The sequence below is a fragment of the Gemmatimonadaceae bacterium genome, from assembly GCA_019752115.1.
Lineage (GTDB): Bacteria > Gemmatimonadota > Gemmatimonadetes > Gemmatimonadales > Gemmatimonadaceae > Gemmatimonas.
In genome coordinates this window covers 1-56,452 of record JAIEMN010000043.1, presented here as the reverse complement: position 1 = coordinate 56,452, position 56,452 = coordinate 1, and the positions used below count along the sequence as shown (strand labels likewise).

Here is a 56,452-nt window from a genome sequence, read left to right as displayed (position 1 = left end):
GCAGTTTGCGCAGCAGGCCGTGTACGTGGCCGAGGCCTGAGCGCACCACCGTCACGGCGCGCGATTCGCGATGGAGAAGTTTCTCCACCCGATGTTTCTGTTCGATGCCCTGCTGCCCTTCGGCGCGGGGATGCTGTTCTGCCTCTGGCAGCTGTGGGAGCTCAAGAAAGAGAACGCCAAAGCGGCCGCGGCGAAGGCCGCGCAGGCCGCCGCGCGCGCGTCCATGCTCCCACCGCCGGTCGCCGTCACGACTGTCCCCGCTGCGCCGTCTTTCACTCCCCCCTCACCACCCCCACTCATGTCCGACGTCCGCAAGATCGCCTGGGAAGATCTCGAGATCGAAGAGATGACGCCGCTCATCGGCCGTCGCCTCATCTACACCGAGAAGCAGATGCTCGCCCATGTGTATCTGAAGCAGGGCGCGATCGTGCCCGCGCATGATCACATCAACGAGCAGCTCACCTACATCATCAGCGGTGCGCTGCGCTTCTGGATCGGGGAGCACGCCGACAATCCGGGTGACACCTACGTGGATGTGCGCGCGGGCGAAGTGCTGGTGATTCCGAGCAGCGTGCGGCATCGCGCCGAAGCGCTCGAGGACACGCTGGATGTCGACATCTTCAATCCGCCGCGCCAGGACTGGATCGAGAAGACCGATGCGTATCTGCGCACCGGGATTCCGATGACCGGGAGCCGCTGAGGCCACCATGGATCTCGGACTGCAGGGCAAAGTGGCGGTGGTGTGCGGCGCGAGCAAAGGCATTGCCTACGCCACCGCCGAAGAGTTTGCGAAGGAAGGGTGCGAGCTCGTGATCTGTTCGCGTGACGCCGCCTCGATCGAGGCGGCGCGCGTGAAGCTCGAGGCGCTGGGGGCGCGCGTGACGGCCGTGGCGGCCGACCTCGCGACGCAGGCCGGGATCGAGGTGCTCGTGGCGCGCACGATGGAGGAGTACGGCCGCGCCGACATCCTCGTGTGCAACACAGGTGGCCCGCCACCGGGTCCGCCGATGACCCAGAGCTGGGAGGACTGGACCGCCGCGAGTGAGCTGCTGCTGCGGAGCGTTGTGGAGCTGACGCGCGCGTTCGTCCCCGGCATGCGCGAGCGCGGGTGGGGGCGCGTCGTGGCCATCACGTCCATCGCTGTGCGCAAGCCGCAGGGCAACCTCATTCTCAGCAACAGTCTGCGCGCGGCGGTGACGGGCTATCTGCGCACGCTGGCCGATGAGGTCGGTAAGGACGGGGTCACCGTGAACACCGTCCTGCCGGGCTTTACCGCCACCGAGCGGCTCGACGGCCTCGCGACGGCGAACGCGTCACGCAGCGGGGCCAGCCGCGACGCGATCTTTGCCGGTTGGGCCGCCGAAGCGGCCGTGAACCGCCTCGGACGCCCCGATGAGCTCGCGGCCGTGATAGCTTTCCTCTGTTCGGCGCGCGCCGGATTCGTGACCGGCCAAGCCGTCCTGGTGGACGGCGGCGCGATGAAAACGCTGCTCTGATCGACGAGCCGCGGACCCTTTTCCGATAGACGCACATGAGCCGCATTTCCGAGACGCAGTGGATCTGGCGCGATGGCCAGTTCATCCCGTGGGCCGACGCGACCATCCACGTGCTCGCGCACTCCGTTCAGTTCGGATCCTCCGCCTTTGAAGGGATCCGCGCCTACAGCACCCCCAAGGGGCCGGCGGTCTTCCGCCTGCGTGAGCATCTCGAGCGGCTCTACCACTCGTGCAAGATCTACCGGATGGAGATCCCGTACACGATGGATCAGCTGGTCGAGGCCACGCGCGAGCTCGTGGTGCGCAACGGTCTCGATGCCTGCTACATCCGCCCCATGGTCGTGCGCGGCTACGGCACGGCCGGCATGGTGCCGATCGGTGCGCCGATCGAGACGTATCTCCCCTGCTGGCCCTGGGGCGCCTACCTGGGTGACGAAGCGCTCGACGCTGGTGTGGACGCCTGCATCGCCAGCTGGCACCGGGTGCAGCCGAACACGATTCCGGCGATGGCCAAGATTGCCGGCAATTATCTGAGCGGCCAGCTCATCAAGATGGAAGCGCTCGCCAACGGCTACGCCGAAGGCATCGCGCTCTCACCGAGCGGCGTGGTGAGCGAAGGCTCCGGCCAGAACGTGTTCTGCGTCTCGAAGGGGACGATCATCACGACCCCGCTCGATGGCAGCATTCTGGGCGGCATCACGCGCAACACGATCATGCAGCTCGCCGCCGACGCCGGGATCCCGGTGAAGGAGATGCACATCCCGCGCGAGATGCTCTACATGGCCGACGAAGTGTTCTTCACCGGTACGGCCGCCGAGCTCACGCCGGTGCGCAGCATCGACAAGATCACGATCGGCGCCGGCCGCGTGGGTCCCATCACCAAGCAGATGCAGACCGAGTACCTCGGCATCGCGAAGGGGACGATTGAGGATCGGCATGGGTGGCTGACGCACTGCCGCTGAAAGATCGGCGCTGGCGGATAGCAACCCCTCAGAGCTCAGGGGGAAGAACGTCAGGGGGAGGAGCTCAGGACTGCGGCTGTCCTGAACGCTTCCCCCTGAGGTCTGCCCCCTGAGCTCTCAGGGGTTACTCAAAACTGCAGACTCCACATCTCACACCACCGTCCGCCGTCTTCCCGCGACCAGGTGCAGGATGAACAGCACCACGATCGCCCCGATGAACGCCGTGAAAATCACGCCGGCCAGCCCTGAGAACGGGCTGCCCACGCCGAGTTGGCGGAAGATCCACCCGCCCACGAAGGCGCCGATGATGCCGCAGATGATGTCGCCGACCAGGCCGACGCCGCCCATGATGAGCGACGCCAGCACGCCGGCCACGAGCCCTACGATGAGCCACGTCACGATATCCATGCCCGTCCTCCGGTTGGGGTCGGCATCATGAAGGGCAAGGATCACGCCACCCGCCGCCAGACGCGCGCGGCAGCCGGGAGCGGTGCATGGCGCTGACCTCCACCATGTACGCGTGGGAGGTCCAGCTCGCCCACGTCGATCGTGGCGTGTACGAGACGCTCGACTTCCGGATGGCGATGCACCCGTCGGAGAGCGCCGAGTACTTCGTGACGCGCTGGCTCGCGTACTGTCTCGAGTACGCCGAGGGCATCGCGTTCTCCAAGGGCGTCTCGGACCCCGACGACCCCACCGTCAGCATCCGCGATTTGACCGGCACGATCACGACCTGGATCGAGATCGGCGCGCCCGACGCGGCCCGGCTGCACAAGGCCCGCAAGGCGGCACCGCGGGTGGTCGTGTTCAACCACAAGGAGCCGCGCGTGTGGTTGAGCCAGCTGGCCGACGCCAAGATTCACAAGGCCGAGACGCTCGAGCTGTACGCGCTCGATCGCGATCTGGTGGAGGCGATGGTGGAGCGGCTCGATCGTCGCATGCGTTGCGAGCTCAGCGTCACCGATGGCACGATCTACGTGAACATCGGCGGGGAGACGCTGACGGGCTCCCTCGAACGGCTCACGCTGGGATAGCGCCATGGCGGTGAGTGCGAACTATCGCGCGTTCATTCTGGAACAGCTGGCGCGCGTCATCCCGGAGGTGCGCGGGCGCGGGATGTTCGGCGGTGTGGGCGTCTACAGCGCCACGACGTTCTTTGCGCTGATGGACAACGACGTGCTGTACTTCAAGGTCGATGACAGCAATCGCCCCGACTTCGAGAAGTTGCGCATGCCGCCCTTCCGCCCGTTCGGGGAAGGGGGCGAGGCCATGCAATACTACGAAGTGCCGGCCGATGTGATCGAAGATCTCGATGCGCTGCGCGCGTGGGCCGACAAGGCGCTGGTGGTGGCGCGTCGGGCCAAGGCACGCAAGGCCAAGAAGGCCACGTGAGGCGCGCCTGGGGCGGTCGCGCCGTGGGGATCGCGATCAGCGCCCTGCTGGCCGCGTGTGCGGCGAACCGGCGCCCGGCCACCACGCCCGAGGCGATCTTCGCCAGTCGCACCAGCGCTACCGCGGCCGATCGCACGCTGCGCGATTCGGTGCTCCTGCGCCTCGCGCGACGCGCCAAGGCGCGCGGCGATCAGACCCTCGATGTCCTCGTGCTCTCCGGCGGTGGGCAGAACGGCGCGTTCGGCACGGGCTTTCTGCGTGGCTGGGCCTCGCGGGCCGATGCGCCCATGCCGCGCTTCGATCTCGTGAGCGGTGTGAGCACCGGGGCCCTGCAGGCCCCCTATGCGCTGCTCGGTACACCAGCGGCGCTCGATACGATCAGTGCGCTCTATGCGCGTGCGGCCACCACGATCGCGCCGCGGATCGATTGGCTCGTGCTCTTCCGGCGCACCGGCGGGCTGGTCACTACCGGGCGCTACAATCGAACGCTCGAGCAGACGATCAACGGGGATTTTCACGCGCAGCTCGACCGGGCCTTCGCCGAAGATCGGCAGTTGCTGTTCGTGACGACGGACTTTGACCTCGGGATCGGTCGGCTCTGGTCGCTCGGTGATGAACTGGCGCGTGGGCCGAGCGCGGCGGACGGCCTCGCGCGCGCACGCACGCTCTTGCGGGCCGCGACCGCCATTCCGGGGATCTTTCCACCGGTCATGGTCGACGGCCATCTGCATGCCGACGGGGGGGTGACCGAGAATCTCGCGCCCGTGCTCGCGTACGAGGACTATGTGCGCCTCGCGCAGTTGCTGGCGGCCAACGGCGTGGCGAGCGCGGCACAGCCGCTGACGGTGCGCCTGTGGGTGGTCATGAACAACTGGTCGCATGCGGCGCCGCGCGTCATTCCGGCGTCGAATCGCGGGAGCATCAGCGGGCGCTCCACCGGATTGCTCTTCTATCTGCATCAGGCCGCGAGTCTCGAGGCGCTGCCGAATCTGGCGCGCGCGGTCACCGCCGAGGTGCGCGGTGTCCGTCTCGAAGTGCGGCTGGCGGCACTGCCGAGCGCGCTCAGCATGGCGCCGGGCGCCGATGCGCTCTTCGATCGCGCCTTCATGGCGCATCTTGATTCGGTGGGCTTCGCGAAAGCCCGATCGGCTTCCCCCTGGGATGTGGCGCCGAGTGCCTACATCCGCCCGGAGCGTGAATGAGTATGTCCGAGACTGCATCGGCCGCGCCGCTGGTCGTTGTGCGTCCGCATCCGCTGTGTGCGGAGACGCCCATGCCGGTGCTCGCCGAGCCCGTTACGCCGCGCGAGAGCGTGTATGTGCGGAGCAACTTCGACAATCCGGTGCTGGATGCGTCACATCGACTGTCGGTCGGTGGCGCGGTGCGCGCGCCGTTCGCGATCGGGCTCGACGAGCTCGCCGCGCTCCCGCAGCACGAGGTGTTGGTCACGATGGAGTGCGCCGGCAACTGGCGACTGGGGATGACGCCGGTGCCCACCGGTGAACCGTGGGAGTACGGCGCGCTCAGCACCACGCGCTGGAGCGGCGTGCCGCTGCGCCTGCTGTTGGAGCGTGCCGGGGTGGAGCCCGGTGCGGTGGAAGTCCTCGCGACCGGCGCCGATGTGGGACCGCGTGATGACGCTGAGGGGCCGGTGCAGTTCCAGCGGTCACTCCCACTCGATGCGGCGCGCGCCCCCGACACGCTGGTGGCCACGCACATGGATGGGGTGCCACTCACGATGGACCATGGCGCGCCGGTGCGGCTGATCGTACCGGGGTGGTATGGCATGGCGAGCGTGAAGTGGCTCGCGCGCCTCGATGTGATCACGACACCGTTCACCGGCTATTTCCAGTCCAAGCGCTACGTCTATCACACGCCCGATGGTGTGGTGCCGGTCACGCAGGCCCTGGTGAAGTCGATGATCGTGTCGCCCGCCGATGGGGGCACGAGTGCGCGCGACGTGGTGCTGCGCGGCTGGGCCTGGAGTGGGGCCGCGCCGATCACGCAGGTGGAGGTGCAGGTGAATGGCGGCGCGTGGCAGCAGGCCGAGCTGGGTGCGCCGATGTCGCGCTGGGCGTGGACACCGTTCTCGTGCCCGGTCGTGCTACCGCCCGGCGCGGTGGCGCTGCGCTCGCGGGCGACCGATGCCAGCGGTGCGGTGCAGCCCGAGCAGATCGTGTGGAATGCGCTGGGCTACGGCAACAACGCGATTCGCACCATCACGGTCCATGTCGGCTGAGGGCGGCGCGGCCGCCATCGCGCCGGTGCTGCGTCGTGCGCAGGTGCGCGACGCCGAGGTGCTGTCGGCGTTCGCGCGCCGCCAGTTTGTGGAGACGTTCGCCGCGCAGAATACCCCCGACGATCTCGCCCTCTTTCTCGACACGACGTTCACGCCGGCGTTGCAGCGGGCGGAGCTCGAGGATGCGGCGCGGCAGTACTGGCTCCTGGAGATCGACGGGGGGCTGGCCGGCTACGTGCTGCTCAATGACCGCGCCGATGAAGCGGGCGTGGTAGCCCAACACCCCGTGGAGCTGCAGCGCTTTTATGTAGATCGTGCCTGGCACGGTCGCGGACTCGCGGCGACCCTCATGGCGCATGCAGTTGACCAGGCGCGCGCCCTGGGCGGTGACGTCCTCTGGCTCGGCGTCTGGGAAGAGAACCCGCGCGCGATCCGCTTTTACGAGAAGCAGGGCTTTGTGCCCTGTGGCGCGCATGTGTTCATGGTGGGGACCGATGCGCAGCGGGATGTGATAATGGCGCGGCCGCTGTAACCCACGACCCATAACCAAAAACCCGGAACGCAGAACTGATCAGTTCTGTGTTCCGGGTTTTTGGTTGTGGGTCGTGGGTGTCTCAGCCCCGTCGCCGCTGCGGTACCGGCGCCGTCGGCACATCCATCGTATTCGGCATGTGCCCGGTGCCGCGGTGGCACATCACGCAGGTGACCTTGGGCGCCGGCTTGTCGATTTCCTTGTTCTTGGCGATCCATCGGCTGTCGATATCGCGCTGCATCTTCTCCATCTGGCGCGCGATGATCTTGTCCTTGCGGGCGTCGCTCTCCCACTTGCGGTCGTCGGTGTGGCAGCCGGTGCAGAGCAGGCTCAGTCCGCGGCCGTACTGCTCATCCATGACCGTGGTGAGGAACTCCTTCGCGGGCATGTCCTTGAACAGCTGGACGTTCTGGAAGACCTTGCCGGCCGGTTCGTTTTCGCGGCCCTTGATCGACTCGAGGACTTTGGCGACTTCCGCCTTGCGGAGCGTATCGAGGCGGAGCGGGCTCGGGGGCTCGCGGCGCGGGCGCGGGGCGCCGGGCTGACCATCTGGCTGCGCACCACCCTGCGGCGGGCCACCGGCACGACCGGGCGCCTGCGCGACGGGGGTGGCGACGGGGGTCGGTTCCGTCTTGGGGGCGCAGGCGATGGCGACGCCGGCGGTGATGACTGCGATGGTGCTCCAAACCCGCATGGGGGATCTCCGCGTAGGGACTCGAGGGGGACGTTCCTAGTATATGCGCGAGGGGCCCGGAGTGTGGGGTGGCCAGCGCTAGCGCTTGCGGGCGAGCATGGTGCCACGGCAGGTGATGGCGCCACAGTGGCACGGATAGCGCTTCTTGGCCGCCGGTGTGTGCCGTTCGGGGAGAATGAACGCGTAGTCGTAAACGAGCTCTTCCCCGACCTCGATGTCGTGAATGGCCTCGATCCAGAGGCGCTTCTCGTCCACCACCACGTCGCAGTTGGGCGCGCACGAGTGGTTCAGAAAGCGCGCCTCGTTGCCGTTCACCGACGCGTCCACCACGACGTCATCGTCGATGGCGAAGAGGAACGTGTGATAGCGCTCGCCCGGCACGTCCGGATACCGCGCATCCGCCTCCGCGGGGGTCAGCCGCTCGCCGGCATACTCGATGATGCGCGTCCCCGCGGCGATGGGACGCGTGGCAAAGGCGCCCATCCCCTGAATGGGCGAGGGGCGCACGGCGAACGGGAGGTCGGCGCTGGTCGGCGGATCGGTCGGCACCTGCGAAGGGTAGCGCGGGAGGCGGGTACCTCGGAAGGCGACCGCGGCGACTGGCTGACGGCGACGTGGCACGTCACCGTCAGCCGGCCGATGCGCTACTTCACGGTCAGCGTCGTCGTGGCCGTTCCATACGAAGTTGTCCCGAGCCGTGCCGTCACCGACACCGGGAGCGTCCCTGGTCCGCCGAAGGTGATGACCATCCGACGGAGATTGGTGCCCGCACTCGTGCCGAGCCCGGTGAACGTCCACGTGTAAAGCACACTCGCGGCATTCGCGGCGGACACACCGGTCGGCACCGACGCGTCGATCGTGCAGACGCGATTCACACACGACGTGGTCAGCGTGAAGCTGGCGGCTGGTGTCTGTGTCGGTGTCGGCGTGGGGGTTGGTGTCGGGGTCGGCGTTGGTGTCGGGGTCGGCGTTGGTGTCGGCGCGGGCGTCGGCGCGCTCACGCCCGGCAGTCGCTGCAGCGTCAGCAACCGGTTGGCCGTGTTGGGGAGCAGGCCGCTGATCTTGCCCGACGTGCTCTCGGCGAGCAGCCAGCTGGCCACGGCATCGGGCGTCGCGCCGGCATTCACGCCGAGATACACGGCGGCGGCACCCGCCACAAAGGGTGAGGCCATCGAGGTCCCGGAGCCCATCACCAGCGCGGCGTCACCCGACATCCCGGCACCAATGATCTGATCGCCTGGCGCACTGAGATCCACACACGCGCCGCCGTTCGAGTAATACGGGCGCGAGTCCACCGAGCCGTTCGCCGTCGCGCCAACGGTAAGGGCACCCGGTGCCCGCGCCGGCGACACCGCACAGGCATCGCCGCCATCATTGCCGGCGGCGACCACCACCACGATGCCCGCGGCGCGCAGGCGGTCGACCAGCGCGTCGATCACCGTGCTGCCGCCGTTGAAGCCGAGGCTCATGTTGGCCACCATCGGCCCGGCGACCCGCTTCTTTTCGGCGATCACCCAATCCACGCCGCGCGCCAGCTCGAGTGAACTGCCGGAGCCAGCCGCGTTCATCACGCGCACATCGAGCAGCGTCGCCGAGGGCGCCAGCCCGTAGCTGGTGCCGGCGGCGATCGACGCCACGAACGTGCCGTGGCCGTTGCCGTCGCCACTGGTTTTGCTGGTATTGGTGAAGGCATCGTAGCCCCCGGCCACACGCCCCACGAGGTCGACGTGCGACCAGCGGATGCCGGTGTCGAAGATGGCCACGCGGACGCCTTTCCCATCGCCGCCAAAGCGCGTGGTCTGTCCATCGAGCGGCAGCGACGCCTGGTTGGTGCGGTCGAGCCCCCAGGACCGCGTGGCCATGAGGCTGGCGCCAAACGTTGTGATGGGCCGGATCGGCTCGATGGCTTCCACGTTGGGATTGGCGCGCAAGCGCGCCGCCTGATCGGCGGTGACAGTGACCACGGCCCCGTGCAGTGACGACAGGACTTCCGCGTCGTCTTCTGTGACGATGACCCGGGCGGCGCTCGAGCCCGGGGCTCCGATATCGGCACTGCTCTGCGCGTCAGCGAGGACCTGTGCGGTAACGGTCGAGGCGCTCGTCAGGGTGTCGCGCAGCAGGACCAGATAGGCCGTCGGTGTTGGCGCGACGGGGACCGCGGGTGATTGCGTCGGGACATCGGCACAGGCGGCGAGGGTCGCCAGGCCGAGAATGGCAATGAATGAGTGGTACGGCTTCACGACAGCGCTCCAGCGTCGGAGGAATGTCGTCCGATCCATGCAGCGAACTCCCGAATGCCGGAATGGCCTTCGGTAATGACTTCGTGCTTCGGCGACCGCCCGGACTCACGACCCCGTGAGTTGGCTGGCTCTGCGGACCGCCGTCACCGGCGGGGTGCTCTTTTCGGACAACGAAGGGTGCGCTATGGGGTATCGGCCGCCGTCGGCGGAACTTGAGGACCCCGGGTTGCCCGTGTTGTGCATCGAGGCACGATGACCGTTCCGTGGCCAGCCGGATTCATGACCCTCACGCCGTTGGTCCGACGCGGTACGCGACGGCGCGGCGGAGGCGGTGGTCAGAGCCCCGGTGTGAAGCGCGTGGGTGGCGGCGGCGGCGTGCGCCGGGCACCCGCCCGCTTCCACGCTTCATAGCGCCGCTGCAGGGTCTTCACCGGGTTGGCACTCTCCCCCTTCACGATGTTGTCATCGGTGACCGAGAGAAACGCATAGTACTGCCCGTCGTTGTGCGTGCGTCCCACCGCGTCCGTGGCGTCGGCGATGGCGATGTAGGCCACGTGGGCAGTGAGATTGTCACACGGCGCAAACGTCAGCGGATTGCTCGCACAGTTGCAGCGTTTGTCGCCACCGTTGTCATCGGCGGCGAGCATCGCGGCGATCACGTGATCGGCCAGCGTCCCCGAGGCGCGTGTGAAGGCGAGGGCGGCCTTGTGGACCACATCGTAGCCGAGCAGCGTGTTCCCTTGCACCTGATAGAAGAAGTCCCCGACGCGTCCGCCAAAGAAGAGCGATGAGGCTTGATTGCCGGCGCCATTGAAGCCGACCATGTTGTTCGACGCGGTGATCGTGCTGCCATTCGGGATGGCGAGAATGCCGAACTGGCGACGCTCGATATCGGGGTCCTGCTTGAGAAGCTCGAGGATCTGCTGCGGCGGTGTCCCCTTCTTGAGCTCCGTGTACACCAGCATCTGGTTGCGGCGTGTGTTGTCGGCGCCGGCCTGACAGGCCGCGACGCCGACCCCGGGCACAATCACGGCCTGGACGTCCATGAGATCACGAGCCGGGATCGGGGACCGCGTGGGAAAGGCCGACTGTCGCACGCAGGTGGCCGACGCGATGATCACCTGGCCGGTCTTCGCATCGATCGCGATGACCGACCACGTCGCGTGGGCGGTGGACGGGCCGAGGCAGAGCAGGAGCAGGGCGAGGAGGAACCGCGTCATCGGGGCTCGCGTGGTTGGGGAGTGCTGCATCGTACCGCGCCGTCGCGCCACACTACTTGTGTGCCTTGACCAGCTTGTCGACGAGCATGGCGTTGATGGCGAGGCCCACCCGCATCACGCCATCCTCGAATGCCGTCCGGTCGATGCTCATGCTGTAGTCACCGGAGACGCGCTTCCACGCCGCCGAGAAGTCGGTGCGATCCTGCTTGAGCTGCGTGATCGTCCCGGCGCTTTCTGCTGCGAGTCGCTGGCCGTGCCGATCGATCTGCACCGTTTCACCGCCGCCCTTGCGACCGATGGAGTGGATCGTGCCCGCCTCGAGAATCATGGCCGGGTCGGTGGCGATGCCGGCCTCGTTTGCCGTGACACCCGCGCGCGTGACCCCCCACATCTGCGGCAGCGTGAATCGCAGCTCCGGCGAAAGCACCACGAGATCCTTCGCCTTCGCGAGGCCCTTCCACGGCCATGCCGGGCCCTGAATGGGATTGTTGAACTGCTGGGCCTCGGAAGGCGCGGCAATGATGTAGCTGAGCGGCGTGATCTTGCGGACCGGGAAGCCCCACTTGTCCTCATCGGCATCGAGACCGCGTCCGGCGACATCGGGTTCACCCTTGAGATCGTCGTACGTGAGCGCCGTGAAGCCCGCCGCGCGGATCCGCGCCACCAGATCATCCTGCAGCTTCCGGGCGATCGCGTGCATGAGCGGCTTGTCGAGCCCGTCCACGAAGAAGCGCCCATGGGCCTGCGCGCCTCCCTTCTTGGACCAGACCGAGCCGCTGACGGACACGAGCAGATCGTACGTCGGCACGAAGTAGGTCTTGGAGTCGCCGAGATCGCCGCCGAACTTCTTGCTGGAGACGCGCTCCATGTTGAGCTCGAACGGCGTCATGGCCGGAGACTGTGCCGAGGCCGGTGACGGCGACGCGGCGTGGGCCGCCCCCGTGGCGATCGCGAGCAGAAGGCGCGTCGTACGGCTCCAACGAGGCTGGTGCATGGATGCTCCGAAGTAGGGGAAGGACAGCTCACGCCCGGCGGTCTGAGATGTTCGCGTGCGCGAGCGGACTCCGGAAGGGACGGTGGCGAACCTACGGTTGAGTTCGCTGCGATGGTGAGTCGCGACCAGCGGACTCCAGCGCCCTGCGCGATACTCCTGCGGAGACGAGCGGTCCACCCGATCCGAGGACTCATGCTGTTGCGACAGGCATTCGTGGAGCGGACTGGCGTCGTGCTGACGTTCCGCGCGGCAGCGGCCAGCGCCCAACCCGCGCTTCGGGCACTGGCTCCTCAAGCCCGATGCTCCCGCGCCGGCGAGCAACATCATGACGTACGAGCCGTTCGGGGCGCAGGTGGTCAACGTAATCGTGAACAAGAACAACCGTGAATCCGGAGCGCGTGACCCACATGCCCTTCCAGTTGGCGCAGTTGAACATCGGTCGCCTCCTCGCTCCCCTTGAGGCCCCGGAGATTGCCGACTTCGTGGCGGCGCTGGACGCCATCAATGCACTCGCCGATGCGGCGCCGGGATTTGTCTGGCGATTCCAGACGGAGTCGGGTGACGCCACCGCGGTTCGCCCCTACGACGATGATCGGATCATCGTCAATTTCTCGGTGTGGGACTCCATGGACGCACTGCATCAGTACGTGTATCGCAGCGGGCACGCCGAGGTGCTGGCGCGCCGACGCGAGTGGTTCACGCGCATGACCGACGCGTTTCTGGTGCTCTGGTGGGTGCCGGCGGGCCATCGGCCCTCACCCGAGGAGGCCGTTGCTCGCCTGGAGCATTTGCGGCAGCACGGACCGAGCGCGCACGCGTTCACCTTCAAGCAGCCGTTTCCCTCGCCGGGTGAAGCGCACCCCGACACGATCGCATGATGCGTTCTCCTCGCTTTGTCGTTGCGCTTGCGTGCACGATCGTGGGGATCACCACGCTCGCGCTCGCGCCCCTGTGGCCGGCGCCGCATCTCTCGGCCCAGCCACGCCCGGCCGCGCACCGCGCCGCGGCGCCGCGCCATACCTTCGCGCTCTCGGCTACCGACTTCCTGCTCGACGGCGCGCCGATGCAGATCCGCTCCGGCGAAATGCATCCGGCGCGCATTCCGGCCCAGTACTGGCGGCATCGGATCCGGCTCGCGAAGGCGATGGGGCTCAACACTATCGCGGCCTACATCTTCTGGAACTATCACGAGACGGCGGAGGGGCAGTTCGACTTCGCCAGCGAGAATCGTGACATCGCGAAGTTCATCCGCATCGCCGCCGAGGAGGGGATGTGGGTGCTGCTGCGGCCGGGGCCGTATGTGTGCGCCGAGTGGGATTTCGGCGGCTTGCCCACGTATCTGCTGCGCGATCCGGACTTGCGGATCCGCTCGATGTATCCGCGCTACATCGCGGCGGCGGATCGGTACATCGCCCGCCTCGCGCGTGAAGTGCGCCCGCTGCTGGTGACGAACGGCGGGCCCATCCTGATGGTGCAGATCGAGAACGAATACGGCAGCTACGGCAACGATCGCGCCTACATCCTGCATCTGCGCGACACGTGGCGCCGCCACGGCATCACGGTGCCGTTCTACACGGCCGATGGGCCGGCACCGTTCGCGATCGAAGCGGGCTACGTCCCCGGCGCCGCGTTGGGGCTCGATCCGGGCGCGAGCGAGGCCGACTGGCAGGTGGCGCGCACCACGGTCCCCGGTGTGCCGGTGTTCTCGTCGGAGACGTATCCCGGCTGGCTCACGCACTGGGGGGAATCGTGGGCGGCGCCCTCGCTCGAGGATCTCACGAAGGAGATGACGTTCCTCCTGGGCACGCGGAAGTCGTTCAACCTGTATGTGGTGCACGGCGGCACGAACTTCGGCTTCACCGCCGGCGCCAACTCAGGTGGCAAGGGGTACGAGCCCGATCTCACGAGCTACGACTACGACGCGCCCATCGACGAGCAGGGGCGTCCCACGCCGAAGTATCACGCGCTGCGCGCGCAGATCGGCGCCGCGCTGCCGCCGGGGGAGTCGCTGGCACCCATCCCGGCACCGATTCCGGCGGCGACGGTGCCGAGCTTCGTCATGACGCCGTTTGCGTCGCTCTGGCGACACCTGCCGGCGGCGATCGAGGCCGTGCATCCACGCCCGTTCGAGTCGTACGGTCAGAATCAGGGGCTCATGCTGTACAAGACGACGCTCGTCGGGCGAAAGAGCGGGACGCTGACGATTACCGATCTGCACGACTTCGCGACGGTGTTCGTCGATGGCGCGTTCATCGGGACCATCGATCGCCGGCTCGGGCAGAAGTCCATCGAGTTGCCGCGCCCGACCAGCGCGCACCCGGTGCTCGAGATCCTCGTCGAGGGGATGGGGCACATCAACTACGGTCAGGCGATGATCGATCGGAAGGGAATCACCGACCGCGTCACGCTCTCCGGCATGACGCTGACGCACTGGCAGGTCTATCCGCTGCCGCTCACCGATCGGTGGGTGCGCGCGCTGACGCCGGACGCGGATCCGGGCTCACGCCCCGGCCTGTTCTTCCGCGGCAGCTTCAACATGGACACCCCGACCGACACGTTTCTCGACATGACGGGCTACACGAAGGGCGTCGTCTGGGTGAACGGGCACAATCTCGGGCGCTACTGGGACATCGGGCCGCAGACGCGTCTCTACGCCCCCGCGTCGGTGCTCAAGGCCGGGCGCAACGACGTGGTGGTGCTGGATCTGCTCAAGACGAGCGCCACGCCGCTGTCGGGCGCGGCGACGCTCAAGCCCTGATGGCGCGGCGACCGCTTGCCGGACCGTCTCTTTCTGCGTAGTTCCCAGTCATGCGCTCTTTCTTCGCTTTCTGGTCCCGTCGTGTGGACCTCGGCCCGCTCGCCGCGCTGTTGCTGCTGATGCCCACCGCCCTCAACTCGCAGGCGCGGAAGTCGTGCCCACGCTACGCCCGCGTGCCGGGCTACGGCGCCTGCACGAATATCGGCGGCGCCAACTGCGGCTTCTGCACCTACCGCTGCAATGACGACACGGTGGTGCGCTGGAACGTGTGCGGGCAGTAAGCCCCCGCGCGGCGCGGCTGGCGGTCGCCGCGTTGGGCCTCGCGGCCTGCTCCGAGACGACCGATCCGCGCGCGCTGGCGCCCGAGTCGCTGCAACCGGCACTCAAGGCGCGCACGATCTATCCGGCCAAGCGCGAAGAGTGGCGGAGCGACATCACGTCGGATGTGGACAGCACGATGGTCCCGCTCGTGTTCCGGGCAAGTGGGACCACCGTGGCGTTGCTGCAGGCAAACCCTACGCGCATCTCCCAGTTTGAGCTACATGGCCACGGGATGCTCCTGAGTGCGCGCCCGGGGCGTGTGGACTCCGTGCTGAATGCGCAGGTGCCGCGCGACCTCGTCGCGCCGGTGGAGCTGTCGCGTGCCACCGAAGATGGCCATGTGGATGTGATCGACAGTGCCAGCAGCATTCTCATGCGCGAGTCGCTTGGCGGGTTCGTGTTCCGCCGTGACCTACCCCTGCTGCGCGGCGGGAGCTATCGCCTGTGCACCGTCACGCCGGCCACGCTGCTGCATGTGCGCGCACTGGGTGAGAATCGCGCGCTCGAAGCGTATACGCTCACCGCCATCGCGGCCGAGGATTCGCTGATCGGGCGACACCGCATTGTCGGGGAGACCGCGGCGCGCCTGCGTTTTGGCGGGGGCGACAACCGGCATTGCCTGCTGCTCACGTCGCGCGAGGTGCTGATCGTGAGTGCCCCCGACAGTGCGCGCGCTGGGGCGCCACCACGCATCCAGCGTCTCCGCCGCCCCGGTGACGGCGCCGCTCCGCGACAGATCGGCGAGCCGCCGGCCCTGGCGGGGAGCGCGGTGGAGCATCCGTTCATCGTGGATGCGTCCATCGTCGATGGCGGCTATGTCGTGCTCGTGGGGTTGGAGAACGACCGGCAGGGGCGCGTCATCGACTACTACAACGCCAAGGGCGAGTACCTCCAGAGCGCCATGCTGCCCTTCACCGCGTCGGCGATGGCGGGTTCAGGGCCGCGCTTCCTGGTGCTGCATCAGGATGCGAAGTACAAGTGGTGGCTGAGCAGCTGGCTCACGCCGATGGCCGCGCGCGGCGCGACGGCGCCACCGGATCCGCCGAGCGTGACACGCGCCCCGGAGAAGCAGCTGTTCGAGCCAGCTCGCCGGAGCGCGACGCCGTAAGCGCGGCTACTTGGTGAGCGTCGCGCGATAGGCCGTGATCGCATCCACCGTGGCCTTCACGCGCACCTCGGCGACCTTGCGCCCCAGGTCCTGCAGCCACTTGAGCGACTGGAACTTGACACCGTTGATCGAGTCCTGGCCGACCTTCTTGCGCTGCGCGAAGCGGATGGACTGCGGATCGGCGAGCGCCATGGTGGCGTCGATCCCGAGCTCCTCGTGCTGGTTACTGCTACCCGAGCTGGCGCCGATCTTGATCTGCTCGGGGATCTTGAGCTCGTTTTGGATGTACGGCTGCACCACGCTGGTGTGGTTGTAGTACTCGGGGATGTGCTTGAAGGCGACCTTGGTGGGGCTGTCGGCGTAGAGCTTGGTGAGGGAATCCGCGGCGGCCTGCATGCCACGCCCGTTTCCGCCGCTGTCGCCGAGGTAGTAGATCTCGGTGAAGCCCATGCTGCGCAGATAGTTGCCCATGTCGAAGAGCACGGCCGTGTAGGTGGCCTGCGAGAGCATGGGGCCGGCCTTACCCGGCGTGATGTTCGGGCCCGCGTTGCCCGGCTCCAGCGTGACGAGCGGCGCGACGAGCGTCTTGCCCATGCGCTTGGCGATCATTTCGCCGAGCAGCTTGATGTTGATGTTGTGCTTGTTCATCTGGAGGTTGCCGTCGTTGTTCTCGACGCCTCCGGTCATGATGAGCACGGTGGTGTAGCCGTCCTTGATCTTGTCGCGGAACTCGGGCTGGGTGAGTTCCTCGAGCCACACCGTCTCGATCCCCTCGATGGTGCGCGGGGCGTTCGGGTCGCGGCGCGGGGCACCGCCGCGACCGGCGCCGCCTGGTGGGGCACCGCCGCCGCCACCCTGAGCCTGCGCAGAGCCGGCGATCAGGCACATCGAGAGCAGCAGGGTCAGGGATCGGGGCATGACAGCTCCTGGGGTAGGGGGCGGTGGCGGGTCGCGGCGCCCTAATCTTGTCGCCGCGGTGCACGGGCCGCCATCGGATGTCGATCGTGGCTCGCCCCGCAGTCGCGAGTGTTCACCGGGACGCGTAGCTTAGCCGCGTGACGACCCCCACGCCTTTTCTCCGCGAGCGATTACAGGACGCGCTCGGCCCGGGCTTCGTGCTCGGCGCTGAGCTTGGCGGTGGCGGGATGAGTCGCGTCTTTCGTGCGGACGAGACGGCCTTGCGGCGGGAGATTGTGGTCAAGCTGCTGTCGCCGGAGTTGGCCGCCGAACTGAGTGTGGAGCGGTTCATGCGCGAAATCCGCCTGGCGGCATCGCTGCAGCAGGCGAACATCGTGCCGCTGCTGCAGATGGGCACCTGCGATGGATTGCCCTGGTACACGATGCCGTTCGTGGACGGTCGATCATTGCGCGCGCATCTACGGGAGGCGCCGCCGGGAGGGGGGTTGCCGCTCGCCGACGTGTTACGCGTGCTTCGCGACATCGGTCGGGCGCTCGCCTATGCACATGCCCGTGGCGTCGTCCATCGCGATATCAAGCTGGACAATCTGCTGTTGTCCGGCGGCACGGCGGTGGTCACGGATTTCGGCATTGCCAAGGCGATTGGCGCCTCCCAGAGCACGGATGCGACCACCACGCTCACGCGCGATGGTCACAGTGTGGGGTCACCCGCCTATATGGCGCCGGAGCAGATCGCGGCGGATCCGGAGATCGACGGGCGCGCCGATCTCTATGCGCTGGGATGTCTTGCCTACGAGCTGCTGACGGGGCGACCGCCCTTTGCCGCTCTCACGCCGGCGCAGACGCTGGCCGCCCATTTGACCGCGACCCCCGAGCGGGTCACGGTGTACCGCCCGGATACGCCGCCGGCGCTGGCGGCGCTCGTGCAGCAGTGCCTCGAGAAGCTCCCCGCCGCGCGTCCGGCGTCGGCCCGTGATGTGCTGACGCGGCTCGAGTCGATCAGCGTGACATCAACGCCGGTCGTGCGCGCGAATGCCGCGCGCTCGCGGTGGCGGCTCGCGGGAGTGGCTGTCAGTGCGCTCGTGCTGGCCGGCGTGGCGTTGTGGTCGCGCGGCGTACCCGCGCGACGCACGGAGGCGCCGGTGGCGCTGGCGGTGCTGCCGTACGCCATCGATCAGGCGGCGGGGGCGCAGCAGTATCTCGCCGACGGGGTCACCGAAGAGCTGATCGGGACACTTTCCCGCGTGCCGCGGCTGCAGGTGATTGCCCGCTCCATGGCCTTCCGCCACCGCGGCGTGGATGCGCGTACCGCCGCGCAGGCGCTGGACGTGAGCCACGTTCTCACCGGCTCCATCCGTCGCGGACCGAACGGCCTGCACGTCACCGCCGAGCTGATGCGCGCCGATGGCACGCTGGTCTGGTCCGAGACGTTCGATCGCGACAGCACACAGCTGCTGCCCATCGAGCAAGCCATCGTGCAGGGAGCGACGGCTGCCCTCGGGGTGTCATATGGTGGGCGCGCGCGCGATGGCCTGACGCAGCGCACGCAGGATGATCCCGTGGCGCACGACCTCTACATGCGCGGCCGCTTCTTTTGGTCCGAGCGCAGTCAGGAGGGGATGCAGCGCGCGATCGAGCTCTATCGGCAGGCGAACGATCGGGATCCGCGCAATACGCGCGTCCTGAGCGGCTTGGCCGACGCGTACGCGGTGAGTTCGTTCTACAGCTACCTCTCCCCCGAGGAGGGATACGGACGCGCCAAGCAGATCGCGCAGCAGGCGATCGCCATCGACAGCACGTTGGCGGAACCGGTCGCGTCACTGGGGTACATCGCCCTGTACTATGACTGGGCGTGGGATGACGCTGGCGCGCGCCTCCGGCGATCCATTGCCCTCGACAGCAGCTACGCCACCGCGCATCAGTGGTACGGCAACTATCTGCTCGCCATGAACCGGCCGCAGGAGGCGCTGGTGGAGTTCACGCGCGCGGAGCGTCTGGACCCTGCCAATCGCATCTCGACGGGTGCGGTGTGCTGGGCCATGATGCTGGCGCGGCAGTATCGGGACGCACTCGCGCAGTGCCAGCGCGCCCTGGATCTCGATTCGACGCTGGCCGTGGCCTATCTGTGGCGTGGGCAGACGCGCGAGCTGCTGCGGGATTCTGCGGGAGCGATGCGCGATCTCGAGGCGGCCACCCGCTTCGGGAAGCGCAGTGCCATCACGGTGGCCGGCCTCGCCCACGCGCTGGCGACCTTCGGACGGCGCGCCGAGGCGCTGGTCCTGTTGCGCGAGCTCGAGGCGCCAACGGCGGGGTATCATCCGTCGTACGAGATCGCCACCGTGTACGCGGCGCTAGGCGATCAGGATCAGGCGGTGGCCTATCTCGAGCGCGCTCGCAAGGAACGCTCGCACTCCATCGCGCTCATGCGGATCGATCCGGCGCTGGATCGGGTCCGCAGCGACCCGCGCGTTCAGGCGATCGCCAAGCAGGTGGGGCTCCCGTAACGATGGTTCGTTGGCGTGTGCGTCGACCGCGGAGCGCCACGGTGATCGGGCTGCTGTGGGGCGTCACGTGGGCGATCGCCGGATCGCTGACGCGCTGGGTCGTGGGCGTTACGACCGACTTGCCGCTTCCGCTCCTCTTTGGCGGGCTTGGATTTCTCTCCGGCGTCGCGTTTTCGTCGGCGCTTGTCCTCGCCTCGCGGCGCGGATGGCTGAAAGCGCTGTCGCTCCCACGCTTTGCGGTGGCGGGCGCACTGGTTGGCCTCATGATCGGCGTGCTGTTCGTGCGCGGTGTCGACTACCGTGCGGTGGAGGTGCTCGCGATTCCCGCCGGGTTTGTGGTGGCGAGCGCCGCATCGGCTGCCGCCACCTTGGCTCTTGCCCGACGCGCGGCGCCGCTGGCGCTCGCGGACGACGAGGCTTCTCTTCTTCTCGAGGATCCGCCGATATGACCCGCTTCGTTCGTCACGCCACCGTCATGGCGGCCGCCTGCGTTGCCATCGCGGCGCCTGCGCGGGCGTTCGCACAGGACGCGGCATCCACGGCGCCGCGTCGCACCGCGCCGGATTCCGCATTCACGGCGTATATGCAGACGCTCGGCTTCGCGAGTTGGACCGTCGTGACGCCGCGCCCCGGCACGGCGGGGCCGGTGTACCCCGCCGCGATGCGACAGGCGGGCACCGCCGGCGTCGTACTCGCGCAGTTCATTGTGGACTCCAGCGGCCATGCCGACCCGCGCTCCTTCCGGCCACGCCTGTCGACGGATCCCGCGTTCACCGAGGCGGTGCGCACGAGCCTCGAGCGCATGCAGTTCGTGGCGGCGCAGGTGAATGGGCGCGCGGTGAAACAACTGGTGCAGATGCCCGTTGCCTTCTCGCTCGCGGGCGGTGCCGCGGCGCCCCTCGCGGAGTTGGACGCTGCCCCGCGCACCGTGACCTGCCAGCCCACGGGAGAGTGCCCCGTGCACCGCATGGCGACGGTCATGATTTCGGCGTCACGATGAGGGCCGCCTGCGTCGGCTGACGTATGGAATTCGCCTGATCGCGCGTGCTACCGTGGAGGCGTCTCACTCGGGAGCGCGCCCATGTTCGTTGCACTCATCGTCGCACAAATCATCGGCGTCTGGCTGATCACCGACTTCGTGTCGGGCGTCTTTCACTGGTGGCAGGACGCCTATGGCGATCCGTTCTGGCCCGTGATCGGCACGCACATCACCCGCCCAAACATTCTGCATCACTACGCGCCGCGCGCGCTGCTCGCCAAGTCGTGGTTCAACAGCTCACGCGCGCTGCTCGTCATTGCGCTGCTCATTGCCGGTGTGGCGTGGCTCGCCGGTGGGCTCAATTGGATGCTGGTGCTGGGGCTGAGCCTTGGTGTGAACATGAACCAGATCCACAAGTGGAGTCATCAGTCGCCGCGCCGTACACCACGGGTGGTGCGGTGGCTGCAGCGCGCGGGGGTGCTGCAGTCGCCCGCGCAGCATCGGGCGCATCATCTGGATACGCGCGAGACCAACTACTGCATTCTGTCCAACTTCGTGAACCCTGTCCTCGAACGGCTTCGCTTCTGGAGCGCGCTCGAATGGATGCTGGCGCGTGGGTTCGGCATCGCGCGGCGCGGCGATGTACAGCGTGCGTTGATGGTGCTGGAGCGGGAGCCGGAGTTCTTCGAAGCGCATGCACCGACGGTGGCGCGGCGGGTGCTGGCGGAACTGCGGACGGCCGGGGAGCCCGTCCCCGCCTTCCTGTTACGGCTTGATACCGTGCGCGCCGCGGCGTGACCGCCCGGCCAGGCCGGGTGCCCGATGGCCTGGCGGCCAGAGCGCCTGAGGGAGTTTCGCGGCGGGCTGCGCGTGTGAGGCAGACTCTTTCGAGATCCTGCCCATGCGATTGCTCCATCCGTTCTGGTCCTGCTGCCGACGCGCGTGCCGTCCAGCGCCGCTGCTTGCCCTGTGCGCGGTCCTCGCCGCGGCCTGTGGGGGCAGTAGCGATACCGGCGGTACCGGCACGACCGGCCCCAATGGATCTGCCGCCGCACCGACCATCTCCCTCAGCACGAGTGCGCTCGCGGTCAGCGGGCTTGGCAGCTCGGCGACGCTGAGCGCCACCATCGCACCGGCGAGCGCGACGATCAGTTGGACAAGCAGCGACGCGGCGGTCGCCACGGTTACCGGGAATGGTACAACTGCCAGCGTGACCGGCATCGCCGCAGGAAGCGCGCAGATCACGGCCACGGCGTCGAGCGGCGGTCGGAGTGCCACCGCCGTGGCGAGTGTCACGGTGACGCCCGTGGTGCGGTCGATCACCATCGCCGAGCCGACCGTGACGTTGCTCGCGGGCACGGCGCAGCGCCTCACCGCTACCGTGACCGCCGACGTCGGTGCGGTCCGCACGCTGCAATGGCGCAGCGATGACCCTACCGTGGCGACGGTCGACAGTAGTGGGACGATCACCGCCGTGGCCGCCGGCACGACGACCGTGCGCGCGACGTCACTCACCACGCCCGCCGTCAGTGCATCGGTCCCGGTGCGCGTGAACGCGGTGCCGCGAGTGCGCAGCATCGTCGTGACGCCGTCGGTTGACTCGGCGTTCGTTGGACAGCTGCGCGCCTTCACCGCCGTGGTCGCCGCGGATTCCGGCGTGGCAACCACGGTCGTGTGGCGCTCATCGGCGCCGGGCGTGGCCAGCGTCGACGCGAACGGACGCGCGACGGCCGTGGCCGCCGGTACGACCACGCTCTCGGCCGTGTCGACGGTCGATTCAACCGTGCGCGCGTCGGCGACGCTGGCGGTTCGTCTGCCCGTCGTGCGCAGCGTCAGCTTCACCCTTCCGCCGGCGCTTCTGGCTGGCCGATCGGTGGATGCGATATCCACCATTAGTGCCGACCCGGGCGCGGACACGCGCGTCACCTGGAGCTCCACCGCACCCACCGTGGCGAGCGTGGATGCCAATGGCCGGGTGACGGCGCTGGCCGCCGGCACCACCACGATCACGCTGCGCAGCGTGGCCTTCCCGTCGGTCACGGCGAGTACGGTGCTCACCGTCAGTACGCCGCCCACCACGTCCGTCTTCGCCGAAGTCCCTATCGGGAGCGGTGGCGGCCTCACCACCGCGACGATCAACGGCATTTTCGCGACGTCGGCGGGCCAGGGGGTCGTGCTGGCGGATGGATCTGCGCCGAACATCGCCGGAGTCGAAGCGCCGCTGCAGATGGGTGCGCCGACATGGCAATTGCGAACCGATCTGATGTCGAGCTTCCGTGGTCGGTTCGGCATGGACGCCGCGGGGTCATCGCCCAGTGATATCTTCTGGAGCCTGGCGGGCGATACCTTTAGCGGCCTTCCCAGCGTCCCGCTCGTGGTCCGGTGGGATGGTGCGACGCTCACGAGCACCAACTGGCCGCTGCCGTCTGGCGTGAGCAGTCCCTTCGTGCGCGCCCTCGCGTCGATTGGCGCGGGCGAGGCGCTCGCCCTGTCCTCGACGGGCGCGATCCATCGCTATCGCGGTGGCGCGTGGTCGGCACTCACCCCCTCGTCCAGTGCGACATTCGGCACGGGGCTGAGCGCCTGGACGGGAGACAGTGCGATCATCACCCGATGTCAGGCGAGCACAACCGATTCGCGGCTGGCGGTGTTCCGCGGCGGGACGATCACGTTGCTGCCCAATACGACCATTGGCGACGACCCCACGTTCCCCGGGTGTGCGCGTTCGCCACTGGCGCTTCCGGGCGGCGACTTTGTCGTGGCGCTCGATCGGTCCGTCGCCCGCTACAGCGGCGGCACCTTTACCGAGTACACGCCGAGCCTTGATCAAGGCGAGTGGTTTTACGAGCTCACGCTCTGCGGCGCCACGCTGTACGCGGGGACATCTCGCGGTCGCATCTTTCGGGCAAGCGGCACCACGCTGACGTTGGTCGCAGACGCCGGCCAGGCCGCGACCGAGACCACGGGGGCCATGCGGTGCGCACCCGATGGCACGCTGCGCGTCGGGAGTGCGCAGGGCCTGGTCACGCGACTGGCCGGCGGGGTGTGGACCGACGAGCACTATGCGCCGACGCTGTGGAATCTCTCCCTGCAGTCGGCCGATGCCGGCATGGCCGTGGGGGTGAACGGCTCCATCTGGCGGTGGAACGGCGCGCAGTGGAACTGGATTCGCCGCACGAGTCGCGAGTCGCTGGGGGAGGCGTATCTGGCACCCGACGGGACCATGTTTGCCGGCGGCAGCTTCACGCGCAACAATCAGACGGTGGGGCAATTGCTGCGATCGAGTGGTGGCGCCTGGGTCCGCGAGGAACTGGCGGTCAATGAACAGGTGCAGAGCCTGTGGGGTGCCTCGTCATCGATGACGTTCGCGCTGTCGACCGACGTTTCGGGGATCGGCCGGATCTGGCGTTTTGACGGGAGCAGCTGGTCGGTCTCGGCGACGACGAGTACGGCCTTGTATGCGGTCCACGGCAGCTCCCCCGTGCACGCCATCGCCGTGGGGAATGGCGGGATCGCGCGCCAATGGAACGGGTCGACCTGGTCGGCGATGCCGAACATTCCGGTCGGCAACTCGCGGGTTCGCGTGCAGAGCGTCCTGACCTTTTCTCCCACGCTCGCCTACGCGGGGGCGCCGGGATGCGACAGCTTCACGCCCGGGGGGCTCTGGCGGTGGAACGGCACCGCCTGGGTGGATGCCGGGCTGACCGCTGCCGGCCTGCCGAACTGCGTGTCCGCGATCTTCGGCGCGGACCCCAACGATGTCTTCGCGGTGGTGCAGGCGCCCGCGGGAAGCGCCACGGTTCCCGATCGACTGGTGCGTTGGAACGGATCCAGCTGGTCGGTCGTCGCGGTCACCTTGGCGAACGATTATCGCAGCGGCGCAGCCATTCCCGGCTTGACGATGCTGGTGGGGCGTACGGGGCGGGTGCTCGTGGGGAGGGTGCCGGGGGCGGTGCGCGCCGGGGTTTCGAGCGCACCGGTTTCACGACCGCGTGGGCGGTAGCCGCGTCGCCGCTCGCGCTCGTACCCACGAAGTGCCGATCAGCTCCGCAGGTTCCGCAGATACCGCTCCGGATTCGCCAGAAAATCGCGAGTCAGGCGCACGTGCTCCGTCTGCTCCCAGTCGATGGTGTCGATCGCGCCGTCATCGAACGAGTAGATCCGCGCGCCCGGATACGCGAGCAGGATGGGCGAATGCGTCGCCACGATGAACTGCGCCCCCTCGGCCACCAGGTCGAACATCATCGCCAGCAGCGTGAGCTGCCGCTGCGGGGAGAGGGCCGCCTCGGGCTCGTCGAGCAGATAGAGCCCGCGGGGGACGAGCCGCTCCTGAAAGAAGTTGAGGAACGCCTCCCCGTGCGAGCGCGCGTCGGGATCGGCGCCATACCGCCGTTCCATCTCGGCCATGCTGCTCTTCACCGGCCCCATGGCCAGCTGCTTGGCGTGCTCGGAGCGATCGGCGTACTCGGTCTCCAGGCGCGCCAGCGTTTCCTCGAAGTCGGCGCGCTCGCGCTTGAGCTGCTGCTGAAAGGCGAAGAAATCTTCGGCGCGCAAGAAGAGCCCGCGATTGTTGCGCAGCCGCCAGGTGAGCTTGAGGGCGCGTGCGAGCCAGCGCTGCTCGGCAAGCGTCGGGTCGTCCACCGCCCTGGTGGCGGCGCCGGCCGACGGCAGCGAGGCCGCGATGGCGATCGCCTCCAGCAACGTGGACTTTCCCGAGCCGTTCTCGCCCACGAAGCAGGTGACCGGCGTGTCCACATCCAGCGTGGACATCCCGGCGATGCTCGGCACCGAGAATGGGAAACGAGACGCGTCGGCCCAGCCGGGGCGCGTGTACCGCACGCTCATGAGGGATGGCTCGTGCACCATCCCTGAATGCTATACCTCACCCCGGTCGCTTGCGGAGCGCCGCTCGGCGCGGTTGCATCAGGGATGACCCGTCTTCGCCTCCTTTCCGGCGCGGTGCTTCTGGCCGCCTGCGCCGGCGGCACGCCGCCGGGCGCGCTGCGCGCTCCGCGAACGTCAACCGACATCTCGGCCGCCGATCTCCGGGAACGCCTGTTCCGCATCGCCGACGACTCCACGATGGGGCGCGAGACCGGGAGCCGCGGCGCGTACACCATCACCGCGTATATCGCGGCCGAGTTCGCGCGCCTCGGGCTCGAGCCGGGTGGCGACCAGGGCGGTTGGTTCCAGGTCGTCCCCATGTGGCGCGTGGCGGTGGATCCAGCGTCGCGGCTGAGTGCCGGCGGCACGGCGCTGCGATTGTTCACCGACTTCATGCCGGCGAGCAGCCTGGCGCCGGCGCGCACGTTTGCCACGACGCCGGTGGTGTACGCCGGATCGCTGCGCGACACGACCGCGTGGATTGCGCCGGCCAGCGCGGCTGGCAAGCTCGTGTTCATCGACGTGCCGACGGGGATGTCGTTTCGCGCGGCGTCCAACCTCGGCGCGCGCTATCGCGGGGCGGTGGCGCTGCTCGTGAGCGGCCTCGAGGATGTACCGGGCGAGCAGACGGCGCGGCTGCGCGAAGGGCGCCCGGTCCCCGACACGTCGCGCGCGAACACGCTGCCGATCGTGTGGGTGACGCGCGCGGCGGCGCGCACCGTGATGGGGGCGGACGTGTCGTCGCTGGCTCCCGGTGCGAACGGACAGCCCGTCACCGGCCACGTGGACTATCCGCGGCGGCCCGTTGAGTTTCCCGCGCGCAATGTCGTGGGCATTCTGCGCGGCAGTGATCCGGTGCTGCGCCATCAGTATCTCACGCTGACCGCGCACAATGATCACGTGGGCTATGATCACGCCCCGGTGGACCACGACTCGCTGCGCGCCTTCAATACGGTGATGCGCCCGATGGGTGCCGACTCGCCGCTGCGCGAGCCGACGAGCGCCGAAGCGGCACGCATCCGTACACTGCTCGACAGTCTGCGGCGTGTGAATCGCCCGCGGCTCGATTCCATTCGCAACGGCGCCGATGATGATGGCTCCGGTACGGCGTCCATTCTCGAGATCGCCGAGGCGATGGCGCGCGGGACGCGCCCCAGGCGCTCGATCATCTTTGTCAGCCACACGGGCGAAGAGGCCGGGCTCCTCGGCTCGCACTGGTTTGGCGACCATGCCCCGGTGCCGGTGGATTCGATCGTGGGCGAGATCGATCAAGACATGGTGGGGCGGGGCACCGTGCATGATTTCCCGCGGAGCGGCACGGGCGCCGGGAGCGATCAGTATCTCGAAGTGATCGGGGCCAAGCGCATTTCGCGCGAGTTCGGCGAGTATCTCGAGCGCGCGAATGCGCAGCAGCCCATCCCGTTCGTGTTCGATTACACGTTCGACGCGCCGGGGCATCCGCTGCAGTACTACTGCCGTGCCGACCACTACAACTATGCGCGCCATGGGATTCCCGCCGTGGCGTTCTCGCGCGGTGAGCATCAGGACTATCATCAGGTCACCGACGAGGCGCAGTACATCAGCTACCGCGATCTCGAGCGGGTGACGCGACTGGTGCACGATGCAGCGATGCTGATCGGCAATGCGCCACAGCGGCCCAAGCGTGATGTCCCGCGCCCGACCGATCCGAACGCCCCCTGCCGGCAGTGACATGATCAAGATGTTTGCGCTGATCGGGTCGGTCGTGGGCGGCTATGCCGGCTGGGCGATCGGCGAGCCGTTCGGCATGTTCTCGGCGTTCATCGTGAGCATGATCGGCACGGGCGTGGGCATCTACGCCGGGCGACGCCTCGGGCAGCACTACGGAGGCTGACGGCGATGCAGCTGCAACAGATTCCGTTTGGCATCACCTACTGGTCGAGCGTGCTTCCCACCGAACATCCCGGCGAGACGGGGCTGGCGGTGTGGCGCACGCAGCAGTTCGGCGACGTACGGGTGCGGATGGTGCAGTACACGCCCGGCTACGTCGCGGATCACTGGTGCGAGAAGGGACATATCCTGCTCTGCCTCGCCGGCGAGCTGCACACGGAGCTGGCCGACGGGCGCATCTTCGTCCTGACGCCAGGGATGAGCTATCAGGTGGCGGATGGTGCGGAGCCGCATCGGTCGCGCACGCCGCTGGACGCAACGCTCTTCATTGTAGACTGATCCGAGAGTCATCCATGTGCCGCAACATCAAGGTGCTCGCCAACTTCGAACCGCCGGCCACGCCGGATGAGATCCACGCGTCGGCGCTGCAGTTCGTGCGCAAGCTGAGTGGTACGACGCGCCCGTCGAAGGCCAACGAAGCGGCATTCAACCGGGCGGTGGAGGAGGTCACGGCCGCGGCCCGATCCCTGATCGCGTCGCTGCAGAGCAGCGCCCCCCCGCGGAATCGCGAGGTGGAACGCACCAAGGCCCAGGCGCGCAACCGGCAACGCTTCGGTGGGACGAGCACCGACGCGACGCGCACGGGATAGCGCACGCCGAGGTTGCCATTCGCCCCGGAAGGGCTTCGATTCATCGGCGTTGCAGGTCTCCCGATCCCCTCCGCACCTCAGGCGATGCTCCTCCTCGCACTCTCCCTGTTGCAGCCGCCGGCGCAGCCCGCGGCCGCGCCCGTGGCCAAAGTGGTGGTCACTCCCAGCCAGGCCACCGTGGTGGCCGGCGACTCCGTGCTCCTGGTGGGCAAGGCGGTGGATGCCGCTAGCCGCCCCACCGAGGCGGCGATTCTCTACAGCCAGGGCGCCGGTCGCTTCGAAGGCAAAGTCGATCGCACCGGATGGGTGAAGGGCGGATCGCCCGGCACCGTCGTGGCGGTCGTTTCCGCAGTGCAGCAGGGCAAGCCGCCCGTCGTGCAGCGCGTCGAGATCAAGGTCGTGGCCGGGGCTCCGGCACGCGTGGCCGTCGAGCCGCGCGTCACCACCCTGGTGGCCGGTCAGTCGGTCCCACTGAGTGCCCACGGTGTCTCCGCGCTCGGCGACATCAGCAACACGCCCGCGACGTGGACAAGCAGCAACGCGGCCGTCGCCACCGTCAGTGCCAGCGGACAGGTCACCGCCCGGAGTGCCGGTCGTGCCACGCTCACCGCGACCGTGAACGGCGTGTCGACCACCGTGCCGATCACGGTGGTCGGGGGACCGGTGTCGACGGCCACGCTCACCCCCTCCAGCGCGCGGGTGCGACAGGGCGATGTGGTCACGCTCACCTTCCGCGCCACGGTTGGGGGCGCCGCGCGGACCGATCTGTCACCGGTCTACGCGATGTCGGGCGGAAACGGGCAGATCGACCCCGACGGGCGCTTCGTCGCGTACGGTGAGGGCACATATGTGGTGACCGCCGTGGCCGGCCCGGCGACCGCCAGCACGACGATCACGGTCGCCGAGCGCGATGTGGGCCAGGTATTCGAGCTGGTGGGCAAGTCGGTCAAGTCGCGCTTCACCACCGAAGAAGTGTGGGTACACCCGAACGGCAAGGTGGCGTATCTGGGCTCAGGTTCCGGCGGCGATGTGGCCTATGTGATCGATGTGAGCAATCCGGCCGATCCCAAGGTGGTGGACTCGCTGCTCACCAACACGCGCCGCGTGAACGACCTCATGACGGACGCCGATGGCAAGATTCTGGTCCATACGCGGGAAGGGGCGTCCGACCGCAAGAACGGCATCGTGATCTACACGCTCGACGATCCGCTCCACCCCAAGAAGGTGAGCGAGTTCACCGAGACGGTGACCGCGGGTGTGCACTCGAGCTTCGTGTACCGCGACAAGAAGACGGGGCAGCTCAACGTCTTCATCACGAATGACGGCACCGGCGCAGTACATGTCATCAACCTCGATGATCCAGCCAAGCCGCGCGAGCTCGCGCAGTGGACGACGCCGCGTGATGCGTCGGGGCGGTCGCTGCACGACATCGACATTCAGGATGGGCTGCTGTACGGCTCGTGGTGGAACGACGGGCTGGTGATCCTGGATGTGGGCAACGGGATCAAGGGCGGAACGCCGGCGAAGCCCCAGTTCGTGTCGCAGTACAAGTACGATCTCGACAAGCTGTACAAGAAGGTCGAGCTCAAGGGCGGCCCGGGGTACATCCGCGGCACGCACACGGCGTGGCGCCACAAGAACTACGTGTTCATCGGCGACGAAGTCTTTGGTGCCGGCTTTGGACAGGGCGCCGGCAGCGAGCTCACGCAGGCCTGGGGGCGGCTGCAGGTGATCGATGTGTCAGACATTCTGCACCCCAAGTCGGTGGCGTATTGGGAACCCGACTACGGCGGCGTGCACAACGTGTGGGCCCGCGCGGACACGCTGTATGTGGGGGCGTACAACGCCGGCTTCCACGCCATCGACATCTCGGGTGAGCTGCGCGGCGATCTCAAGGCGCAGAACCGTACGATCGCCACGTTTTTCCCGTCGGACCCCAAGGCGGTGGTGCCGAATGCCACCATGACGTGGGGCGTGGTGGTGAAGGGCGATCTGATCTACATCAACGACATGTACGCCGGGTTGTTCATCGGCAAGATCAAGCCCAAGCCGGGGAGAATCACACCGTGAGGTCATGCGTTCGCGTGGCATGGACGCTGCTGGGGGCGACGCTCCCGGTGGCGTTCGTGCACGCGCAACAACCGTCGGCATCGCCCGGGGCGCCGGCGCGCACCTACGATGTGATCGTGGGCGCCGAAGCTGTGGACAAGATGCAGGTGATTCGCTTCGGTCCCGCTGGCGCGTCGCTGCTGCGCGAGCGCGTGATCGGTAAGAATGCGGTGGATCCCGATGGCCCGCATGGCGTCGGCGTCTCGCCCGATGGCCGGTTCTACTATGTAAGCACCGCGCACGGCAATCCCAGCGGCACGCTCTGGAAGCTGGACGCCGAGCGTGATGCCGTCGTCGGGCAGGTGGATCTCGGATCGTTTCCTGCCACGCTGCAGCTGAGCGCCGACGGCGAGTATGCGTGGGTGGTGAACTTCAACCTGCACGGTGAGATGGTGCCGTCGAGCGTGTCCGTGGTGGGTACGCGCGATATGGTGGAACTCACGCGCATCCCGACCTGCACGATGCCGCATGGATCGCGACTGTCAGCCGATGGGCGGCATCACTGGTCGGTGTGCATGATGGACGATGTCCTGGTGGACATCGACGCGACGAAGTTCGACGTCGCGCGGCACTTTTCGCTGGGCAAGGGGAGCGAGATGGGCATGGCGGGCCCGCCGCCGCAGCGTGGCACGCCCATGACCGATCACTCCGGCCACGGCATGGAGCCCCCGAAGCCGGGCGACGTGAGCTGCTCTCCCACGTGGGCCCAGCCCTCCGCCGACGGGCGCACCGTATGGGTGGCGTGCAATCGCGCGTCGGAGATCGTGGAGATCGATGTGGCGCAGTGGACCATGCGTCGCCGCATTCCCACCGGCAACGGCACCTATAACCTGGCCACCACGCACGACGGGGCGCTGCTGATCGGCACCAACAAACGAGGGCAGTCCGTGAGCATTCACGATGCGAAGACCGGCGCCGAGCTGGCGCGCGTGGCGACCTCCACGCGCGTGCCGAGCGGGCTCGTGGTGTCGCCCGATGATCGCTATGTGTTCGTGACCTGCGAAGGGGTGGGCTCTGAGCCGGGCGCCGTAGATATCATTGACCTCACGACCAAGGCACGCGTGGCCACGGTGCCCGTGGGGCAGATGGCGGGTGGCATTGATGTGTGGCGGATGCGCTGATGCGTCGCCGGTATGCGGGTGTGGCGCGCGGCGCCCTGGCGGTGGGCCTGATGGCCTGTACCTCTTCGACTCCCTCGATGCGTCCCAGTGATCTGCAGGACTTCGGGACCCGGTATGCCGCCGCCTGGAGCGGGCAGCAGCCGGATGCGCTCGCCGCATTCTACGCCGACAACGGCGTGCTGCAGGTGAACGACGGCAAGCCCTCCGTAGGGCGCGACGCCGTGCGGGCGACGATTGCGAGCTTCATGGAGGCCTTCCCCGATATGCACGTGCGGCTGGACTCGCTCGTGCCGAAGGGGGATACCGTGCAGTTCCACTGGACTTGGACCGGGACCAACACCGGCCCCGGCGGGACGGGCAAGGCCGTGCATATGGTCGGGTACGAGGCGTGGACCTTCGCCTCCGACGGGAAGATCGCGCAGTCGCTGGGGCACTACGATGATGCCGAGTATCAGCGCCAGCTCAAGGATGGGGTGCCCCCCGGCCGATGAGTTGCCGCCGTGGCCGCAGTCCAAATGGAGGTCCCCATTGTGCTCACGCTTCTCCAGGATCGCCCCATGACCGCTGTCGCCAAGAACACCATCTGCCTGTGGTACCAGAGTGGCGCGGAAGACGCCGCCGCCTTCTATGCCGCCACCTTTCCGAACTCATCGGTTGACGCGGTGCATCGTGCGCCGGGCGACTTCCCGGGGGGCGTGAAAGATCAGGTGCTCACGGTGCAGTTCACGGTGATGGGCATTCCCTGCCTCGGCTTGAACGGCGGTCCCGCGTTCAAGCAAAGCGAGGCGTTCTCCTTTCAGGTGGCGACGGACGATCAGGTCGAGACCGATCGCTACTGGAACGCCATCGTGAGCAACGGGGGCGCCGAGAGCAACTGCGGCTGGTGCAAGGACAAGTGGGGGCTCAACTGGCAGATCACGCCGCGGGCGCTCACGCAAGCCGTCAGCTCATCGGACCGCGCCCTCGCCAAGCGGGCGTTCGACGCGATGATGGAGATGAAGAAGATCGATATTGCCGCTATCGAGGCGGCGGTACGCGGCTGAACGCCATGCGTGAGCGTCCGGCGGTGCTTCGCTTCGATGAGACGAGTGCGTACGATGCCGCCCTTCACTCCTGGATGGCGCGCCAACCGGCGCCACTCCGGACGCTCGCGCAACACTGGTTCAGCGTGATGCGCGCCTGTGGCGACGACGTGCGGGAGACCTGGCACGACGGCCACGCCAACGCCTGCGTCGGCGACGCGCCGTTCGCCTACGTCGGCGTGTTCACGGCGCACGTATCGGTGGGATTCTTTCAGGGCGCCAGTCTGCCTGATCCGCACCACCTGTTGCGCGGATCGGGGAAGCGAATGCGGCACGTCAAGCTGGTACCGGACGAGTCGGTGCACGACGCGGCGCTCAAGGCGTTGATCGTGGCCGCCTATCACCAGATGCGCCACCTCATGGAGGTTGCCTGATGTCGTATGTCGTGACGGTCACCCACGCCCCAGCGCGTCTCCTCGCATCCGTCCGCGCTCGCCTCGATGTGCGCACGGTCGCGGCACGCTTTCGCGAGTCGCTCGATCAGGTCTACGCCGCGGCACGCGCGGGCCATGTGGTGTTGGATGGTCAGAATGTCTTTGTCTATCGCGACACCGGCATCCCGTGGGAGGTCGACGCCGACTTTGGCGTGGGCGCGACCACCCCGTTCGAGGCGGTTGGACAGGTCACGCCCACGTCGACGCCGGCGGGTGAGGTCGCGATGACGACCCATCGTGGTGCGTACGGAGGGTTGAACGCCGCGCACATGGCGGTCCGCCAGTGGTGCGCCGAGCATGGCCGCACGCTCGTGGGTCTCCGGTGGGAAGTGTACGGCCACTGGGTGGCCGACGAGTCGCAGCTCACGACGGACGTGTACTATCTCCTCGCGCCCAACTGACCGCGCAGGGTTCGGACAATCCCGACGGATACGGCGTGACGGTCAGCGCGCTCGATGCCCTTCCGGCCTCACCGGAGCGATTGCATGCACCCTGACATCGTCGCGTACCACGCCGCGCAGGCGGATGTCGCGCAGGCCGTCTGTGCCCACCTCGCCGCGCGCATCGAGGCCGCACTGCCCGACGCCGAGAGCAAGATCTGGCACAAGCATCCGGTCTGGTTTCTCGACGGCAATCCGATCGTGGGCTATAGTGTGCTGAGGGGGGCCGTGCGGTTGCTCTTCTGGAGCGGACAGAGCTTCAGCGCTCCCGGGCTCACGACGGAAGGCTCCTTCAAGGCCGCCGAGGCGCGATATCAGGTGGTTGGTGACATCGACGACGGCGCGTTGGCGCAGTGGCTGGCCGAGGCGCGCACGGTCCAGTGGGACTACAAGAACATCGTGAAGCGGAAGGGGAAGCTCGAACGGCTGCGGTAACCGAGCGCGACGACTACGCGGCCTAGCGCAACGTCTTGCCCCGCAGCACCACCTGCCGAATGCGCGTCGTGTTGCGTACATCCACGAGCGGGTTCGCCTCGAGCAGCAGGATATCGGCCACGTAACCGGCGGCCAGCACGCCGTGCGTGCGCTCGCGCTTCATGGCTTGGGCGGCGACGGTCGTGGCGGCCGCCAGCGCTTCGCGCGGTGTCAGCCCCGCGTCCACCAGCAGCGCGAGCTCCTGATGCACATTGGGGAGCGCCGTGCTGTCGCCGGCAATGAGGCCGTCGGTGCCGGCGATGATCGGCACGCCCAGATCGCGCGCGCGCTTCGTGATGGCGCGCGCCCAGTCATTCACATCCTTCTCCTCGGCCTGTCGCGCAAAGACAAAGAGTGTCGGCTCGAGATAGGTATGTCGCTGCTGCATGGCGGTGAGCAGCTGCGTCATGGCCTGGCCGCTCACCGGCGTCGTGGCATACGGCCCCTTCCGGCGATCAAAGCTGTCTTCGGCACGCACCGTGGCGGCACCCTGCCACGACAGGTACGGCGCGTGCGTCAGCACATCAACACCGCTCTGGACCAGCTGCAGCGGCCGCGCCGGGAACACCGTGCCGTGCGCCACGACGCGCATCCCTTGCCGATGCGCCTCGGCGATGGCTCGCGCGGCGACCGCGCTGTCGATCATGGCGTACAGCTTGAGAATCTCGGCGCCCGATCCGCGCGCAGCGGCGATGGCGGTGGGGAGATCGGTGGCGGCGGTGATGGCCTGCATCCACGGCGCCGTACCCGGCACGTAGCCGACGCCCGCGCCACGGAAGCGCGGATCAACAAAGAAGTCGGGGCCGGCCATCACGCTGACGTACGCGATCTCCGGCCCGGCGAGTGACTTGGTGAGCGTGCGTCGCGCAAACTCCCCCACGATACGATTGTCGCCGGCCATGTTCTGCACCATGGTGACGCCGCCGCGCGCCGCATTGAGGAGCAGGCGGTCCATGCCGGCGTCGAGGTGCACATGGTGGTCGGTGAGCCCGGGCATGGCGAAGGTGCCGCGGCCGTTCACGTATTGATCGACCGGCTGCGGCAGCGGCGCGCCGACCGTTTCCACCGCGGCAATGGTGTCGCCGCGGATCACGAGCCGCTGGTGCTCTCGCACCTGACCGCTCGAAACATCCACAATGGCCACCGAATCGATGACCAGCGTGCGTGGGCGTTGCGGCGCGCGCGTACCCTGCGCGTGTGCCGCGTGCGTCAGCAGCGCGGTCATCGAAGCGGCCACGGCGGTGTGGGCGAGCGTGCGAAGCATCGCTCGACGATCCATAGCCGCTATTTCCCGGTCTTGGTCTTGGGGGTATACCAGTCGCCGCGAATCCAGTCCACCACCATCTCGATCTCGCGCTGGGTGAGGCTCTTCTCCACGCCGTAGCTCGGCATGCGGTCGTTGTCGCGACCAAAGAAGCGCTTGTGCGCCGGATCGTTCACAAAGTCGATCATCCACTGCCGCGAGCCCCAGCCGGTCAGCTCCGGGCTGTCGGTGCCCACATCCTGAAACACATGGCACTCGGCGCAGCCGCCCTTGGTGTTGCGCATGAAGGCGATGCCGGCGGCGATCCTGGCGCTATCCTGGACATCGAGCGCGGCCTGCGACGTGAGCTTCGCCTGACTCGACAGCGCGAGCACCACGTTGCGGCGCGCTTCGATCTGGGCGTCGGTCTCGGGGATGTGATCGTTGAGCCAGCCCACCATGTCGCCTTCGGTGTGAGCCGTGCCGCCCCAGTAGCGGCGCGTCATGATCGTATCCACGTCGAGGAAGCCCTTCACCCACGCGCGCGACCCGAAGCCCTTGAGGTCTGAGGCGCTGATGGAGTCCTTCGGCAGCGCATTGCCGAGCCCATCGTGTCCATCGTAGCGATGGCAATTCGCGCAGTTGCGCGAAAAGATGCGCGGGCCCTGCGTGTACGCGTCGTTACGCACCAGCGTGAGGGCCCCGGTGATGGGCACGCCGTTGTTGGCCAGCTCCACGGCGCGTGCGGCATCACGCGCCGCGATCTGCCGGGCCACCTGATAGTCGGGGTCCTGCTTGTCGGCGCTCACCGCCTGCCACGAAAGCAGCGCCACGCCAGCCAGCATCACGAAGAGGAAGCCCACATTGAAGCGATGCCCGAGCTTCCACTTGCCGAGGATGGGGATCGCCACGAGCACGAGCATCACCACCGTGGGGAGGATGATCGCGCCGATGATCTCCGTCTTGCCCGGGAAGTACTTGAGCAGTTGATACAGGAAGAGGAAGTACCACTCGGGGCGCGCGGCCGAGAACTGTTCGGCGGGATCGGCGGGCGCGCCGAGGGGCGCGCCATGTTCGCGCACCACGAAGAACACGACCACCGCGAGCACCGCGAGGCAGGCGACCGCGTCGCGAAGGACCTGTTCCGGCCAGAAGCCTTCGTCGGGCCCCTTGAGCGGCTGCTTGGGGGTGAGGCCGTGGCGGCGGAAGAGGTAGACGTGCCCCACGATGAGCACGATGATCAGTCCGGGTATGAGCCCCGCGTGCAACGCGAAGAAGCGCGTGAGCGTGTGATGGCCATAACTCGCGCCACCCACCACGACCGTTTGCGCGGCCTGCCCGATGCCGGGGCTCATCCCCACGATGTTCGTGGAGACCGCGGTGGCCCAATACCCGTTCTGATCCCACGGCAGCAGATAGCCCGTGAGGGACAACGCGAGGACGAGCAGCAGCAGCCCGACCCCGAACCAGTAGTTCACTTCGCGCGGCGCCTTGTAGGCGCCGTCGATGATCACCTGCATGAGGTGCAAGACGAGCAGCACCGTCATCGTCTGCGCCACGAAGTGGTGCAGGCCGCGCAGGAACCAGCCGCCCCACATCTGGTGCTGGATGAAGTAGACGCTTTCCCACGCCGTCTGCGAGCTCGGGCTGTAGGACATCCACAGGAAGAGCCCGGTGATGACCTGCACGGCAAAGAAGAACGTCAGCGTGCTGCCCCACACGTAACGCCAGCGCGCCCCGCCGGGGACGTTCTCGAACAGCGCTTCCTGCAGCAGTCCCTTGTAGCCGGTGCGCTGGTCGAGCCAGTTCTGCCCGGACTTCGTGTCGCCCGCCATCAGACGGGGATCTTCTCGGGGGAGCCCTTCCGGAAGTTCTGGAACTTCACCCAGACCTCGCCGTCCTTCACGATTGCTTCGAGCTCATCCATCGCCCGCGGGCTCGGGCTCTTGGGATCGGCGATCTGGCCGTCGATCGCGAAGCTGCTCTTGTGGCACGGGCAGAAGTAGCCCTTGTTGGCGGCGTTGAAGCCGACCGAGCAGCCAAGGTGCGGACACACCGAGTTGAGCACGCGCACGGTGTTGGCGCCGGTTTTCTGTACGTACACGGACCCGACCGGGACGTTCTCGGTCTTGTTCCAGGCGTCCACGAGGGTATCGAGGACGGGAAACTTGCGCGGCTCGCCGTTGCTGGGGAGCGCGGCGAGCGCGGTGACGCGCACCATGCCGCGGGTATCGCCCTTCCGGCGGAGCGGGTCGAGCAGCGTGAATACGCCGGCGACCGGCGCGACCACCGAAATGAGGCCGCCGACGACAATCGCGGCGGCCTTTGACAGGAAATTGCGCCGGTCAGGCGCAGCAGTTGGCTCGGTCATGCGACGGGGTGACGCGGGGGAGCAAAAGCGGGGGGACGGGGAGGGGGTCCCGGCGGGGATAGTACGTCTGGGAGTGAAAGTTCGCTGGTGGGGATGGCAACCCCTGAGAGCTCAGGGGGCAGAACGTCAGGGGGGAGAGCTCAGGACAGCGGGGCGCGGGGCAGTCCTGAACTCTTCCCCCTGACGTTCTCCCCCCTGAGCTCTCGGGGGTTACTCATGTCTGACCTCAGATCAGCAGGCCCCCCGGAACCTCTCGTCCCACCCCCCGGTACCACCCCTACAAGGATGCGTGCCCCAGCACTCATCCCGGTCCGAGCGTATTTCCAGTAGTCACGCAGGACTTCCCACCTCCAAGCTCGAGTCTCAACCCGCCATGCACCTTCGCATTCGACAGATCGGCGCGGCCTGTGTCCTCGCCATTGCCCTCGCCCGCCCGGCCTTTGCCCAGGATGAGGAGCCGAAGACGCCCCTCGGCAAGAAGATGGCGGCGATGAACACTGCCTTTAAGGCCGTTGGCCGCCAGATCGACGACCCGTCGAAGAACGCCAACACCCTCGAGCTGATCGCCACGATCAAGACCAACGCCAAGGCCGCGCTCGCGCTCGAGCCCGAGAAGAAGCAGCAGGTCCCGGTCGCCGAGCAGGCCAAGTTCGTGGCCGGCTACCAGCAGGGGATCAAGGACCTGCTCGTCACGGTCGACAAGCTCGAAGCGGCGGTGAAGGCCGGCAAGAACACCGATGCCGTGGCCATCATCGACGAGATGAAGAAGGAGCAGCGCGAAGGGCACAAGGAGTACCGCATCCGCAAGGCGGGTGCGCCGCCGGGGCTGCGCTGACCGAGCGTCGTGGCCGCCTCGCCCTGATTCCGATTCTGGGCGTGGCGGCACTCTTCGTGGTGAATGTGCGCGCGCACCTGCCACTCGGCTGGCGTGCCGCCTACGCGAACTGGTTCGCCGACGTGGCGGTCCCGTTCGCGTTCTACTTTCTGCTCTGTCGCGAAGACGGCCGATGGACGCGACTGCGGCCGTGGTGGATGAAGGCCGCTCTCGTGTTTGCGGGATGCGCGGCGGCCGAGCTGGCGCAGCGTGTGGGTATTCCGCTGCTTGGGCGCACCTTCGATCCGCTCGACGTGGCGATGTACGCGGTCGGGGTGCTCCTGGCCGCGGCCCTCGAGCGTGCGCTGCTCCCCGTCTAGCGACGCTCAGCTGTAGTTCGCGATGACTTCCAGAAAGTCGTCGCCGTAGTGCTCGAGTTTGGCTTGCCCCACGCCGGGGACCTGCAGCAGCTGGCTGCGCGTGGTGGGCTTGCGGGCAACCATCTCCAGCAGCACGCGATCGCCAAACACGATGTAGGCCGGCACGCCCGCCTCGTCGGCGAGTTCACGGCGGCGCGCGCGCAGGGCATCGAAGAGCGCGCGATCATCGGCATCGAGCGTATTCGCCTCGAAGGCGGTCTTGCTCGGCACCTTGGGGCCCTTGCTGCTCCCCGCACTGCGGCGGAACGGCCCCGCTGCCACCCGCGCCTCCTCGGCCCACTCGGCGAGCTGCGCCTCGACGCTCTGCCCCGAGCAGTGATCACACGACGCGCCGCAGGCGTCGATCGCCTCATCAAAGTGCGCCACGAGCGCGCGATGGCGGCACGTCTTGCGCTCCATGAGTTCGAAGAGCGACACGGTGGCGCGGTGCGCGCGCTCACGCAGGGCGTCATCCTCGAGCTTGTCGAGGAAGCGCTCGTGCAGCATGACGTCGGCCCAGGAATAGAAGGTGATGCAATCGCTGGGCAGACCATCGCGCCCGGCGCGGCCGATCTCCTGATACCAGCTTTCGATGTCCTTGGGCATGTCGCGGTGGATCACGAAGCGCACGTTCGGCTTGTCGATCCCCATGCCGAAGGCGATGGTCGCGACCACGACGTCACAGTCGTCGAGCTGAAAGGCTTCCTGATTCCTGGCGCGCTCTTCGGGTGACAGGCCGGCGTGATACGGCAGCGCCTTGATGCCGTGCTCCACCAGAAAGTCCGTGGTTTGCTCCACGCTCTTGCGGCTCTGGCAGTACACGATGCCGCTCTCGCCGGCGTGCTTGCGCACGATGGTGAGGATCTCCTGCCGCGTGTTGCCGCCCTGGCCCTTCTTGCGCACGCCGATGCGCAGGTTGGGGCGGAAGAACGAGCCCTTGAAGCCGGCCGGCTTCTTCATGCCGAGCTGCCGCAGGATGTCGCGCGCCACGTCGCGGGTGGCGGTCGCGGTGAGCGCGAGCACCGGGACGTCGAGCTGCTGCTTGAGCCCCTGCAGGCGGCGATAGCTGGGGCGGAAGTCGTGCCCCCACTGGCTGATGCAGTGGGCTTCGTCGACCACCAGCAGCGAGATGGGGCACCCCTGCACGAAGTCGCCGAGGTAGCCGTCGAGCGCTTCGGGCGCGAGGTAGACCAGCTCGTAGTCACCGCGGCGGAAGGCGTCGAGTCGCAGGCGGCGCTCGTCGGGATCGAGCGTGGAGTTGATGGCGGTGACGCGATAGCCCAGTTCGGCGACCGCATCGACCTGGTCCTTCATGAGGGAGATGAGCGGCGAAATGACGAGCACCGTGCCGCCCAGCAGCCGTGCGGGGAGCTGGTAGGTGAGCGACTTGCCGGCGCCGGTGGGCATGAGCGCGATGCAGTCGCGGCCGTTGAGGACGGCGTCGATGACTTCGCGCTGACCGGGACGGAATTCGGTGTAGCCGAAGACGTCGCGGAGGACCTCGTCAGGAGTGGGGCGCGGTGCGGCGGGTGCGGTCACGACAGCGGGGCAGCAGGAGGCGGTTGAGCTGCTGCATCGTAATGGGGCGGGGTGCGAAATGGCGGATCAAAACGACGCATGGCTGGGTGCCGCTTTTTATGGAAAAGTACTTGACCGGTGACCTCGCCCCCACGAGACTGCGGGCTATGGCCGCTCCCCGTCATGACCCGCCGGCGCTCCACGACCGGGCGTTGCAGGATCTGTCGTTCATTCGACGGACCATGGAGGGCGCCGCGTCGTTCACCGACGTGCCGGGGTGGGGACTGGTGGGCGTGGGGGCGACGGCGCTGGTCGCGGCCGCGACGGCCAGTCGGCAGCCCTCGCCGGACCGCTGGCTGCTGGTGTGGATCGCCACGGCGGCCACGTCGTCGCTGCTGGGCGCCGTGACGGCGGTGCTCAAGATCCGCCGACGGGTGCGGGAGGCGGGCGGTGCCCCCGGGGGGCGCCTGTTCAACGTGCCCGCCCGGAAGTTCCTGCTCAGCTTCTGGCCGGCGATCGTCGCCGGGGCGCTGCTCACCCTGGCGATCGTGGACCCACTCTCCCCCGACCTGGCGCAGCGCCTCACCCCCCGGTTGGTGCACCACGTCCTCCCCGGGCTCTGGCTGCTGCTCTACGGCGTGGCGATCACGACCGCCGGTGCCTACTCGGTTCGGGCCGTCCCCTTGATGGGTATGGGCTTTCTGGCCCTCGGTGTACTCACACTGTTCCTACCGATGCTTAATGGTGACGTGATGATGGCGCTTGGTTTTGGCGGATTCCAGGTCGGCGTTGGGATCCATATCGCCCGGAGGCACGGTGGCTGATCGCGGCGACAACGCGGCCCGCGCTCGGCGGACCCCTCCGGCCGCCCCCCCGGCGCGGCCTACGCTGACGTCCATCGATGGGGATGTCACCATGCCCCTCGCCCTCGATCGGGTCATCCACGAACGCGTCCGGCTGGCCATCGTCAGCGCCCTGGCGGTGCACCCGTCGTTGAGCTTCAACGAGCTCAAGGCGCTGCTCGAGACCTCCGACGGCAACGTCTCGGTCCACGCCCGGAAGCTCGAAGACGCCGGGTACATCACGTGCACCAAGGGCTACGAAGGACGGGTCCCCCGCACGGAGTATCGCCTCGCCCCGGCTGGTCGTCTTGCGCTGGAGCAATACCTCGCCCACATGGAAGCGCTGATCCGGCGCGTTGGAGGCAACTGATGAGTACCGCGCCGAATCACGTCGCACTGATCATGGACGGCAATGGCCGCTGGGCCTCCCGCCGCGCGCGTCCGCGCTGGATGGGGCACGCCCGCGGCGCGCAGACCGCGCGCGAAGTCGTGGCCTACTGCGCCAAGGCGGGGGTCAAGCACCTCACGCTCTACGCCTTCTCCAGCGACAACTGGAAGCGCCCGCGCGAAGAAGTGGGCTTCCTGATGGAGCTGTTTGCGTCGCACCTGGAGCGCCAGCTCGCCGAGCTGCTGCAGCACGGCATTCGCCTGTCGATCATTGGCCGCCGCGACCGCCTGCCGGCCGCACTGGTCGCCAAGATGGAAGAGGCCGAGGCGCGCACGGCGCACGGCACGCGCATGCACCTGCGGGTCGCGATCGACTACTCGAGCAAGGCGCAGATCCGCGAGGCCTTTGCGCACGTGGACGCCGCCGGCTTCGAGCATCCGCGCGAGCCGCTGCTGCCGAACGTCGATCTGCTGATCCGCACGGGCGGCGAGCGCCGGTTGTCGGACTTCCTGCTCTGGGAGTGCGCGTACGCGGAGCTGGCGTTCCTCGATTGCTACTTCCCGGATCTCACCACGCAGGAGCTGGATCAGGTTTTCTCCGACTTCGGGGGGAGAGAACGGCGTTATGGTGATGTGGGGAAGCCGGTTGGGGTGTGAGACTCTGAGACTCTGAGACTCTGAGCGTCTCGCACAGAGGCACAGGGAGCACGGAGATACACAGAGGGGTGTATGTCTGAGAAGCCGGTGCTGTTGGCGGGAGGGAATCCGCGGATCGCCAAGGGCGATGGGGATGCGCCGGTGCACGCGTATCTCGAGGCGATGCCGGGGTGGAAGAAGCGCGTCGGTCAGCAGATCGATGCGCTCGTGACGGCGACGCTTCCGGATGTCCACAAGGCGGTGAAGTCGAACTCGCCGTACTACGGCGTGCCGGGGCAGGGGTTCTTTCTGAGCCTGCACTGCTTCCCGAAGTACGTGAAGGTTGCCTTCCTGCGCGGCGCGTACCTGCAGCCGCATCCGCCCGGGCTGTCCACGAACCCCGAGGCACGGCATCTGGACATTCACAAGGACGACGTGCTCGACGAGGCACGCTTCTGTGAGTGGGTGCGGCAGGCCAGCGCGATGCCGGGGAAGGGTTAGCGGAACTGCTCGCACAGAGGGCGCAGGGTGCCACAGGGGGCACTGAGAACCGGCGTTCTCTGTGTCCCCTGTGGCGCTTTGTGTGCTCTGTGCGAGCCGTTCAGTGGGACCGAGCGACAATGAGGGGTTGGGCGTATACTCGGGCATGACCAAGCCCGTATGGCCGGCCCCGCGCCGGTTGCTGTGGGGAGCGACGGCGGTGCTGCTCGGGGGCTGCGCCTCGGCGCCCGCGGCCAAGCCCATCGTGCTGGCCGCCGGCGCCGGTGTGGTGGTGCCCGGCTCGGCGGCCACCAAGACCGCCCTCGCGACCGCCGACAGTGCGGCCCGCGCCTTTGCGCCGGCCGATGTGGAGTTCATGCAGGGGATGATCCCGCACCACGCCCAGGCCGTGATCATGGCCGGCTGGGCGGCGAGTCACGGCGCGCGCGCCGATGTGCAGCGCCTGTGCCTGCGCATCATGGCGGCCCAGAGCGACGAGATCGCGATGATGCGTCGCTGGCTGCGCGAACGAAAGCAGGATGTGCCTGATTCCAACGCCACGCGCCACGTCATGAAGATGGGTGACATGGTGCACGAGATGATGATGCCCGGCATGCTCACCGACGAGCAGATGGCCGAGTTGGACAAGGCGCGCGGCTCGCGTTTCGATCGCCTCTTTCTCACCGGCATGATCGGTCATCATCGCGGCGCGATCGACATGGTGAAGACGCTGCTGTCGAATGGCAACGCGGGGCATGACGAAACCGTGTTTCGCTTTGCGAATGATGTGGTGTCGGATCAGTCCGCCGAGATCACGATGATGTTGCGGATGCTCGAAACCGTTCCTCCCCTCTGACCACACGGATGATGCGTCGATCTCTGCTCCTCCCCGCGATCGGGTCGCTCGCGGTGCTTGCCTGCGCGCGTGCAGCTACCCCCGGCGCGACGCCGACGCCGGCCGATGGCACCACGATCACCGGCGACGTGTCCCTCAGTGAGTCGCCGGCCATGAAGTATCCGGAGAGCGCCAAGGCGCCCAACCCGGATCCGCGCATCGGGCTCAAGCCGGGGGCGGCAGCCGACGAAGCGGGGGTGGCGGCGTTCAACATGAAGCTGCTCTCCAATTCGCCGGCGCCCGAAGGCTTCACCGGGCGCGGGGCCACGGGCTCCGATCTCGCCTTCAGCGGCAACTACATCATTCAGGGGAACTACCGCGGCATCATCATCTGGGACGGCACCAATCCGCGCGCGCCCAAGATGGTGTCGAGTTTCCTGTGCCCCACGCAGCAGGGCGATCCGACGGTCTACGGCAACCTGCTCTTCATTTCCGGTGAAGGGCAGGGCGCGCGCAACGACTGCGGCAGCACACCGATCACCGACACGGTGAGCATGGAGCGCTTCCGCGGTGTGCGCATCTTCGACATCAGCGACAAGAGCAAGCCGCGCCTCGTCACCAACGTGCAGACGTGCCGCGGCTCGCACACGAACTCGCTGGTGCAGGATCCGAACGACAAGAACAACATCTACGTGTACGTCTCCGGCTACTCGTCGGTGCGCTCCTCGAAGGAGCTCGCCGGCTGCCAGGATGCGCCGGCCGGTGACTCGGCGAGCGCGCGGTTCCGCATTGAAGTGATCAAGGTGCCGCTCAAAAATCCGGAGAAGGCGGCGGTGGTGAACTCGCCGCATCTGCTCGCGGACCTGTCGGGGCGTACCGTGCATGCGCCGCCGCCGAGTGACACGGGGGCGCGCGGCGGTCGTGGCGGCCCCGGTGGGGCGGGACGCGGTGGGGCGCCGGGTGCGCCGGGCGCAGCGCCTGGGCGCGGTGCGCCGCCGGCTGGTCCGGCCATCGGTCAGAGCGGCTGCCATGACATCACGGCGTATCCCGGCTCGGGCTATGCCGGCGGCGCGTGCGCCGGCTACGGCCTGCTGTTCGATGTGCGCGACCCGAAGAACCCGAAGCGGCTCAAGAGTGTCGCCGACTCGAACATGTCCTTCTGGCACTCGGCCACGTTCAGCAACGACGGCAGCAAGCTCCTCTTCTCCGACGAATGGGGCGGTGGCAGCGCGCCGCGCTGCCGTTCGACCGACAAGCTCGAGTGGGGCGGCAACGCGATCTTCACCGTCGAGAAGGGCGAGCTCAAGTTCAAGAGCTACTACAAGATGCCCGCGCCACAGGCGAACGATGAGATCTGCACCGCACACAACGGCTCACTGATTCCGGTGCCGGGGCGTGACATCATGGTGCAGGCGTTCTACATGGGCGGCGCCACGGTGTTCGACTTCACCGATCCGGCGCATCCGATCGAGATCGGCTTCTTCGATCGCGGCCCGGGCGGCGGCTACTGGAGCACGTACTGGTACAACGGCCACATCATCTCGAGCGACGAACAGCGCGGTCTCGATGTGCACGAGCTCACGCCGAGCGCGTATCTGTCGCAGAACGAGATCGACGCGGCCAAGACCGTACGCTACGAGCAGTTCAACGCGCAGGAACAGCCGCACACGGTGTGGCCGCCGAGCTTTGCGCTGGCGCGGGCGTATCTCGACCAGCTCGAGCGGAACAGCGGGCTCGCGGCGAATCGCATCAAGGAGATCCGCGATGGACTGACCGCCGCCGAGCGCGGGGGCTGCGGCAATCGCAACACCGCCCTCGCCGCCCTCGTGCCGGCGATCCAGGCCGACAAGGCGTCGGCGACGGACAAGGGACGCGTGGAGCTGGTGGCGAAGGCGATTCAGGCGCTCTCGAAGAGTGCCTGCGCCGCGCCTATCTCCTGAGCGGTTCGAAGGCGCCGAGCGAACGGAGAGATCTCAACCCCTGAGAGCTCAGGGGGCAGAAAATCAGGGGGAGAGCTCAGGACAGCCACCGCGGTCCTGATCTCTCCCCCCTGACTTTCTACGCCCTGAGCTCTCGGGGGTTACTGACCTCCGACGTCAGACCTCGGAATGCTGATCAGTACCGAACCGCCCACTCCACCCGCCCACCTTTCGCACTTCGTAACTCCACGACTCGCATCCGCCGCGCTCCCGTCCCTACGACGCGCTGGCTTACCACCTCCACGCCGTTTGCGCGTACCGTCGGCGTCCCGAAGCCCGTGACGTCCGTGAGGTACAGCGCATACGTCTCGCCGGCCACCACGTCGCTCACGCCGCGCAGCTCCCGGTCCTGCCACTGCACGTCTCGCAGATCCACGCCCCCGCACGTCACATGCCGACTCGTGCCAAGGATTTGTGGATGCGCCACCCGCGGGCGCAGGCACAGCGCCTGCACCTGATACGTCGAATCGATCGCGCCCGCGTGCAGCGTATCGCGTACGACGCCGAGCGGGCGTCTGGTCCAGAACTCCATCCCGACATAGTCGCGGCCCGGCTCGAGGCCGAGATCGGTGAGCGGAAGGTCGGCGTCGCCGCCGGTGCGCGTGATCACGCTCCACTGCTCGAAGGGGCGCGCGATGTCGAGTGTGTAGAGCGGTACCAGCAGCCGCTGATCGGCGTCGAAGGGGCGCGGGCCGGAGCCGCTCACGGTGGCGCCCACGTCGGCGAGGTGTGACGAGCGCGAGGGATCCACATCGTACACCTGCCCGGGGCGCGTAAAGAGCACCGGTGCGGTGCGCTGGGCGGCCTCTACCTTGCTGGTGCGGTACACCTCGGGGGGATCGGTGATCATCATGACGCTGCCGGTGACCGAGGTCAGCGTCGTGGCGCGATAGCGATCGGCCTGTCGTAGCTCGATATGATCGGGGTCGTTGCGCCACACCACGTTGTTGAACGAGTTGTACTGCGCGAACGCCCCGTAGCCAAAGCCGTCGTCGCCTACCCGCATGCCGTCAACGAGGCCGATCAGCTCAGGGCGAATGCCCCAGCAGGCGAGGAGATAGCGATCGAGTCCGATGCGGCTGCGCACATCCGCCACGACGGTGCGAAACACCTGCTCCCGGTCGAGCCCCCGGGCGTCGAAGTACCCGGCGAGGCTGTTGTATCCCTCGTAGCGCAGATGGCGCAGCGCGTCGAGCTTGAAATACGTCCACCCCATCGCGCGCAGACTGTCGTACACGGGGCGAATGAGCGCGTTGAGCGTGGCTGGGTTGCTGCCATCCATCACGAACCCCACCCAGTTGCCTTCGGCCGGCGCGCCCTGTGCGTCCCGGACGAACCATTCGGGGTGCGCGCGCGCTGAGTCGCGCATGGCAAAGCTCACGTTGGTCCAGAGGCCGGGCTCGAGTCCGCGATCGCTGATGGTGCGCCGCAACGCCGCCAGGCCACTGGGGAACTTGGTGTTGGCCGTCAGCCAGTGATCGGGCGTGCCAATCGGGTTCTGCTGATAGCCGTCGTCGATCTGCAGATAGGTGAAGCCGTACGGGCGCAGCACGTCGCGCATCACATCGGCGGTACGCACGATGTCGGCTTCGGTGACCTTGTCGCGGAACGCGTACCAGCTCGTCCAGCCGGCGACACTCGGGGTCCACGGCGTGTACGTCCAGGGCTCGTAGCGCGCGAGCCCGCGGTGCCGCTGATAGAACCGCGGGCGAAAGCGGACGGCAACCTCGAATGCATCGGCCCGCACGGCGTAGCGCGACACCGTATCGCCGACGCCGCTGGCGGTGACGCGGACGCGCGCCGGTTCATCGATCGTGAGCAGCCAGTCGCCACGTCGGTCGTACACGCCGCGGTTGCGCGCGTTGTTGGCGTTTCCGATCGCATGGCGCACGACGGGCCGCGAATCTTCCGCCGGGTCGGACTCGGCGGCGAAGCTTTCGCCGGAGGTATGGAGTTGCGCCGAGAGCTGCACGGCGGCGCCACGCCCGTGGGCCGTGAACTTGATGACCTGCGAGACGCGGCCGTTGGTCGTATCGACCGTGACGCGCACATCGTGACTGGTTCCGGCAAGCCGCAGCCGGGCGTCGAAGATGGTCTGGCCGGCGTAGCGGAGCGCCAGAGAGGAGTCGGTATACGCGACGGCGGCCGGCGCGTTGGGCGGCTGAATCGGCATGGCTCCAACATACGGCGGGTGGACGCCGCGCGCGGCCAGTGCCACGTTGAGAGCATGCGGCGAGCGCTGGTGGGACTCTTGATGCTGATGGCGTGTGGGCGCGGCACACGGATGGCCGAGCCGCCGGCGGCGGATGTCGCGCGGCGCACGGTGCGCGTGCATGGGAACCCGCTGCTTCCAGACAGTCTGCACTACACGGCCGACCCGGCGCCGCTGGTGGTCGGGAATCGGCTGTATGTGCTCACGGGGCGCGATAGGGCGCGCCCGGCACAGAACGACTTCGTAATGCCGGAGTGGCAGCTGCTCACCACCACCGGTGATCCGCTGCAGAGCACGTGGACGCATTATCCGCATGCCGTGCGCCCCGAGCAGGTGTTTCGCTGGGCGGCACCGGCGCGTGCCTATGCCGGGCAGATCGTGCGCGGCGTGGATGGCCGCTTCTATCTCTACGCGCCGGTGATCGAAGCGGCGAGCACGAATCGCGACCAGTTCGCGATTGGCGTGGCGGTGGCGACTACTCCCGAGGGACCGTGGCGCGATGCGCATCCCGAGGGGCCCATTGTGTCGCAATCGCGCCCGGTGCCGAACACGATCCAGAATATCGATCCCACGGTGCTGGTGGACAGCGGCCGCGTGTTTCTGTACTGGGGGACGTTCGGCAAGCTCAAGGGGGTGGAGCTCGCGCCGGACATGGTGACCGTGCGCGGGACGCCCATCGACATCACGACGCTCACGGGCTTCTTCGAAGCCGCGTGGCTCTTCAAGCGCGGCACGACGTACTATCTGGCGTACGCCGCGAACACGGCCGGTCCCGCGTCACCGTGCACGGAAGCGGTGTACTACGCCTGTCTCGCGTATGGGACGGCACCGTCACCACTCGGCCCGTGGACCTACCGGGGCGTCTTCTTGCCGCCGGTATCGTCGACGACATCGCATCCGGGGATTGTCGCGTATCGTGGCGACTGGTGGTTGGTGTATCACACCGCCGACGCGCCCGGCGGCGGGCACTTTCGGCGCTCGGTGGCGATGGACCGGCTCACGTTTGACGACACGCAGCAGCCGGCGCGCATTCGCCCCCTCGTCCGTTCCGGCGGTACGCCGTACGGGCATCCTCTCACCGGATCCCTGGCGATGCAGGCCACGCTGTCGGCGAGCAACGAGCCGGTGCCGGTGCAGTACTGGCTGCGCGCGCTCAACGACGGCACGGTGCGCGAGAATCCGCTGCCGCCCGATATGTGGGCGACGTGGACACCGAACAATCCGCCGCAGCAGTGGGTGCAGTACACGTGGCGCACGCCCGTCACCCTGGGCGCGAGCAGCATGGTGTTCTGGGCCGATCACCCCGCCGGCAGCGGCGTCGGCGTCGCGCCGCCGCGCGCGTGGCATCTCGAGTACTGGCGCGACAGCGCGTGGGTGCCGGTATCGGCCACGTCGCCGTACACCGCCGTGCCGAACGCGGAGAATCGCGTGACGTTCACGCCGGTGACCACCACGCGCCTCCGCGTGGTGTTCGACGCGTCCACGGATTCCAAATCCTTCGCCGCCGTGGCCGCGCAGGAATGGCGCGCCGATCCGCCACAGTAATCCGCAGTCCTGGGATGCCTCGGATGCCTCGGATGCCTGGTGAAATCAGTTCAACAGACCTGCCGATGCATCGACACTCGTTGACCGGCACGTTCGCCAACTGAAGTCACCAGGCATCCGAGGCATCCGAGGCATCCCAGGACTGCGCTGGTATTGCTTACCGCCGCTCGACCATCCACACGCGGCCGAGTCCGTCCGCGAAGGCGTAGCAGTCGCAGCGAGCGATCCAGCCGGCGCGCACGCGTGAGGTGCGCGGGATGCAGCTGCCGGAAAAATTGCACACCACATCGCGCACGATGAGTGACCGCCACAGCGCCGACGGCTCGGCGGTGCTGTCGCGGACCCACGTCGGCTTGTCGTACGTGGGAGTCCACTGCGGGCGGAGCGGGGCGCGCTCGGCAGGCTCGACCACGACGCCGGCGCGGGGGAGCGGCGCGTCGATAACGCGCAGATCGGCCCAGCCACGCAGTGCCGCGCCCGTGCCCGGCGCACGCCCACTCGGCAGCGGCGTCGTCCGCAGGCCGCCAATGGGCGCTGGTTGCGGCACCGCGGGACCAATGGCGCTGGGCGCCACGGTGCCGACGAGCGGTGGGCGCTGCGCCGCCGCGCGGGACGAAATGCACAGCAGCGCAACCATCGCGATCGTTGCCAATCGGACGCTCATACCCGAAAGATAGCCACTGACGGCACCCGTGGAACCGGTTACCTCCGTACCGCCAAACGGAACGAAGTGATGATCCGTAGGTTGGGGCGTCCCTCTCCCCTTGAACACATGCGTCTTCGGCAGCAGCTGCTGCTTCTTACCCTCGCGCCGCTCGCGACGGCCATGGCGATTGTCGCGCTGTTGGTCTGGCCACCGGTCAATCGGCTGCTGGCCACCGCCGTTGAGCAGGAAGCGCGCGAACAACTTGATTTGCAGGTGCAGTCGCTCGACACGCAGCTGCGCACGTTGCAGGCGCGACTCGATGCGTATGCGCTGCTGCCGGCGGTGCGAACCGGAACGCCGGAGTCGATCTCGGCGCTGTTGCACCCGCTGACCGAGGCGTTTCCCGGCGCCGACGTCGTGAACTTCATCGCCGCGGATGGGACGATCCGCATTCCTGGTCGCCCCTCGGTGAGTGTGCGCGATCGCTACTACTTCCCGCAGCTGCAGCGCGGGGAGCCGGTCGTGACCAAGGCCATCCAGAGTATCGCGAGCAACGTCCCCGAGGTACTCATCCTGCGCCCCGTCCGTGACATGCAGGGGCAGGTGACCGGCGCGGTGGGGGCCTCGCTGCGCCTCACCGATGTGCTGGAACGCATCAAGGCGATTCAGCTGCGGAGCCCCGGCTTCGCGCTGCTCGTGGACGAGGACGGGCGCACGCTGTCCACCGTCCCGTTCCGTGGCGTGGCCGCCTCGTCGGCGCTCTTTCGCGGCGACAATCCCAAGGATGCCTCGGCCGAGTGGCGGGCCATGCTCGCCACCATGCAGGCGCGTGACAATGACACCACCACGCTGCGATTGGATGGGCAGCCGTATCGCGTCTTCTTCCGGCGCATGCCGGCGCTCGGCTGGCGGCTGGCGATCGGCTTTGAAGAGTCCGCGCTGTTCGAGGAGCGTGACCGGGTGGTCGTGCGGGGCGGTATCGCGCTGGTGCTCGTTGGTCTCTTTGCGGCGATCGCGGCCGTGCTCACACGTCAGCGCGTGGCCGCCCCGCTCGATGCGCTCTCGAAGGCGCATGCCGCCGTGGCGCGTGGCGATCTGAGCGCACGCGCGGTCGAGCCCTCGCAGGCAGAGCTCGCCGAGCTGGCGCGATCGTTCAATCGCATGGCCGATGATCTGCTCGCCGGGCGCAAGCGCCGCGAAGCGGATGAGGACATGCTGCGCGAAATGTTTGAAGCGAGCCCGATGGCCATTGCGCTCTATCGGGCGACGGATCGTACCTATGTGCGCGTCAATACGGCGTATGCCAAGCTCTTTGGCATGACGCCGCCGCAGATCATGGGCAAGACCGTCGACGAAATCGGTGTGGTCCCCGATCCTATTCGGCGTGAGGAGCTGCGCGCACGTCTCGTTCGCGAGGGACAGCTGCAGGGGGAGCGGCTGCGCCGGACCGACGAGAACGGGCAGGTGCGCGACTTCGTCTTCAGTGCGAACCCGGTGGAAGTGGGCGGCGAGCGCCTGATCCTCTTCACCACCGTGGACATCTCGGAGACGGTGCGGCTCGAGGCGCAGCTGCGACAGACGCAGAAGCTGGATCTCGTGGGGCGCCTGGCGGGTGGCGTCGCGCACGACTTCAACAACATGCTCGCTGGCATCATGGCGGCGTCTGACCTGCTGGCGATGTCGATCGATGATCAACCCACGCTGCGTGAAGAAGTCGACGTGATTCGCGACAGCGCCGCACGGGCCGCGACGCTGACCCAACAGCTGATGATGTTCTCGCGCGCGCAGCCGGTGAGCCGCCAGCTGTTCGATATGCATCAGCCCATTCGGGCCGCGCTGGCGCTCGGGCGTCGCACGCTCGATCGCCGCATTACCATCGTGGAAGAACTCCACGCCAAGCCCACTACCGTGCGCGGGGACTCGGCGTTGCTGCAGACGGTGGTGATGAACCTCATCGTCAACGCACGCGACGCGATGCCCGATGGCGGCACGCTGACCGTGTCCACGAGTATCGACGAGCACGATCAGTTGCAGCTGCAGGTCCGCGACACCGGTCACGGCATGCCGAGTGACGTGGCGGAGCGGATCTTTGAGCCGTTCTTCACCACCAAGGCGCCGGGGAAGGGGACCGGGCTGGGGTTGAGTGTGGCCTTCGGCATCGTGCAGGAGCACGACGGCGAGATCAGCGTGCAGAGCGCCCCGGGGCTGGGGACGACGGTGACCATTCTGCTGCCGCTGGTGCGTGGCGATGGGTCCGTCCTGGGCGGCAAGCCGGCGCCGGTCACGCTGACGCCGGGGCGCGCGCGGGTGCTCGTGGTGGACGACGAACCGCTCGTCCGGGGGACGATCGCCCGGGCGCTCCTGCTGGCCGGTCATACCGTGCAAACCGCCGAGAACGGCAGCGATGCCGTGGCCTTCGTGCAGCAGGGGGAGTGCTTCGATGTCGTCGTGCTCGATCTCGTGATGCCCGGGATGGACGGCGTGAGCACGCTGCGCGCACTCCGGGAGCAGCTGCCCGAGTTGCCGGCGATCGTCTGCTCGGGGTACGGGGAAGAGGAGACGTTCACGCAGCTCTCGAAGGAACGTCATGTGCAGCTGCTCCCAAAGCCGTTCGGGCTATCCGAGCTGACGTCGCTGGTGTCGATTGCCACCGCATCGGGCGCGCGATAACGTCTCGGCATGCCTGATCCCGTCACGCCGCGCGTCGCCGATCTCCCCTTCCGCTCTCACGACAAGGTTCGCTACAGCGATACCGATCGTCAGGGGCACGTGAACAATGCCATCTTCGCCACCTTTCTGGAGACGGGACGGGTGGAGCTGCTTTTCCATCCCGAGCGTCCGATCGTGGATGCGGGGGCCGAGTGCGTGATTGCGAAGCTCGCGCTCGAGTACCGCGGCGAGATCCACTGGCCTGGAGACGTGCAGGTGGGTACCGGCGTGGTGCGTATTGGCACGAGTTCGATGACGCTCCTGCAGGTGGCTGAACAGGAGGGGCGTACGGTCGCGACGGCCGAGACAGTCATCGTGCAGATCGACACCGCCACACGGAAGGCGCGTCCGTTGAGCGCGGTGGCCCGCGAACGCCTGCTCGCGCTCCGCGTGGAGGCGAACGCGTGAACGTTCAGGCGATGTACGACTATGTCGTGCGCGCGCGTCGCGATCTGCGCGAGGTGCTCGTGGCGGCACCCGATGCAGTGGTCTCGCAGCCCGTCATGCTCGCCGACCGCTTTCGCTGCATCAAGGACATGCTCTTCCACATTGCCGAAGTGGAAGATGGCTGGATTCAGGGCGACATCCGGGGCGTGCCCATGGTACAGGAGGCGTTCCCGACGCTCCGCAGCAGTCCGGGTGGTGCCGCGTTCGCGAACGAGTCCTTGCCGCTGCTGCTGGCGTACTGGAAAGCGGTCGAGGACAGCACGCAGGCGTATTTGGCGACGATCACGCCGGAGGAGTTGCACCGTCGGGTGGCCGTGGCGGATTGGCCCGACAAGCATCTCACGGTGGACGGGCTCCTGTGGCATGTCATGTTGCACGAAACCCGGCACTCCGCGCAGATCGTGCTGCTGCTGCGGAATGCCGGGGTTCGCCCACCGTCGTTGGATCTGTTGTTCTATCTGAGCTGAGTCTTACGCGACGTCGAAGCGGTCGAGCATCATGACCTTGTCCCACGCCTTCACGAAGTCGCGCACGAACTTCTCCGTGTTGTCGGCCTGGGCGTAGACTTCGCTGAGCGCGCGGAGCTGCGAGTTCGATCCGAAGATGAGGTCCACACGCGTCGCGGTGTACTTCACATCACCGGTCGCGCGGTCGCGCCCTTCGTACACCGTCGCGCCCTGCGACACCGGCTTCCACGCCGTGCTCATGTCGAGCACGTTCACGAAGAAGTCGTTGGTGAGCGTTTCGGGGCGATCGGTGAACACCCCATGCTTGCTGGCGCCGTGGTTGGCGCCGAGCACGCGGAGGCCGCCCACGAGCACGGTCATCTCGGGCGCGGTGAGCGTGAGGAGCTGCGCCTTGTCCACGAGCAGCTCTTCCGGCGCCACCGTGTAGTTCGCCTTCTGGTAGTTGCGGAAGCCATCGGCGATCGGCTCGAGCACGCTGTACGCGTGCGCGTCGGTGTGCTCCGGCGTGGCATCGGTGCGGCCGGGCGTGAACGGCACCGTGATGTCGTGCCCCGCCTTCTTCGCCGCCGCTTCGATGGCCGCACAGCCACCGAGGACGATGAGATCGGCGAGGGACACCTGCTTGCCGCCGGTCGCGCTCTTGTTGAAGTTCGCCTGAATGGTCTCGTAGACCTCGAGCGCCTTCTGCAGCTTGGCCGGCTGGTTCACTTCCCAGCTCTTGGCCGGCGCCAGACGGATGCGCGCGCCGTTGGCGCCACCACGCTTGTCGCTGCCACGGAAGGTGCTGGCCGACGCCCACGCCGTGGTGACGAGCTGGCTGATGCTGAGTCCCGAGGCGAGGATCGTCTGCTTGAGCGCGGCGATATCCGCCGCGTCGATGAGCGCGTGCGACAGCGCCGGCACCGGATCCTGCCACAGCAGCGTTTCCTGCGGCACGAGCGGGCCCACGTAGCGCGTGTTCGGCCCCATGTCACGGTGCGTGAGCTTGAACCAGGCGCGCGCGAACGCGTCGTGGAAGAGCGCCGGGTTCTCGTGGAAGCGCTTCGAGACTTCGAGGTACTTGGGATCGGTGCGCAGCGCGATGTCGGCGGTGGACATAGCCGGGCGCACCTTCTTCCCCGGCACGTGCGCGTCGGGTACGACCAGCGACGCTTCCTTATCCGTCGGCTCCCAGATCCACGCGCCGGCCGGGCTCTTCACGAGCTCCCACTCAAAGCCGAAGAGCGTCTCGAAGTAACCGTTGTCCCACGTGGTGGGGTTGGGCGTCCACGCGCCTTCGAGGCCCGACGTGGTGGTGTGCTGCCCCTTGCCACTTTCGAACGCATTGAGCCAGCCGAAGCCCATCGCTTCGATCGGCGCGCCTTCCGGCTCCGGGCCCACGAGCGCCGTGTCCCCCGCGCCGTGCATCTTGCCGAAGGTGTGGCCACCGGCCACGAGCGCGACGGTCTCTTCGTCGTTCATCGCCATGCGGGCGAACGTCTCGCGGATGTCGCGCGCGCTCGCCATCGGATCGGGATGACCGTCCGGTCCTTCGGGGTTCACATAGATGAGCCCCATCTGCACCGCGGCCAGCGGGTTCTCGAGCTCACGATCGCCCGAGTACCGGCTGTTGGCCTTGTCGCTCGTCGCGAGCCACTCGGCTTCGGCGCCCCAGTAGATGTCCTGCTCGGGCTCCCACACATCCTCACGGCCAAAGCTGAAGCCGAAGGGCTTGAAGCCCATCGTCTCCATGCCCACGTCCGCGGCGAAGATCATGAGGTCGGCCCACGAGAGCTTGTTGCCGTACTTCTGCTTGATCGGCCACAGCAGGCGGCGCGCCTTGTCGAGGTTGCCGTTGTCGGGCCAGCTGTTGAGCGGCGCAAAGCGCTGCGTACCGCTCGACGCGCCACCGCGACCATCGGCCGTGCGATAGGTGCCGGCGCTGTGCCACGCCATGCGCACGAAGAACGGGCCGTAGTGGCCGTAGTCGGCGGGCCACCACGGCTCGGAGCGCGTCATCAGTTCGGCGAGATCAGCCTTGAGGGCGGCCACATCGAGCGTCTTCACCGCCTCGCGGTAGCTGAAGCCGGCATCCATCGGATTGCCCGCGGGCGGGTTCTGATGGAGCATGCCGAGGTTGAGCGCATTGGGCCACCAGTCGCGGTTGGTGCGACCGCGCGCGTTCATCGCCGCGGCGGCCTGACCGACGCTGCTCGGGTTGCCGTGACCAGTGACGGGGCACTTGCCGCCGCTGCTTGCGCTACCGCTGCCGTGAGATCCTTCCATATGCGCTCCCAGTTCCGACCGGAGGGTGATGACGGGGTCTGACCGAACCGATGACGCCGGCTCGGGATAGGGGAAGGATAGGCGTTCCAGGTATAGCCATCAATCGGAATTGAGCTATATGAGATATAAGAGTACGTTATAGCTTATGGACGCCGTGCTCTTGAGGGGCTTTGTGGAGACCGCCGACGCCGGGTCGCTGAGCCGGGCGGCGCGGCAGCTGGGAGTGTCGCAGCCCTCGCTGACGGGGCAGATGCAGCGCCTCGAGCAGCAGCTGGGGGTGGAGCTGCTGGAGCGCCACGGGCGCGGGGTCCGGCTCACGGAGGCCGGCCGGGCCCTCTACCCGCGGGCGCGTCGGCTGCTCGACGAGATGCGCGCCGCGGAAGACGCGGTGCGCCGCGAGGGCGCGATCGCCGCCGCCACGCTGCGGGTGGGGGCGATTCCCACGGTGGCGCCCTACGTGATGCCGAGCGCCCTCGTCCGGTGGCGCGCGCGCGACGCCAGCACGCGGGTGGAGCTGCGTGAGGACTACAGCGCCGTGCTGGCGCGGGCACTGCACGAAGGCACGCTCGATGTAGTGATTGCCGCGCTGCCGTACACCTTCGACGGGCTGGAGACGGAGGTCCTCGGCGTGGACCGCCTGGTGGTGGCGGTGCCGAGCACGCATCCCGCGGCGCGCGCGGGGCGGATTACGCTCGCGCAGCTGCACGATGCGCCGGCGATCACGCTCGATCCGGCACACTGTCTGGGCGAGCAGGTGGCGGGGTTTTGTTCGAGTCGCGCGGTGAATCCTTCGGTGGTGTGCCGCACGGCGCAGCTCGCCACCGTGTTGGAGCTGGTGGGCGCCGGCGTTGGCGTGTCGATCGTGCCGGCCATTGCCGCGGTGCGGCACAATACGCCGCAGTGTGTGTACGTGCCGCTCGAGGGTCACGCGCTGATGCGGGAGATTGTGGCGGTCTCTCGGCGCGGGGCTGCGGTTGATGGTGGGTTCTTGGCGTGTGTGCGCGAGGGACTCAACGGCTGAGGGGCGTATACGTGGGGCGCATACATACTGCGCATACGTACGGCGCATACGTACCGCGGTGGCGCTCCACGTATGCGCGTCCTGTATGCGCCCCACGTATGCGACCCACGTATGCGCCCTGGAGTTGCCCCGAAAAAGTGGACGCGTGTCGGATCGATACTACGCGGCCATCGGCTGTTGCGCTTCGTACTCGGCG

At 67.7% G+C, this 56,452-nt stretch carries 57 protein-coding genes (1 of these 57 cut by a window edge); 42 read left to right on the top strand and 15 right to left on the bottom strand.

Translation table 11 applies throughout. The features are described from left to right. From K2R93_17785 to K2R93_17770, 4 genes are all read left to right on the top strand, one after another. Positions 1–40 carry the final stretch of an NAD(P)H-binding protein gene (locus tag K2R93_17785; GenBank protein ID MBY0491695.1) on the top strand. The gene continues 599 nt to the left of window position 1, outside the view, so the window shows 40 of its 639 coding nt (coding positions 600–639); its start codon lies off the left edge, out of view; it ends in the stop codon at positions 38–40. A gap of 258 nt (positions 41–298) precedes the next feature. Further along, entirely contained in the window at positions 299–700 is a 402-nt protein-coding gene (locus K2R93_17780) for a cupin domain-containing protein (GenBank protein MBY0491694.1), read from the top strand. 7 nt (positions 701–707) lie between these two features. After that, positions 708–1,496: an SDR family oxidoreductase gene (locus K2R93_17775; protein MBY0491693.1), complete on the top strand. Its 789-nt coding sequence runs from the start codon at positions 708–710 to the stop codon at positions 1,494–1,496. Between the two features lie 35 nt (positions 1,497–1,531). Next, the gene (locus K2R93_17770; GenBank protein MBY0491692.1) at positions 1,532–2,458 is read left to right on the top strand and encodes a branched-chain amino acid transaminase; all 927 of its coding nucleotides are present in this window, start codon (positions 1,532–1,534) and stop codon (positions 2,456–2,458) included. A gap of 150 nt (positions 2,459–2,608) precedes the next feature. Here K2R93_17770 and K2R93_17765 read toward each other — a convergent pair whose 3' ends face one another. After that, positions 2,609–2,866 (bottom strand): GlsB/YeaQ/YmgE family stress response membrane protein, encoded by a 258-nt coding sequence (locus K2R93_17765; protein MBY0491691.1) that lies wholly within the window; start codon positions 2,864–2,866, stop codon positions 2,609–2,611. An 86-nt stretch (positions 2,867–2,952) separates the two neighbouring features. On the opposite strand from K2R93_17765, the gene K2R93_17760 reads away from it, so the two are divergent. Genes K2R93_17760 through K2R93_17740 form a run of 5 tightly spaced genes read left to right on the top strand, consistent with a single transcriptional unit; the run spans position 2,953 to position 6,621 of the window. Beyond that, the gene (locus K2R93_17760; protein MBY0491690.1) at positions 2,953–3,492 is read left to right on the top strand and encodes a YaeQ family protein; all 540 of its coding nucleotides are present in this window, start codon (positions 2,953–2,955) and stop codon (positions 3,490–3,492) included. A gap of 4 nt (positions 3,493–3,496) precedes the next feature. Then, positions 3,497–3,850 (top strand): TfoX/Sxy family protein, encoded by a 354-nt coding sequence (locus tag K2R93_17755; GenBank protein MBY0491689.1) that lies wholly within the window; start codon positions 3,497–3,499, stop codon positions 3,848–3,850. Continuing rightward, positions 3,847–5,052 (top strand): patatin-like phospholipase family protein, encoded by a 1,206-nt coding sequence (locus tag K2R93_17750; protein MBY0491688.1) that lies wholly within the window; start codon positions 3,847–3,849, stop codon positions 5,050–5,052. The genes K2R93_17755 and K2R93_17750 overlap by 4 nt, the downstream gene beginning before the upstream one ends. Before the next feature lie 2 nt (positions 5,053–5,054). Beyond that, on the top strand, positions 5,055–6,089 hold the full coding sequence (locus tag K2R93_17745; GenBank protein MBY0491687.1) for a sulfite oxidase: 1,035 nt from the start codon (positions 5,055–5,057) through the stop codon (positions 6,087–6,089). Next, positions 6,079–6,621, top strand: coding sequence for a GNAT family N-acetyltransferase (locus K2R93_17740; protein MBY0491686.1), 543 nt, complete (start codon positions 6,079–6,081; stop codon positions 6,619–6,621). The genes K2R93_17745 and K2R93_17740 overlap by 11 nt, the downstream gene beginning before the upstream one ends. An 82-nt stretch (positions 6,622–6,703) precedes the next feature. Here K2R93_17740 and K2R93_17735 read toward each other — a convergent pair whose 3' ends face one another. The 5 genes from K2R93_17735 to K2R93_17715 all read right to left on the bottom strand — a co-directional run bounded on the left by K2R93_17735 (position 6,704) and on the right by K2R93_17715 (position 11,769). Next, positions 6,704–7,315 (bottom strand): photosynthetic reaction center cytochrome c subunit, encoded by a 612-nt coding sequence (locus K2R93_17735; protein ID MBY0491685.1) that lies wholly within the window; start codon positions 7,313–7,315, stop codon positions 6,704–6,706. A 78-nt stretch (positions 7,316–7,393) separates the two neighbouring features. Then, positions 7,394–7,822, bottom strand: a complete 429-nt coding sequence (locus K2R93_17730; protein MBY0491684.1) for an SET domain-containing protein-lysine N-methyltransferase — start codon at positions 7,820–7,822, stop codon at positions 7,394–7,396. A 137-nt stretch (positions 7,823–7,959) separates the two neighbouring features. Further along, a complete protein-coding gene (locus tag K2R93_17725; GenBank protein ID MBY0491683.1) occupies positions 7,960–9,594 on the bottom strand; it encodes a S8 family peptidase in 1,635 nt (544 codons plus the stop codon). Between the two features lie 296 nt (positions 9,595–9,890). Further along, entirely contained in the window at positions 9,891–10,775 is an 885-nt protein-coding gene (locus K2R93_17720) for a DUF1028 domain-containing protein (GenBank protein MBY0491682.1), read from the bottom strand. Between the two features lie 52 nt (positions 10,776–10,827). Beyond that, a complete protein-coding gene (locus K2R93_17715; protein MBY0491681.1) occupies positions 10,828–11,769 on the bottom strand; it encodes a hypothetical protein in 942 nt (313 codons plus the stop codon). Positions 11,770–12,167: 398 nt separating this feature from the next. Here K2R93_17715 and K2R93_17710 point away from each other — a divergent pair, with 398 nt between their 5' ends. Genes K2R93_17710 through K2R93_17695 form a run of 4 tightly spaced genes read left to right on the top strand, consistent with a single transcriptional unit; the run spans position 12,168 to position 15,956 of the window. Further along, positions 12,168–12,647: a DUF3291 domain-containing protein gene (locus K2R93_17710; GenBank protein ID MBY0491680.1), complete on the top strand. Its 480-nt coding sequence runs from the start codon at positions 12,168–12,170 to the stop codon at positions 12,645–12,647. Next, the gene (locus K2R93_17705; protein MBY0491679.1) at positions 12,644–14,527 is read left to right on the top strand and encodes a beta-galactosidase; all 1,884 of its coding nucleotides are present in this window, start codon (positions 12,644–12,646) and stop codon (positions 14,525–14,527) included. Before K2R93_17710 ends, K2R93_17705 begins: the two co-directional genes overlap by 4 nt. Before the next feature lie 50 nt (positions 14,528–14,577). After that, positions 14,578–14,808: a hypothetical protein gene (locus K2R93_17700; protein MBY0491678.1), complete on the top strand. Its 231-nt coding sequence runs from the start codon at positions 14,578–14,580 to the stop codon at positions 14,806–14,808. Then, entirely contained in the window at positions 14,796–15,956 is a 1,161-nt protein-coding gene (locus tag K2R93_17695) for a hypothetical protein (GenBank protein MBY0491677.1), read from the top strand. The genes K2R93_17700 and K2R93_17695 overlap by 13 nt, the downstream gene beginning before the upstream one ends. 6 nt (positions 15,957–15,962) lie before the next feature. Here K2R93_17695 and K2R93_17690 read toward each other — a convergent pair whose 3' ends face one another. Continuing rightward, positions 15,963–16,874: a creatininase family protein gene (locus K2R93_17690; GenBank protein MBY0491676.1), complete on the bottom strand. Its 912-nt coding sequence runs from the start codon at positions 16,872–16,874 to the stop codon at positions 15,963–15,965. A 137-nt stretch (positions 16,875–17,011) separates the two neighbouring features. Between K2R93_17690 and K2R93_17685 the strand changes: the two genes are divergently transcribed. The 5 genes from K2R93_17685 (at position 17,012) to K2R93_17665 (ending at position 24,360) form a co-directional block, all read left to right on the top strand. Then, positions 17,012–19,378 carry a protein kinase gene (locus K2R93_17685; GenBank protein MBY0491675.1) on the top strand — a complete coding sequence of 789 codons (2,367 nt, stop codon included), beginning with the start codon at positions 17,012–17,014 and terminating at the stop codon, positions 19,376–19,378. Positions 19,379–19,419: 41 nt separating this feature from the next. Then, positions 19,420–19,827 carry a hypothetical protein gene (locus K2R93_17680; GenBank protein MBY0491674.1) on the top strand — a complete coding sequence of 136 codons (408 nt, stop codon included), beginning with the start codon at positions 19,420–19,422 and terminating at the stop codon, positions 19,825–19,827. Further along, positions 19,824–20,378: an energy transducer TonB gene (locus K2R93_17675; protein MBY0491673.1), complete on the top strand. Its 555-nt coding sequence runs from the start codon at positions 19,824–19,826 to the stop codon at positions 20,376–20,378. The genes K2R93_17680 and K2R93_17675 overlap by 4 nt, the downstream gene beginning before the upstream one ends. Before the next feature lie 81 nt (positions 20,379–20,459). Then, positions 20,460–21,155, top strand: a complete 696-nt coding sequence (locus tag K2R93_17670) for a fatty acid desaturase family protein (GenBank protein ID MBY0491672.1) — start codon at positions 20,460–20,462, stop codon at positions 21,153–21,155. 103 nt (positions 21,156–21,258) lie between these two features. Next, complete coding sequence (locus K2R93_17665) at positions 21,259–24,360, top strand: Ig-like domain-containing protein (GenBank protein ID MBY0491671.1); 3,102 nt, start codon at positions 21,259–21,261, stop codon at positions 24,358–24,360. A 38-nt stretch (positions 24,361–24,398) separates the two neighbouring features. Here the strand turns inward: K2R93_17665 and K2R93_17660 are convergent, their stop codons facing one another. Next, positions 24,399–25,223 carry an AAA family ATPase gene (locus K2R93_17660; GenBank protein ID MBY0491670.1) on the bottom strand — a complete coding sequence of 275 codons (825 nt, stop codon included), beginning with the start codon at positions 25,221–25,223 and terminating at the stop codon, positions 24,399–24,401. Between the two features lie 63 nt (positions 25,224–25,286). On the opposite strand from K2R93_17660, the gene K2R93_17655 reads away from it, so the two are divergent. From K2R93_17655 to K2R93_17605, 11 genes are all read left to right on the top strand, one after another. Then, positions 25,287–26,951 carry a M28 family peptidase gene (locus tag K2R93_17655; GenBank protein MBY0491669.1) on the top strand — a complete coding sequence of 555 codons (1,665 nt, stop codon included), beginning with the start codon at positions 25,287–25,289 and terminating at the stop codon, positions 26,949–26,951. Between the two features lies 1 nt (position 26,952). Then, on the top strand, positions 26,953–27,114 hold the full coding sequence (locus K2R93_17650; protein MBY0491668.1) for a hypothetical protein: 162 nt from the start codon (positions 26,953–26,955) through the stop codon (positions 27,112–27,114). A 5-nt stretch (positions 27,115–27,119) separates the two neighbouring features. Then, the gene (locus tag K2R93_17645) at positions 27,120–27,449 is read left to right on the top strand and encodes a DHCW motif cupin fold protein (protein MBY0491667.1); all 330 of its coding nucleotides are present in this window, start codon (positions 27,120–27,122) and stop codon (positions 27,447–27,449) included. Positions 27,450–27,463: 14 nt separating this feature from the next. Continuing rightward, positions 27,464–27,760: a DUF2277 domain-containing protein gene (locus tag K2R93_17640; protein ID MBY0491666.1), complete on the top strand. Its 297-nt coding sequence runs from the start codon at positions 27,464–27,466 to the stop codon at positions 27,758–27,760. Positions 27,761–27,844: 84 nt separating this feature from the next. After that, complete coding sequence (locus tag K2R93_17635) at positions 27,845–29,830, top strand: Ig-like domain-containing protein (protein ID MBY0491665.1); 1,986 nt, start codon at positions 27,845–27,847, stop codon at positions 29,828–29,830. A gap of 14 nt (positions 29,831–29,844) precedes the next feature. Beyond that, positions 29,845–30,990, top strand: a complete 1,146-nt coding sequence (locus K2R93_17630; protein MBY0491664.1) for a YncE family protein — start codon at positions 29,845–29,847, stop codon at positions 30,988–30,990. Positions 30,991–31,067: 77 nt separating this feature from the next. Then, the gene (locus tag K2R93_17625) at positions 31,068–31,481 is read left to right on the top strand and encodes an ester cyclase (GenBank protein ID MBY0491663.1); all 414 of its coding nucleotides are present in this window, start codon (positions 31,068–31,070) and stop codon (positions 31,479–31,481) included. 66 nt (positions 31,482–31,547) lie between these two features. After that, a complete protein-coding gene (locus K2R93_17620; protein ID MBY0491662.1) occupies positions 31,548–32,033 on the top strand; it encodes a VOC family protein in 486 nt (161 codons plus the stop codon). A 5-nt stretch (positions 32,034–32,038) separates the two neighbouring features. Continuing rightward, positions 32,039–32,446, top strand: a complete 408-nt coding sequence (locus K2R93_17615) for a DUF1801 domain-containing protein (GenBank protein ID MBY0491661.1) — start codon at positions 32,039–32,041, stop codon at positions 32,444–32,446. After that, positions 32,446–32,907 carry a GyrI-like domain-containing protein gene (locus K2R93_17610; GenBank protein MBY0491660.1) on the top strand — a complete coding sequence of 154 codons (462 nt, stop codon included), beginning with the start codon at positions 32,446–32,448 and terminating at the stop codon, positions 32,905–32,907. The genes K2R93_17615 and K2R93_17610 overlap by 1 nt, the downstream gene beginning before the upstream one ends. Positions 32,908–32,991: 84 nt before the next feature. Further along, on the top strand, positions 32,992–33,381 hold the full coding sequence (locus K2R93_17605; GenBank protein MBY0491659.1) for a DUF1801 domain-containing protein: 390 nt from the start codon (positions 32,992–32,994) through the stop codon (positions 33,379–33,381). A 22-nt stretch (positions 33,382–33,403) separates the two neighbouring features. On the opposite strand, the gene K2R93_17600 is transcribed toward K2R93_17605, so the two are convergent. The 3 genes from K2R93_17600 to K2R93_17590 are packed head-to-tail and all read right to left on the bottom strand — an operon-like array spanning position 33,404 to position 37,034. Then, complete coding sequence (locus K2R93_17600) at positions 33,404–34,684, bottom strand: amidohydrolase family protein (GenBank protein ID MBY0491658.1); 1,281 nt, start codon at positions 34,682–34,684, stop codon at positions 33,404–33,406. 20 nt (positions 34,685–34,704) lie between these two features. Continuing rightward, positions 34,705–36,498 carry a cytochrome b N-terminal domain-containing protein gene (locus K2R93_17595; GenBank protein ID MBY0491657.1) on the bottom strand — a complete coding sequence of 598 codons (1,794 nt, stop codon included), beginning with the start codon at positions 36,496–36,498 and terminating at the stop codon, positions 34,705–34,707. Then, positions 36,498–37,034: a Rieske 2Fe-2S domain-containing protein gene (locus tag K2R93_17590; protein MBY0491656.1), complete on the bottom strand. Its 537-nt coding sequence runs from the start codon at positions 37,032–37,034 to the stop codon at positions 36,498–36,500. Before K2R93_17590 ends, K2R93_17595 begins: the two co-directional genes overlap by 1 nt. A 373-nt stretch (positions 37,035–37,407) precedes the next feature. Here K2R93_17590 and K2R93_17585 point away from each other — a divergent pair, with 373 nt between their 5' ends. Together K2R93_17585 and K2R93_17580 are read left to right on the top strand one after the other, a co-directional pair. After that, positions 37,408–37,869, top strand: coding sequence for a hypothetical protein (locus K2R93_17585; protein MBY0491655.1), 462 nt, complete (start codon positions 37,408–37,410; stop codon positions 37,867–37,869). A 41-nt stretch (positions 37,870–37,910) separates the two neighbouring features. Beyond that, on the top strand, positions 37,911–38,228 hold the full coding sequence (locus K2R93_17580) for a hypothetical protein (protein ID MBY0491654.1): 318 nt from the start codon (positions 37,911–37,913) through the stop codon (positions 38,226–38,228). Positions 38,229–38,234: 6 nt separating this feature from the next. Here the strand turns inward: K2R93_17580 and K2R93_17575 are convergent, their stop codons facing one another. Beyond that, entirely contained in the window at positions 38,235–39,806 is a 1,572-nt protein-coding gene (locus K2R93_17575) for an ATP-dependent DNA helicase (GenBank protein ID MBY0491653.1), read from the bottom strand. Positions 39,807–39,952: 146 nt separating this feature from the next. Here K2R93_17575 and K2R93_17570 point away from each other — a divergent pair, with 146 nt between their 5' ends. The 6 genes from K2R93_17570 (at position 39,953) to K2R93_17545 (ending at position 44,905) form a co-directional block, all read left to right on the top strand. After that, positions 39,953–40,609, top strand: a complete 657-nt coding sequence (locus tag K2R93_17570) for a hypothetical protein (protein MBY0491652.1) — start codon at positions 39,953–39,955, stop codon at positions 40,607–40,609. 91 nt (positions 40,610–40,700) lie between these two features. Beyond that, positions 40,701–40,997, top strand: coding sequence for a transcriptional regulator (locus K2R93_17565; GenBank protein ID MBY0491651.1), 297 nt, complete (start codon positions 40,701–40,703; stop codon positions 40,995–40,997). Continuing rightward, a complete protein-coding gene (gene uppS, locus K2R93_17560; GenBank protein ID MBY0491650.1) occupies positions 40,997–41,671 on the top strand; it encodes a di-trans,poly-cis-decaprenylcistransferase in 675 nt (224 codons plus the stop codon). The genes K2R93_17565 and uppS overlap by 1 nt, the downstream gene beginning before the upstream one ends. Before the next feature lie 72 nt (positions 41,672–41,743). Further along, a complete protein-coding gene (locus K2R93_17555; protein MBY0491649.1) occupies positions 41,744–42,151 on the top strand; it encodes a DUF1801 domain-containing protein in 408 nt (135 codons plus the stop codon). 145 nt (positions 42,152–42,296) lie between these two features. Further along, the gene (locus K2R93_17550; GenBank protein ID MBY0491648.1) at positions 42,297–42,986 is read left to right on the top strand and encodes a DUF305 domain-containing protein; all 690 of its coding nucleotides are present in this window, start codon (positions 42,297–42,299) and stop codon (positions 42,984–42,986) included. An 8-nt stretch (positions 42,987–42,994) separates the two neighbouring features. Then, positions 42,995–44,905, top strand: a complete 1,911-nt coding sequence (locus K2R93_17545) for a hypothetical protein (protein ID MBY0491647.1) — start codon at positions 42,995–42,997, stop codon at positions 44,903–44,905. A 175-nt stretch (positions 44,906–45,080) separates the two neighbouring features. Here the strand turns inward: K2R93_17545 and K2R93_17540 are convergent, their stop codons facing one another. After that, positions 45,081–47,117 (bottom strand): alpha-galactosidase, encoded by a 2,037-nt coding sequence (locus K2R93_17540; protein MBY0491646.1) that lies wholly within the window; start codon positions 47,115–47,117, stop codon positions 45,081–45,083. 54 nt (positions 47,118–47,171) lie between these two features. Between K2R93_17540 and K2R93_17535 the strand changes: the two genes are divergently transcribed. After that, positions 47,172–48,701 (top strand): family 43 glycosylhydrolase, encoded by a 1,530-nt coding sequence (locus K2R93_17535; protein ID MBY0491645.1) that lies wholly within the window; start codon positions 47,172–47,174, stop codon positions 48,699–48,701. A gap of 157 nt (positions 48,702–48,858) precedes the next feature. Here the strand turns inward: K2R93_17535 and K2R93_17530 are convergent, their stop codons facing one another. Then, entirely contained in the window at positions 48,859–49,365 is a 507-nt protein-coding gene (locus K2R93_17530; protein ID MBY0491644.1) for a hypothetical protein, read from the bottom strand. Between the two features lie 108 nt (positions 49,366–49,473). Between K2R93_17530 and K2R93_17525 the strand changes: the two genes are divergently transcribed. From K2R93_17525 to K2R93_17515, 3 genes are read left to right on the top strand one after another with little or no spacing between them, the layout of a single operon-like run. Next, complete coding sequence (locus K2R93_17525; GenBank protein ID MBY0491643.1) at positions 49,474–52,017, top strand: response regulator; 2,544 nt, start codon at positions 49,474–49,476, stop codon at positions 52,015–52,017. A 9-nt stretch (positions 52,018–52,026) separates the two neighbouring features. After that, positions 52,027–52,464, top strand: a complete 438-nt coding sequence (locus K2R93_17520) for an acyl-CoA thioesterase (GenBank protein ID MBY0491642.1) — start codon at positions 52,027–52,029, stop codon at positions 52,462–52,464. Further along, positions 52,461–52,970, top strand: a complete 510-nt coding sequence (locus tag K2R93_17515; GenBank protein ID MBY0491641.1) for a DinB family protein — start codon at positions 52,461–52,463, stop codon at positions 52,968–52,970. Before K2R93_17520 ends, K2R93_17515 begins: the two co-directional genes overlap by 4 nt. 3 nt (positions 52,971–52,973) lie before the next feature. On the opposite strand, the gene katG is transcribed toward K2R93_17515, so the two are convergent. Further along, complete coding sequence (gene katG, locus K2R93_17510; GenBank protein MBY0491640.1) at positions 52,974–55,235, bottom strand: catalase/peroxidase HPI; 2,262 nt, start codon at positions 55,233–55,235, stop codon at positions 52,974–52,976. A gap of 145 nt (positions 55,236–55,380) precedes the next feature. On the opposite strand from katG, the gene K2R93_17505 reads away from it, so the two are divergent. Then, positions 55,381–56,256: a LysR family transcriptional regulator gene (locus K2R93_17505; protein MBY0491639.1), complete on the top strand. Its 876-nt coding sequence runs from the start codon at positions 55,381–55,383 to the stop codon at positions 56,254–56,256. Positions 56,257–56,452 lie beyond the last annotated feature (196 nt).

Bases quoted from the DNA above. Each gene is read 5' to 3' on its own strand.
- K2R93_17765 (MBY0491691.1), bottom strand. From the start codon at position 2,866: ATGGATATCGTGACGTGGCTCATCGTAGGGCTCGTGGCCGGCGTGCTG.
- K2R93_17755 (MBY0491689.1), top strand. From the start codon at position 3,497: ATGGCGGTGAGTGCGAACTATCGCGCGTTCATTCTGGAACAGCTGGCG.
- K2R93_17770 (MBY0491692.1), top strand. From the start codon at position 1,532: ATGAGCCGCATTTCCGAGACGCAGTGGATCTGGCGCGATGGCCAGTTC.
- K2R93_17700 (MBY0491678.1), top strand. From the start codon at position 14,578: ATGCGCTCTTTCTTCGCTTTCTGGTCCCGTCGTGTGGACCTCGGCCCG.
- katG (MBY0491640.1), bottom strand. From the start codon at position 55,235: ATGGAAGGATCTCACGGCAGCGGTAGCGCAAGCAGCGGCGGCAAGTGC.
- uppS (MBY0491650.1), top strand. From the start codon at position 40,997: ATGAGTACCGCGCCGAATCACGTCGCACTGATCATGGACGGCAATGGC.
- K2R93_17570 (MBY0491652.1), top strand. From the start codon at position 39,953: ATGGCCGCTCCCCGTCATGACCCGCCGGCGCTCCACGACCGGGCGTTG.
- K2R93_17585 (MBY0491655.1), top strand. From the start codon at position 37,408: ATGCACCTTCGCATTCGACAGATCGGCGCGGCCTGTGTCCTCGCCATT.
- K2R93_17620 (MBY0491662.1), top strand. From the start codon at position 31,548: ATGACCGCTGTCGCCAAGAACACCATCTGCCTGTGGTACCAGAGTGGC.
- K2R93_17545 (MBY0491647.1), top strand. From the start codon at position 42,995: ATGATGCGTCGATCTCTGCTCCTCCCCGCGATCGGGTCGCTCGCGGTG.
- K2R93_17540 (MBY0491646.1), bottom strand. From the start codon at position 47,117: ATGCCGATTCAGCCGCCCAACGCGCCGGCCGCCGTCGCGTATACCGAC.
- K2R93_17705 (MBY0491679.1), top strand. From the start codon at position 12,644: ATGATGCGTTCTCCTCGCTTTGTCGTTGCGCTTGCGTGCACGATCGTG.
- K2R93_17590 (MBY0491656.1), bottom strand. From the start codon at position 37,034: ATGACCGAGCCAACTGCTGCGCCTGACCGGCGCAATTTCCTGTCAAAG.
- K2R93_17520 (MBY0491642.1), top strand. From the start codon at position 52,027: ATGCCTGATCCCGTCACGCCGCGCGTCGCCGATCTCCCCTTCCGCTCT.
- K2R93_17660 (MBY0491670.1), bottom strand. From the start codon at position 25,223: ATGGTGCACGAGCCATCCCTCATGAGCGTGCGGTACACGCGCCCCGGC.
- K2R93_17610 (MBY0491660.1), top strand. From the start codon at position 32,446: ATGTCGTATGTCGTGACGGTCACCCACGCCCCAGCGCGTCTCCTCGCA.
- K2R93_17605 (MBY0491659.1), top strand. From the start codon at position 32,992: ATGCACCCTGACATCGTCGCGTACCACGCCGCGCAGGCGGATGTCGCG.
- K2R93_17550 (MBY0491648.1), top strand. From the start codon at position 42,297: ATGACCAAGCCCGTATGGCCGGCCCCGCGCCGGTTGCTGTGGGGAGCG.
- K2R93_17775 (MBY0491693.1), top strand. From the start codon at position 708: ATGGATCTCGGACTGCAGGGCAAAGTGGCGGTGGTGTGCGGCGCGAGC.
- K2R93_17780 (MBY0491694.1), top strand. From the start codon at position 299: ATGTCCGACGTCCGCAAGATCGCCTGGGAAGATCTCGAGATCGAAGAG.
- K2R93_17505 (MBY0491639.1), top strand. From the start codon at position 55,381: ATGGACGCCGTGCTCTTGAGGGGCTTTGTGGAGACCGCCGACGCCGGG.
- K2R93_17625 (MBY0491663.1), top strand. From the start codon at position 31,068: ATGCGTCCCAGTGATCTGCAGGACTTCGGGACCCGGTATGCCGCCGCC.
- K2R93_17650 (MBY0491668.1), top strand. From the start codon at position 26,953: ATGATCAAGATGTTTGCGCTGATCGGGTCGGTCGTGGGCGGCTATGCC.
- K2R93_17690 (MBY0491676.1), bottom strand. From the start codon at position 16,874: ATGCCCCGATCCCTGACCCTGCTGCTCTCGATGTGCCTGATCGCCGGC.
- K2R93_17725 (MBY0491683.1), bottom strand. From the start codon at position 9,594: ATGGATCGGACGACATTCCTCCGACGCTGGAGCGCTGTCGTGAAGCCG.
- K2R93_17595 (MBY0491657.1), bottom strand. From the start codon at position 36,498: ATGGCGGGCGACACGAAGTCCGGGCAGAACTGGCTCGACCAGCGCACC.
- K2R93_17535 (MBY0491645.1), top strand. From the start codon at position 47,172: ATGCGGCGAGCGCTGGTGGGACTCTTGATGCTGATGGCGTGTGGGCGC.
- K2R93_17735 (MBY0491685.1), bottom strand. From the start codon at position 7,315: ATGCGGGTTTGGAGCACCATCGCAGTCATCACCGCCGGCGTCGCCATC.
- K2R93_17640 (MBY0491666.1), top strand. From the start codon at position 27,464: ATGTGCCGCAACATCAAGGTGCTCGCCAACTTCGAACCGCCGGCCACG.
- K2R93_17555 (MBY0491649.1), top strand. From the start codon at position 41,744: ATGTCTGAGAAGCCGGTGCTGTTGGCGGGAGGGAATCCGCGGATCGCC.
- K2R93_17665 (MBY0491671.1), top strand. From the start codon at position 21,259: ATGCGATTGCTCCATCCGTTCTGGTCCTGCTGCCGACGCGCGTGCCGT.
- K2R93_17715 (MBY0491681.1), bottom strand. From the start codon at position 11,769: ATGCACCAGCCTCGTTGGAGCCGTACGACGCGCCTTCTGCTCGCGATC.
- K2R93_17645 (MBY0491667.1), top strand. From the start codon at position 27,120: ATGCAGCTGCAACAGATTCCGTTTGGCATCACCTACTGGTCGAGCGTG.
- K2R93_17720 (MBY0491682.1), bottom strand. From the start codon at position 10,775: ATGACGCGGTTCCTCCTCGCCCTGCTCCTGCTCTGCCTCGGCCCGTCC.
- K2R93_17745 (MBY0491687.1), top strand. From the start codon at position 5,055: ATGTCCGAGACTGCATCGGCCGCGCCGCTGGTCGTTGTGCGTCCGCAT.
- K2R93_17760 (MBY0491690.1), top strand. From the start codon at position 2,953: ATGGCGCTGACCTCCACCATGTACGCGTGGGAGGTCCAGCTCGCCCAC.
- K2R93_17615 (MBY0491661.1), top strand. From the start codon at position 32,039: ATGCGTGAGCGTCCGGCGGTGCTTCGCTTCGATGAGACGAGTGCGTAC.
- K2R93_17740 (MBY0491686.1), top strand. From the start codon at position 6,079: ATGTCGGCTGAGGGCGGCGCGGCCGCCATCGCGCCGGTGCTGCGTCGT.
- K2R93_17600 (MBY0491658.1), bottom strand. From the start codon at position 34,684: ATGCTTCGCACGCTCGCCCACACCGCCGTGGCCGCTTCGATGACCGCG.
- K2R93_17635 (MBY0491665.1), top strand. From the start codon at position 27,845: ATGCTCCTCCTCGCACTCTCCCTGTTGCAGCCGCCGGCGCAGCCCGCG.
- K2R93_17530 (MBY0491644.1), bottom strand. From the start codon at position 49,365: ATGAGCGTCCGATTGGCAACGATCGCGATGGTTGCGCTGCTGTGCATT.
- K2R93_17670 (MBY0491672.1), top strand. From the start codon at position 20,460: ATGTTCGTTGCACTCATCGTCGCACAAATCATCGGCGTCTGGCTGATC.
- K2R93_17675 (MBY0491673.1), top strand. From the start codon at position 19,824: ATGACCCGCTTCGTTCGTCACGCCACCGTCATGGCGGCCGCCTGCGTT.
- K2R93_17525 (MBY0491643.1), top strand. From the start codon at position 49,474: ATGCGTCTTCGGCAGCAGCTGCTGCTTCTTACCCTCGCGCCGCTCGCG.
- K2R93_17565 (MBY0491651.1), top strand. From the start codon at position 40,701: ATGCCCCTCGCCCTCGATCGGGTCATCCACGAACGCGTCCGGCTGGCC.
- K2R93_17655 (MBY0491669.1), top strand. From the start codon at position 25,287: ATGACCCGTCTTCGCCTCCTTTCCGGCGCGGTGCTTCTGGCCGCCTGC.